This window comes from Larkinella ripae, from assembly GCF_054780775.1.
This window is the reverse complement of the sequence record NZ_BAAGVR010000001.1, coordinates 286427-344097: the sequence shown is the minus strand read 5'-3', so window position 1 is coordinate 344097 and position 57671 is coordinate 286427. Positions and strand designations below refer to the sequence as shown.

44 protein-coding genes and 3 pseudogenes (1 of these 47 cut by a window edge) are annotated in these 57671 nt (G+C 52.5%); 24 read left to right on the top strand and 23 right to left on the bottom strand.

Annotated features, from left to right (window positions below; all coding sequences use genetic code 11):
* Nucleotides 1-1277, bottom strand: the 5' portion of a protein-coding gene (locus tag ACYVHX_RS01520; protein ID WP_460669823.1) for a GumC family protein. 1054 nt of this gene lie to the left of the window's left edge; only the first 1277 of its 2331 coding nucleotides appear in the window; the start codon lies at nucleotides 1275-1277; its stop codon lies off the left edge, out of view.
* A 1071-nt stretch (nucleotides 1278-2348) separates the two neighbouring features.
* On the opposite strand from ACYVHX_RS01520, the gene ACYVHX_RS01515 reads away from it, so the two are divergent.
* Nucleotides 2349-3857 carry a tetratricopeptide repeat protein gene (locus ACYVHX_RS01515; protein WP_460669822.1) on the top strand — a complete coding sequence of 503 codons (1509 nt, stop codon included), beginning with the start codon at nucleotides 2349-2351 and terminating at the stop codon, nucleotides 3855-3857.
* An 82-nt stretch (nucleotides 3858-3939) separates the two neighbouring features.
* On the opposite strand, the pseudogene ACYVHX_RS01510 reads toward ACYVHX_RS01515, so the two are convergent.
* The 4 genes and pseudogenes from ACYVHX_RS01510 to ACYVHX_RS01495 form a co-directional block, all read right to left on the bottom strand.
* A pseudogene (locus ACYVHX_RS01510) lies at nucleotides 3940-4171 on the bottom strand (integrase core domain-containing protein); the annotation flags it as partial.
* Nucleotides 4172-4757: 586 nt separating this feature from the next.
* Nucleotides 4758-5911, bottom strand: a pseudogene (locus tag ACYVHX_RS01505) (IS3 family transposase).
* 318 nt (nucleotides 5912-6229) lie between these two features.
* Nucleotides 6230-7981, bottom strand: coding sequence for an FG-GAP-like repeat-containing protein (locus tag ACYVHX_RS01500; protein WP_460669821.1), 1752 nt, complete (start codon nucleotides 7979-7981; stop codon nucleotides 6230-6232).
* Nucleotides 7982-8892: 911 nt separating this feature from the next.
* Nucleotides 8893-10258 (bottom strand): annotated as a pseudogene (locus ACYVHX_RS01495) (IS1182 family transposase); the annotation flags it as partial.
* Between the two features lie 231 nt (nucleotides 10259-10489).
* Between ACYVHX_RS01495 and ACYVHX_RS01490 the strand changes: the two are divergent.
* From ACYVHX_RS01490 to ACYVHX_RS01470, 5 genes are all read left to right on the top strand, one after another.
* Entirely contained in the window at nucleotides 10490-11497 is a 1008-nt protein-coding gene (locus tag ACYVHX_RS01490) for an IS110 family RNA-guided transposase (protein ID WP_460669820.1), read from the top strand.
* A 305-nt stretch (nucleotides 11498-11802) separates the two neighbouring features.
* The gene (locus ACYVHX_RS01485; protein WP_460670408.1) at nucleotides 11803-12210 is read left to right on the top strand and encodes an IS110 family transposase; all 408 of its coding nucleotides are present in this window, start codon (nucleotides 11803-11805) and stop codon (nucleotides 12208-12210) included.
* Nucleotides 12211-12884: 674 nt separating this feature from the next.
* Complete coding sequence (locus tag ACYVHX_RS01480; protein WP_460670407.1) at nucleotides 12885-13061, top strand: integrase core domain-containing protein; 177 nt, start codon at nucleotides 12885-12887, stop codon at nucleotides 13059-13061.
* Nucleotides 13062-13352: 291 nt separating this feature from the next.
* Nucleotides 13353-13547 carry a hypothetical protein gene (locus ACYVHX_RS01475; protein WP_460669819.1) on the top strand — a complete coding sequence of 65 codons (195 nt, stop codon included), beginning with the start codon at nucleotides 13353-13355 and terminating at the stop codon, nucleotides 13545-13547.
* Between the two features lie 216 nt (nucleotides 13548-13763).
* On the top strand, nucleotides 13764-14102 hold the full coding sequence (locus ACYVHX_RS01470; RefSeq protein ID WP_460669818.1) for a hypothetical protein: 339 nt from the start codon (nucleotides 13764-13766) through the stop codon (nucleotides 14100-14102).
* Between the two features lie 173 nt (nucleotides 14103-14275).
* Here the strand turns inward: ACYVHX_RS01470 and ACYVHX_RS01465 are convergent, their stop codons facing one another.
* The gene (locus tag ACYVHX_RS01465) at nucleotides 14276-14434 is read right to left on the bottom strand and encodes a hypothetical protein (protein WP_460669817.1); all 159 of its coding nucleotides are present in this window, start codon (nucleotides 14432-14434) and stop codon (nucleotides 14276-14278) included.
* A gap of 209 nt (nucleotides 14435-14643) precedes the next feature.
* Here ACYVHX_RS01465 and ACYVHX_RS01460 point away from each other — a divergent pair, with 209 nt between their 5' ends.
* A complete protein-coding gene (locus ACYVHX_RS01460; protein WP_460669816.1) occupies nucleotides 14644-15033 on the top strand; it encodes a T9SS type A sorting domain-containing protein in 390 nt (129 codons plus the stop codon).
* 499 nt (nucleotides 15034-15532) lie between these two features.
* Here the strand turns inward: ACYVHX_RS01460 and ACYVHX_RS01455 are convergent, their stop codons facing one another.
* Nucleotides 15533-16861, bottom strand: a complete 1329-nt coding sequence (locus ACYVHX_RS01455; protein WP_460669815.1) for a hypothetical protein — start codon at nucleotides 16859-16861, stop codon at nucleotides 15533-15535.
* 331 nt (nucleotides 16862-17192) lie between these two features.
* On the opposite strand from ACYVHX_RS01455, the gene ACYVHX_RS01450 reads away from it, so the two are divergent.
* From ACYVHX_RS01450 to ACYVHX_RS01440, 3 genes are all read left to right on the top strand, one after another.
* The gene (locus tag ACYVHX_RS01450; protein WP_460669814.1) at nucleotides 17193-18044 is read left to right on the top strand and encodes a hypothetical protein; all 852 of its coding nucleotides are present in this window, start codon (nucleotides 17193-17195) and stop codon (nucleotides 18042-18044) included.
* 448 nt (nucleotides 18045-18492) lie between these two features.
* Nucleotides 18493-19392, top strand: coding sequence for a hypothetical protein (locus ACYVHX_RS01445; protein ID WP_460669813.1), 900 nt, complete (start codon nucleotides 18493-18495; stop codon nucleotides 19390-19392).
* Between the two features lie 171 nt (nucleotides 19393-19563).
* Complete coding sequence (locus tag ACYVHX_RS01440) at nucleotides 19564-19731, top strand: hypothetical protein (protein ID WP_460669812.1); 168 nt, start codon at nucleotides 19564-19566, stop codon at nucleotides 19729-19731.
* Between the two features lie 96 nt (nucleotides 19732-19827).
* Here ACYVHX_RS01440 and ACYVHX_RS01435 read toward each other — a convergent pair whose 3' ends face one another.
* The 3 genes from ACYVHX_RS01435 to ACYVHX_RS01425 all read right to left on the bottom strand — a co-directional run bounded on the left by ACYVHX_RS01435 (nucleotide 19828) and on the right by ACYVHX_RS01425 (nucleotide 21283).
* Nucleotides 19828-20175, bottom strand: coding sequence for a nuclear transport factor 2 family protein (locus tag ACYVHX_RS01435; RefSeq protein ID WP_460669811.1), 348 nt, complete (start codon nucleotides 20173-20175; stop codon nucleotides 19828-19830).
* A 98-nt stretch (nucleotides 20176-20273) separates the two neighbouring features.
* The gene (locus ACYVHX_RS01430) at nucleotides 20274-20648 is read right to left on the bottom strand and encodes a DoxX family protein (protein WP_460669810.1); all 375 of its coding nucleotides are present in this window, start codon (nucleotides 20646-20648) and stop codon (nucleotides 20274-20276) included.
* A 71-nt stretch (nucleotides 20649-20719) separates the two neighbouring features.
* On the bottom strand, nucleotides 20720-21283 hold the full coding sequence (locus tag ACYVHX_RS01425; RefSeq protein ID WP_460669809.1) for a Crp/Fnr family transcriptional regulator: 564 nt from the start codon (nucleotides 21281-21283) through the stop codon (nucleotides 20720-20722).
* A gap of 249 nt (nucleotides 21284-21532) precedes the next feature.
* On the opposite strand from ACYVHX_RS01425, the gene ACYVHX_RS01420 reads away from it, so the two are divergent.
* A complete protein-coding gene (locus ACYVHX_RS01420) occupies nucleotides 21533-22462 on the top strand; it encodes a Kelch repeat-containing protein (protein WP_460669808.1) in 930 nt (309 codons plus the stop codon).
* A gap of 107 nt (nucleotides 22463-22569) precedes the next feature.
* On the opposite strand, the gene ACYVHX_RS01415 is transcribed toward ACYVHX_RS01420, so the two are convergent.
* Together ACYVHX_RS01415 and gdhA are read right to left on the bottom strand one after the other, a co-directional pair.
* On the bottom strand, nucleotides 22570-22803 hold the full coding sequence (locus tag ACYVHX_RS01415) for a hypothetical protein (RefSeq protein ID WP_460669807.1): 234 nt from the start codon (nucleotides 22801-22803) through the stop codon (nucleotides 22570-22572).
* Nucleotides 22804-22902: 99 nt separating this feature from the next.
* The gene (gene gdhA / locus ACYVHX_RS01410; protein WP_460669806.1) at nucleotides 22903-24240 is read right to left on the bottom strand and encodes an NADP-specific glutamate dehydrogenase; all 1338 of its coding nucleotides are present in this window, start codon (nucleotides 24238-24240) and stop codon (nucleotides 22903-22905) included.
* A 312-nt stretch (nucleotides 24241-24552) separates the two neighbouring features.
* On the opposite strand from gdhA, the gene ACYVHX_RS01405 reads away from it, so the two are divergent.
* The 11 genes from ACYVHX_RS01405 to ACYVHX_RS01355 all read left to right on the top strand — a co-directional run bounded on the left by ACYVHX_RS01405 (nucleotide 24553) and on the right by ACYVHX_RS01355 (nucleotide 37471).
* A complete protein-coding gene (locus ACYVHX_RS01405; protein WP_460669805.1) occupies nucleotides 24553-24753 on the top strand; it encodes a hypothetical protein in 201 nt (66 codons plus the stop codon).
* A 394-nt stretch (nucleotides 24754-25147) separates the two neighbouring features.
* A complete protein-coding gene (locus tag ACYVHX_RS01400; RefSeq protein ID WP_460669804.1) occupies nucleotides 25148-26218 on the top strand; it encodes a glycoside hydrolase family protein in 1071 nt (356 codons plus the stop codon).
* A gap of 287 nt (nucleotides 26219-26505) precedes the next feature.
* Nucleotides 26506-27282 carry a helix-turn-helix domain-containing protein gene (locus tag ACYVHX_RS01395; RefSeq protein WP_460669803.1) on the top strand — a complete coding sequence of 259 codons (777 nt, stop codon included), beginning with the start codon at nucleotides 26506-26508 and terminating at the stop codon, nucleotides 27280-27282.
* Nucleotides 27283-27360: 78 nt separating this feature from the next.
* Nucleotides 27361-28881, top strand: coding sequence for an aminotransferase class V-fold PLP-dependent enzyme (locus tag ACYVHX_RS01390; protein WP_460669802.1), 1521 nt, complete (start codon nucleotides 27361-27363; stop codon nucleotides 28879-28881).
* A 219-nt stretch (nucleotides 28882-29100) separates the two neighbouring features.
* Nucleotides 29101-29490, top strand: a complete 390-nt coding sequence (locus tag ACYVHX_RS01385) for a T9SS type A sorting domain-containing protein (RefSeq protein WP_460669801.1) — start codon at nucleotides 29101-29103, stop codon at nucleotides 29488-29490.
* Between the two features lie 271 nt (nucleotides 29491-29761).
* Nucleotides 29762-30625 (top strand): ABC transporter permease, encoded by an 864-nt coding sequence (locus tag ACYVHX_RS01380; protein ID WP_460669800.1) that lies wholly within the window; start codon nucleotides 29762-29764, stop codon nucleotides 30623-30625.
* Nucleotides 30597-32147 (top strand): FtsX-like permease family protein, encoded by a 1551-nt coding sequence (locus ACYVHX_RS01375; protein ID WP_460669799.1) that lies wholly within the window; start codon nucleotides 30597-30599, stop codon nucleotides 32145-32147. Before ACYVHX_RS01380 ends, ACYVHX_RS01375 begins: the two co-directional genes overlap by 29 nt.
* Before the next feature lie 383 nt (nucleotides 32148-32530).
* Nucleotides 32531-33313 carry a 2Fe-2S iron-sulfur cluster-binding protein gene (locus ACYVHX_RS01370; RefSeq protein ID WP_460669798.1) on the top strand — a complete coding sequence of 261 codons (783 nt, stop codon included), beginning with the start codon at nucleotides 32531-32533 and terminating at the stop codon, nucleotides 33311-33313.
* Between the two features lie 21 nt (nucleotides 33314-33334).
* Nucleotides 33335-34342: an FAD binding domain-containing protein gene (locus ACYVHX_RS01365; RefSeq protein WP_460669797.1), complete on the top strand. Its 1008-nt coding sequence runs from the start codon at nucleotides 33335-33337 to the stop codon at nucleotides 34340-34342.
* A gap of 18 nt (nucleotides 34343-34360) precedes the next feature.
* A complete protein-coding gene (locus ACYVHX_RS01360) occupies nucleotides 34361-36487 on the top strand; it encodes a xanthine dehydrogenase family protein molybdopterin-binding subunit (RefSeq protein WP_460669796.1) in 2127 nt (708 codons plus the stop codon).
* A 297-nt stretch (nucleotides 36488-36784) separates the two neighbouring features.
* Entirely contained in the window at nucleotides 36785-37471 is a 687-nt protein-coding gene (locus tag ACYVHX_RS01355; protein ID WP_460669795.1) for a GAF domain-containing protein, read from the top strand.
* A gap of 451 nt (nucleotides 37472-37922) precedes the next feature.
* On the opposite strand, the gene ACYVHX_RS01350 is transcribed toward ACYVHX_RS01355, so the two are convergent.
* The 3 genes from ACYVHX_RS01350 to ACYVHX_RS01340 all read right to left on the bottom strand — a co-directional run bounded on the left by ACYVHX_RS01350 (nucleotide 37923) and on the right by ACYVHX_RS01340 (nucleotide 40206).
* The gene (locus tag ACYVHX_RS01350) at nucleotides 37923-38105 is read right to left on the bottom strand and encodes a hypothetical protein (protein WP_460669794.1); all 183 of its coding nucleotides are present in this window, start codon (nucleotides 38103-38105) and stop codon (nucleotides 37923-37925) included.
* Nucleotides 38106-38410: 305 nt separating this feature from the next.
* Nucleotides 38411-38986, bottom strand: a complete 576-nt coding sequence (locus ACYVHX_RS01345) for a hypothetical protein (RefSeq protein WP_460669793.1) — start codon at nucleotides 38984-38986, stop codon at nucleotides 38411-38413.
* A 53-nt stretch (nucleotides 38987-39039) separates the two neighbouring features.
* Nucleotides 39040-40206 carry a PID-CTERM protein-sorting domain-containing protein gene (locus ACYVHX_RS01340; protein ID WP_460669792.1) on the bottom strand — a complete coding sequence of 389 codons (1167 nt, stop codon included), beginning with the start codon at nucleotides 40204-40206 and terminating at the stop codon, nucleotides 39040-39042.
* Between the two features lie 395 nt (nucleotides 40207-40601).
* Here ACYVHX_RS01340 and ACYVHX_RS01335 point away from each other — a divergent pair, with 395 nt between their 5' ends.
* Complete coding sequence (locus tag ACYVHX_RS01335; protein WP_460669791.1) at nucleotides 40602-41843, top strand: sensor histidine kinase; 1242 nt, start codon at nucleotides 40602-40604, stop codon at nucleotides 41841-41843.
* A 45-nt stretch (nucleotides 41844-41888) separates the two neighbouring features.
* On the opposite strand, the gene ACYVHX_RS01330 is transcribed toward ACYVHX_RS01335, so the two are convergent.
* The 5 genes from ACYVHX_RS01330 to ACYVHX_RS01310 form a co-directional block, all read right to left on the bottom strand.
* Nucleotides 41889-44879 carry a PVC-type heme-binding CxxCH protein gene (locus ACYVHX_RS01330; RefSeq protein ID WP_460669790.1) on the bottom strand — a complete coding sequence of 997 codons (2991 nt, stop codon included), beginning with the start codon at nucleotides 44877-44879 and terminating at the stop codon, nucleotides 41889-41891.
* 50 nt (nucleotides 44880-44929) lie between these two features.
* Nucleotides 44930-46516 (bottom strand): family 16 glycoside hydrolase, encoded by a 1587-nt coding sequence (locus ACYVHX_RS01325; RefSeq protein WP_460669789.1) that lies wholly within the window; start codon nucleotides 46514-46516, stop codon nucleotides 44930-44932.
* Between the two features lie 41 nt (nucleotides 46517-46557).
* On the bottom strand, nucleotides 46558-48066 hold the full coding sequence (locus tag ACYVHX_RS01320) for a RagB/SusD family nutrient uptake outer membrane protein (protein ID WP_460669788.1): 1509 nt from the start codon (nucleotides 48064-48066) through the stop codon (nucleotides 46558-46560).
* A gap of 19 nt (nucleotides 48067-48085) precedes the next feature.
* Nucleotides 48086-51496 carry a TonB-dependent receptor gene (locus tag ACYVHX_RS01315; RefSeq protein WP_460669787.1) on the bottom strand — a complete coding sequence of 1137 codons (3411 nt, stop codon included), beginning with the start codon at nucleotides 51494-51496 and terminating at the stop codon, nucleotides 48086-48088.
* A gap of 189 nt (nucleotides 51497-51685) precedes the next feature.
* On the bottom strand, nucleotides 51686-52702 hold the full coding sequence (locus ACYVHX_RS01310; protein ID WP_460669786.1) for a FecR family protein: 1017 nt from the start codon (nucleotides 52700-52702) through the stop codon (nucleotides 51686-51688).
* Between the two features lie 144 nt (nucleotides 52703-52846).
* Here ACYVHX_RS01310 and ACYVHX_RS01305 point away from each other — a divergent pair, with 144 nt between their 5' ends.
* Nucleotides 52847-53443 (top strand): RNA polymerase sigma-70 factor, encoded by a 597-nt coding sequence (locus tag ACYVHX_RS01305; protein WP_460669785.1) that lies wholly within the window; start codon nucleotides 52847-52849, stop codon nucleotides 53441-53443.
* 54 nt (nucleotides 53444-53497) lie between these two features.
* On the opposite strand, the gene ACYVHX_RS01300 is transcribed toward ACYVHX_RS01305, so the two are convergent.
* The 3 genes from ACYVHX_RS01300 to ACYVHX_RS01290 all read right to left on the bottom strand — a co-directional run bounded on the left by ACYVHX_RS01300 (nucleotide 53498) and on the right by ACYVHX_RS01290 (nucleotide 57630).
* Nucleotides 53498-54835 (bottom strand): bile acid:sodium symporter family protein, encoded by a 1338-nt coding sequence (locus tag ACYVHX_RS01300; RefSeq protein WP_460669784.1) that lies wholly within the window; start codon nucleotides 54833-54835, stop codon nucleotides 53498-53500.
* 63 nt (nucleotides 54836-54898) lie between these two features.
* On the bottom strand, nucleotides 54899-55627 hold the full coding sequence (locus tag ACYVHX_RS01295; protein ID WP_460669783.1) for a D-lyxose/D-mannose family sugar isomerase: 729 nt from the start codon (nucleotides 55625-55627) through the stop codon (nucleotides 54899-54901).
* A 116-nt stretch (nucleotides 55628-55743) separates the two neighbouring features.
* The gene (locus tag ACYVHX_RS01290) at nucleotides 55744-57630 is read right to left on the bottom strand and encodes a LamG-like jellyroll fold domain-containing protein (RefSeq protein ID WP_460669782.1); all 1887 of its coding nucleotides are present in this window, start codon (nucleotides 57628-57630) and stop codon (nucleotides 55744-55746) included.
* Nucleotides 57631-57671: the final 41 nt, after the last annotated feature.

Below are 57671 nucleotides of genomic sequence, written 5' to 3'. Positions count from 1 at the left end.
ATGGTGCGAATCATGCCTTCCAAGTGCTGGTTTGTGGCCTGCAGTTGCTGACGTGTTCCATTTAACATTTGGCCCATTGTCTGGATATTCTCTGAAATACTGTTCCGGGTTGCTTTTATCTGGTTCTCCAGGGATTGCAGCATCGGGTTTTTGCTGGACGTTACCAGACTACGCTCATCGTATTGCAATTCCAGTTCGGTCAGCTTAGCGATCAGTGACAGCATTACCGGATCGCTTATTCCAAGGGTGGACGGAGTTGTGCTACGCGTATTGGCTTTGCTGTTTACATACCGTTCCACTTCCTGTAAAGCAGTTAGTTGAATAGTGACTTGGTTAAGCTGGGCGTCATTCTGCTGGGCAGTTTGTAAAAAACCAGCAGCCTGATTGCTTAGATCGGTAATGCCCTGCGTTGACTTATACGATTCCACATCTTTTTCGACCGCCATTAATTCGCCGGAAATCAGCCGGAGACGTTTTTCAATAAAATCATGTGTAGCGTTTGCGATCTGGTTTTTATCGATGACAGATGCTTTGTTGTACGTATCGATCAACTGAGTCACGACCGCTTTGGCCTTGGCAGGCACGGCATCCTCCAGCGTCAGTTGTAATACCGTCGATGTTTTGCTGGTTGGTTCAATCTTTAAACGTTGCAGATAATCTTCAACCACCTGAGCGTGGGGCAACACGCGCACGGTAATCAGTTCGGTTGCCGGGCTGAGCGGCTGGCGGGCAAAAAACCGGAGCCGTCCGTAAGGGGTTTTAATGCTCTGGTTAACGGGATAATTTCGTTCATTAACGCGGACGGTTTTCGCATTGATGACTTTCAGAATCAATTCCTGCTGATAAATAAGCGGGTTGGGTTGTTCCACCACCAAGCGGATCGGCACATCAGGATACATTTCCCGCTTCCCCCAGGTGGTTGACCTGAAGTATTGTATCTCAAGTCCAAGATTTGTAATGACCTGATCCACCATGATGTAGGATTTCAGGATTTCGATTTCATTCTCAAGTACTTTCTTAGGTGCATATACATCCATTTCCTTGAGTGCACTGACCTGTCCAAGTCCTTTCTTATCATCTTTTATCAGCAACCGAGCCTCAATTTTATATATCGGTGGCTGGTATAACAGATAAATATAAGCCAGGCTTAGGGCTACTCCTAGGCAAAGTACGAACCAGTACCAGTATTTCAGATATGGTATCAGCATCGCTTTAAAGGTTGGTGTTTTAGCCTCATACACCTGGTAATTCGTATAAGCGTATCCGTTATTCGGCATTGTTTTAGTATCAAAGTGTGTTGATGGCTACGAAAGGAGGGAAGTTGCAGTTGATGCAACAAGAAAAATCATATGAATATTATTGCATTTTTAATTTGCTAACCTGTATTGAGGATGCATTGCCAAACCCTATAGCGGATATATTTGATGCGGAGAGTCCTGTTATATTTATCCTGGCATTTTCTTTATGAAAGCTTACCAATTTCGGTAAGTAATACAACAAATAAATCGGAAGCCTGTAAAAACGGGTTGCAATAAAAAACAAGATTATCAAACATACATTGCTGATGGATTAGGTCACTAACGCGGTGCTGACCAGTTAAAGAGCATCTCGATTATTATAGTGAATTTACCTATAGTTAACCTAACTGGAAAAGCGTAGTTCTATAATATCTATCTCTAAAAATATGAGGGTAATATTTTTTAAAGAATGAGACATTTTCGCTTGTCTGGTTATTGAGTAGGTAGTCTTGTGAAATCCACTTTAAATAATAAAAAGACGAATTTTTGTAGCTTATTTTTGTCTGTTAATTAGTAGAGGGCTTTATAGAAATGGAAGATGACCACTCAGTAAACACATAGATTTGTACAACTATTGACTGTCAAAAATACTACTAATCTTTTTATTTGACTTTATACTTAATTAATTGAATAGATTCAAGAATTGCCAACTTGAATTGTAGCGAGCGCTCTTGCTGGATAGAAATGCTCCAACTGGATTTGCTTAATAGGGTTATACCAAAATTAGAATGTTTTAGTTCACTATTTGTCCTATTCTAATAATTTATTGAGTGGTATACCCCCAATCCTTATAAGATGGATTTTTATTATTCTGACGTCATTCTACCTTTCTCGAAGAACCATTCTTTCATTTTTGCTGGATTTGCCCACTGTTTTTTGACTCATCCTCAGTGTGAAAGCAAATAGTTGTCGCTTAATGCATATAGGAATAGTTTAATTTTGTTTATGTGAAAAATGTTTTTTCTCATCTACATTAAAGCCAATACAGTTACTAACTACATAACTGATAAATACTGTTGACTTTTCATTAAAACTGAAATAGTATTCTGAATGCTTAAACAGGAAATTAGTGCAAAAACCAATCTGATCAACAACAAAATCGTACTAAAACTTTATATATATAAACACTTTGGCATAATGAAAATTTCTCTGGTTCTGATTTTCCTGATTGGGTGCTGGACAACCCCGGGACTTGCTCAAAAAGCCCGAAATGTCACACAGGCCATTCATTTTATTAAATTAGCAAATACGCTTCGGGAATTGAATAAATCGCCGGAATCCATTGACCTTTTGGAACGTGCTTTGCCAACCGTTCGACAAAATGATACTTACTGGACGGCTGTTGCGTACGAATTGTTGGGGCTTTCCTTTAAAGATCAGGGAGATAGCGTCAAAGCCCTTTATCATCTGGAGATAGCCCGCTCCAGGTACCACAAATTGAAATATGTTGCTAGTGCGTGGGCGGTAAATGAATTGGTTCGAGATATTTCCGGAAAGAATTTTTATGCCGGTATTCAGGTTGGCGATTCGGACGTTAAACTGGCTATTTTCAAAACAAAGTACGAAACTGATTTTTACGAAAAAGAAATTAAAACGACATTCAACATTCCCAACACGATTTTAGTTGCCGATGCATCCAAGAAATCAGGGCCCGGCCCCGATGCAATAAAAGTGTGTTTAGATTCCATACAGCATTATAACATACCTGGCGAACGGGTTTTTATTGCTTTCAGTACGGAATTATCCAGAACGCCGGAAAATAGAAAGAGATTATACGAACGCCTGTTACGCGAACTGCCTAATATCAATTTTAAAATCGATACTACTCTTACCGATAAACGGGAAGCGGAGTTATTTACAGCTGGAACCATACCTCGAAAAGTTTGGCCAAATACCTCTGCTTTGGCCATTAGTAATGAAAGTACTGTCGGTGGCTACTTTGATCTCGAACCCAGTAGTCGAAAAAAAACATTTCACGCGCTCACTTTGCCATTTGGCATCAATACACTGGTTAGCCAGATTGAAAATAAGCGATCGCTGAATGGAGAAGCCTACAAAAAGGAAGCACAAAGAGTTATTAATGGCATTCTGGAAACGACACTCTCTTCAAAATTAAATGATCCGGGACTGGACCAACGAAAGATTATCGGTCTGGGAGGTGACATTACGCTAGCCTTGATGGCGTACTTACATCCCGAAAAGGCCGGTATTTCTGCAATTCCTATCTCCTTAAAAGAAATTGAACTGTTTAAAAGCAAGGTCTTGAGTGACTACAACGAGCTGATTCGGCCTAACCTGAATGATATTGCCGACCCAGTTGTGCGCCAGAAAGCCGAGTCTGATATTAACACAAGCCGGAGCCGGTTAAGTGAGAAACAACTTATTGCTGGCGCCCTATGGCTGGACGCAATTATGAAGCGTTACTCAAATACGGCAGCCACTAAACGCTTCGTTTTTGTTCGGAATTCAGATATTGGCTGGGTCACGGGTAAGTTTATTGAAACTATAAGTGGAGAATATGAATCGACCATTGCGAAAGGATCGCTATATACCCGATAAATTTAAAATAATCGAAGCTTTCTTTTGTTGCGGCTGAGGTCCACTCGAATCTTGGACGGTACAAAAGTTGAGGATCGGGCATTCATTTGTTTTTTTCTCTTATAATTAACTCCTCAGGCGTCAGCCCATTTAATGCACTATGCGGTCGGAACTGATTGTATTCTTGACGCCAACAGTCAACTTTTTCCTGAGCATCTTCGATCGATAAAAACCTATGAGTTGATAAACACTCATCCCGCAAGCTCCCATTAAACGACTGCGCGGGCAGCCCCGTCAATAAATACATTATCAGTTGGCTTACCCGGTCGTGAAAAAGAAGGGGAATACAAGCCCGATTCTCCAACTTTGACTGTCCAAGATTTGAGCTAAGGTCACAACGTCCGGTTCCCAAAATAACGACCGTCCAGAATTTTGGATAAGGCCCCCTGGCTTTCAATTAGCCTATGATTTTCTATTTTTTCTGTTGATAGTAAAGCTAATATAATTCAAAATATCAAACAGACAGTACCTACATCTGCCCCTGGATCTAGCATGATTTGCGTAAATGAATTTAATTGGACCAAGACGACTCTGACCAAATTAATTAATCGGTAAGCTACAGTTATTCGAATCGAGTCCGAGGATGATCATTTTTTTCAATACGTCACTAAATCCGTCACCTTAATTTATGGGTTTGCTGTAAGGTGCTGGTTATTAATAATTTAATTAGAGAAGTTCAACTCCCGTAGGAGGCTCATTTTTTGAATCAGGGTTAATCAGTTTTCGAGTGTAAAGGCTCAAAATCAACTGATTAGCCCTTTTTTCTTTATTAAGCCTTGTCGGTAATGATACGGTTTGATAAAGTGAGGTCCTCCCAGATTTTCAGACGGTAATTAGTAGAGTTTTCGGTTCTTCTTGTTGTCAGTTAACAAATTCTTTCGGGGTTAAATCATTTAGGGCGCTATGGGGTCTGAAGTGGTTGTATTCCCATCGAAAATCCTCAATTTTTTCTTGAGCGTCATCCAGCGACAAAAACCAATTGACCGAAAGACACTCATCTCGGAACTTTCCATTGAATGACTGCTCGGGCAGCCCCGTCCACATATGGGTTATCTGTGGGCTTTCCCGGCCTTGAGAAATCCAGGGTTACACCATTCGAATAAGCCCACAAATCCATTTCTTTTGAAATAAACTCACTCCCGTTGTCGCATTGTATGCGTTCCGGAAAGCAGCCTTCTACTAAGCATATCCGGTTTAATTCAGCAACGACATCGGTCCCTTTCAGTGATTTGCCTAGTAGTAATCCGTGGCAGATTTTACCGCTCGGGCGGCCCCGTACAATTATCCACTACAGTTAACACCCTAAACCGCTCACCGTTATAAAGGGCATCTTGCACAAAATCCATGCCGCTACGGCGGACCGTTCCAGACCTTGTTTATTCCTTGAATATCCAGTCGCTCCAACCGGTGTTCGGCACTTCGGTTCCGTCTGGGCCGCTTAGTCCGTAAATTCAGCCCATGCGTTTTGTAGATACGATACATGCGTTTGTGCCGGGGTGCCGGTGCACTTGTCGCGGAAGCCTTCTCTCCTCAGCAGCACAAAAAGCCGCCAGAAACCATACCTTACCCTGGTAGTTGCGATCTCCTTCATTCGCATGCTCAATAGAGTTTCATCACGACGATGCTGCTTATAATAATACATCGATCGAATTAATCTCACACACTGGCAGGCCCGTTGGATTGAGACTCGATAGTTGGTCACCAGCCAATTGGCCATTTCCTTTTTGTAGGGAGGCTTCACAACTTTTTTATTACATCCTGAAGCATTTGCTTATCGAGACTTAAGTCTGCTACAAGTTTTTTAAGTTGGGCGTTCTCTTCCGCTCCGGCGGCCTGGTTCCAACTGTCGCAACTTACGTAGCTCGGAAACGCCCATTCCTGCATACTTTTTCCGCCCCGGCGGCCCGGTTCCAGTTGAAAAAGGTAGCTTGGGAAACGCCCATCTGACGGCATATCTCTTCGACCCGTGTGCCGGTCTCTGATTGCCGCAAGGCAAAGGCAATGGCTCGGGCCACCCCGTTGTGCTTCGGTGAATTTGACGGTCGGCCGCTGCCGTCTTTTTCATCGTGAAAATTTACGTTTTTGACCTGGTTTTGTCACCGAAAATCTCTAATTATCACATGTCTCGTTTTGCGGGGGGACGTCAGTTCTTCCTATAGTGACTTATTTGAACTTCTTCAGTCATAAAGTTCACTGAAGTCTACAGCGTGAAGGCGGCACGAATCTAAACCAAAGCGGACCCAAACAACGAACTAAACGTTTTCGTAACTTCAAATAGCCCAAGGGCCCCGACTACCAACCGGGACCCTTGGATTGCCTTACTAATACCGGAATTAATTCACTTTCAGAATCCTGACAGTTTGGGACTGTACCCCACTACTGGCCCTCAGGAAGAGGATGCCGGGGGGTATGGTTGACACATCAAACCGATATTGTTCACTGGGGCCCGCTCGCTCAGTGCATCTTTGGCCAATGATACGCCCCGTCATATCGGTTAATGACAGTTGTAGCAAGCTGGTTTCGACTCCTGTTACCTCAACCTCGATGGCCTGCCTTACCGGGTTACCCAGTAGGTTGACCTGTAGTCTATGTGCCGGTTCTAAGTTCACACTCAGCCGGGCCGCACCCCCGGAGGGATTTACTACGGGGAACCGTCCAGTAAGGCTTATGGAGGCACCCTGCGGGTCTGTGGCCCTCAGGGTCACCGTGAAGGGACTGCCCACGGTGGTGGAAGGTGTGCCCGAGACAATGCCCGAAACCGGGTCGATGCTGAGCCCAGGGGGCAAGCCCTCTGCTGAGAAGGTGAGCACATCGCCGTCGGGGTCGGTGACGGCGGAGGCCACAGAAACGCTGAAGGGCACCGATACCGTAGCCGATTGAGGAATGGTAACCTGGGTGCCGGTCACTACCGGTGACCGATTGGAGCCGCAGTTAATCAGCACCGAGACGACGTTAGAGATGGTATTCGCAGTCGCCAGGTCAACCCAACCATCCCCATTGAAGTCGCCCTTCACTATCGAACGGGGACTGCCAGTGACGGGAAAGTGTTTAGGTGCCCTAAAGCCCCCATAGGCATTAGCCATCAGCACCGAGATAGTGTGGCCCCCCGAGTTCGCTCCGGCCAGGTCAGGCCGGCCATCGCCATTGAAGTCGCCTATCACTATCTCATCGGCGTTACCGATGAAATAGAGAGTAGCTTCCCCAAATCCGCCACTACCATCACCCAGCAGTACCGAGATGGTACCTGAATTATTGTTCGCGGTGACCAGGTCAAGTCGGCCATCGCCATTTAAATCGCCCACCGCCACCGATTCGGGGACAGCACTAACGCGAAATCTAGTGGCGGCCCCAAAGTCCCCATTGCCATTCCCCAGTAGCACCGAGATGGTACCTGAATTTGGGAAGTTCGCGACAACCAGATCAGCCCGACCGTCGCCGTTGAAGTCGCCCACTGTAACCGAATTGGCAGTAGTACCGATAGAAAAGGTAGCAGGTGCCCCAAAGCCCCCACTGCCATTCCCCAGCAGTACCGCGACGTTCTCATACGCTATGGCGATAGCCAGATCAGCCCGACCGTCGCCGTTGAAGTCGCCCACGGCAACCGAACTGGGAGCAATACCGACGGGAATGTTAGTAGCTTCCCCAAAGCCGCCACTGCCATTCCCCAACAGCACCGAGACGTTATTTGAACTTATATTCGCTACCACCAGATCATCCCGACCGTCGCCGTTGAAGTCACCTACCGCTATCGCATCGGGTTGGTTATCGGCGGGAAAGTTAGTAGCTTCCCCAAATCCGCCACTGCCATTCGCCAGCAGCACCGAGACGTCATTTGAACCCGAGTTTGCTGTCGCTACGTCAGGTAGGCCATCGCTGTTGAAGTCGCCCACGGCAACCGAAAGGGGGTGATAACCAACGGATACGTATGTTTCGCTATTGAAGCACTGCCCCCAACTTACGGTGCTGAGTCCTGTTAAGAGTAAACAAACCAGCCACCAGTGGGGGGCTACACGAACGCGGAATAACTTACTAGACCCATAGGAATAGTGTCGGCCAAAGGGTCGAAACGGTAGAGAAGGAATCATAGATGGGATAGGAGTTTAAGATAATTATTTCAGACTCACATGCATAGTAAACACAAAAGAGCAACCCAATCAGACCTGATCAATCGGTAGAACAATGGTGATTCTTCCGCGCTTAGCTAAATCGACCTCATAACAAATAAGGTCAAAACAACGTACTGTAATAGCGGCCAGCACAGGTGTGCGTCTTCTCCGGAAAGCTGGATCCGGATTACAAGGTGAAAGTAATTAACTAGGTAAAACTACTGTTGAAACTCCCATCCAATCGCAGGAGTTGAGGGCGGTTATCTGTCCCATTAAGGGTATTGACATAGGTGCCCCGCGCCCGCGTCAACAGTTTATTTCAGCAATGCAATTTGGGACACAGTGCCGACCGATGTTTGATAGCGTAGCGGCCCATCCCCTGACCGTAAAACAGACTGCGGCTAACCTCGACCAGCAATGCTATTATATGGCTCACAGTATTCGAAATGCTTACACCAATCAGTTTAACAATCCACAACTTATCATAAAAAAATATCAACGTCTGGAGGATGACAAATGCTATTTTTCTTCTTAGCCATTTCAGGATAGGTCACAGGTGAATAGAATACGAATCAATGGAATAACCTTGAAAGGCAAATTAGCCTAAAAGATAGTGAAAGATGACACTAGAAGTAATTTATTTAGTTGAGGTTTGAAACGGATAGGGAGGGGCATGCCAGTTCTCTGGCCTAATCGGAAATCACAACTGCTAGTCTAATCATTCGTGAATACGTGCAAAATTCAGAGGGGGATATCCCCACTTTTCATATGTATATGACAACTCATCTTAAGGGGTTACCAGTCGCAAAAACCGGGCGTGGCTGTTGCGCAACTCTGCTTTTTATATCGGTTTTCATGCTAGTCAGATTTACTGACCTCGTCACCCCATCTCAGCTGAGAAAAAGCATAGTAAAGCTCAAAAAAGCGTCTCCATAAGCCAATGACCACTCCACTTTTAGGCCTATCGTCTGACTGAGGGTAAATTTCGTCGTGAACTTCATATACTTCTTCAGATTGAAGGCAATAGCTGCCATCAGCATCACCTTGTGAGCCCCATCTTTGCCCCGTACATTGATCTTTCGCAACCCATAATAATCAACTAGACTGCCTAAGACTGGTTCCACCGTTCGTTGACGGAGTCGTTTCATGCGTTTGCCCCGCCGACTTTGTTGACGTTCCAATGCTCGACGATAGAACGGATCATAGGCCGTCCGAATAATCTATCGGCATTGACTTTTAGGAACACACGTTGGTTTGAGCGGACACTGTTTGCAGTCTTGATAATCCGCCCGATAGACTTTTAGCCAGCCTCCGTCCGCGTTCCTGTCATACGTCTTAAACGGTAAACGCTTACCTTCCGAGCAGGTAAAGTGATCGGCTTCAGAATCATAGGGAAAGCCTTCGATTTGGGGTTTATACTGGCCAAAGGCGGGTATCCACCCCGTAATTTTCCACTGCTCTAGCAAGGCGTAGTTACCCCCGTTGGAGTAGTCGCCCCGGCGCCCCGGCTGTGTCGGCCAGCAGCTCTTCTAAACGCAACTCGTTGTATGCTAACCGCTGCTGAAGCTTCAGCGTAATATCGGGTAGTGACTGGCTGTCCCGACCGTCAGCAAAATCGGCCTGCACATGGCTAATAACCCCTTCGGCGGTGTCAACCGCCAAGCTACAATTGTAGTTAAGTTTGCGGGCTTTGCCCGGCTTGATAGAGATGCGCGCATCAGGGTCGGTAGGGCTGTAATGAGTCTTGTTGCTCAGTAACTTTGCCTTTTCGATGCCAGCTCCTAGAGTGGTCGGAGCACTTTGCAAATTTTGCTGGCGCTTTTTCAACTGTCTTAACTGATGATCAGCGGCAGTGATTACCGAGGCCGCCTGACGGGGGCTGAGTTTGGGGATCGAGTCTACTGGGCCATTCTGGTCCTCAGCCTGGGATAGCAACCTGGGCCCAGGTCTTTGGGGTTGTTTTTCCAAGAGTGTTTCCATCGACGCGTTCGCTTTGACAGGAGCCGAGTCGATAGCGACCCGCCGACCGGCTACCATGTTGTTGGCCACGCATAGGCTGAATACTTTGTCAAATAGTAACTCAAAAAGTGCTTCTGGGTAAAGTTGACGGGTCCGGCTCAGGGTGGAATGCCAAGGTAATGGCTCGTCCAGGTTATAACCCAAGAAATACAACATATCCAACCGCATGGCGCAGTGCTCGACCAGCTTTCTGTCAGAAGTAATATTCTCTAGATAGCCAATGAGCATCAGCTTGAACCGGGCCGCCCTTTAGGTTTGGGTGATGGTAAGAAACCAAGAATTGGTAGCTTGCCAGCAGTCAACCAGAGAGAGGTAACCTAACGGGTCGCCGAGGAAAGACCTATGCTCCGATTTAGGACCTCACTCTGTTGACTTGCCTAGGCTCAAATAGAAATTAGGGTTCGCGGCCCATTACAAGGGTTTGAGCAGTAGCAAGTCGGTTGACTGATCACTAAACTAAATCCTTTTATGGAAATTCGCTATTATATCGGTATTGATATTGCCAAATCGACTCTCGACTGGGCGGTATACACGCCATCAGGTATTCAGCTACGGACTCAGACTTCGAATACGGTTGACGGCATTAAAGTAGTCCTTCAGCATCTAAAAAAGTTACCCCATTGGCATCCAAAGCATACCGTATTTTGTATGGAACATACGGGAATTTATAATGCCCATTTGCTGCAAATGCTGCATCAATCAGAGTTGCCTATTTGGCTGGAATCTTCCTTACAGATCAAGCAGGCGGGTGGCATGCAACGCGGCAAAAACGATTCGATTGATGCACAACGCATTGCCGAATATGCTTTCCGTTTTCGTGACCAGATGCGGCTTTGGCAACCACCTCGCCAGATAATTCAAGAGCTTGCTTTTTTAAGTGCAGCTCGTCAGCGGCTTAACCAGGCTTATAATTTACTGGCTGGACCATTGGCCGAGCAAGAATCATTCGTCAGTCCCAGTTTGCAGAAAAAGCTTCAACGCAATTCAAAGAAGTCTCTACTGACACTCAGGGCTGAGCAAAAAGATATTGACCGGCAGATTAGTGAACTTATCCAAAACGATGCTCGGCTCAAAGAACTCTTTGAATGGATGGTTTCCGTACCGGGAATCGGCCCCGCTACAGCTACTGAACTTATAATTACTACCAATGAAATGACGGTCATTACCGCGCCAAAGAAAATGGCTTGCCATTCTGGCGTTGCGCCTTTTGAGTACCGCTCGGGTACTAGTATACGGGGTAAAACCCGAGTAAGTCATCAGGCACGGAAACGACTTAAATCTCTGTTTCACTTGGCAGCTATGTCAGTCATTCGTTGGAAAGGAGAATTACAGGATTACTATCAGAGGAAAGTAGCCGAAGGCAAGAATAAGATGTTGGTCCTGAATGCGGTTCGAAATAAGATCATTCATCGCGTCTATGCAGTCGTCAGACGAGGCCAGAAATATGACAAAAACTATTCTTCACCCCTTGTATAATCCATAGAAATCCTTTAGGTTTGAGAGTTGGTAAGAAACCAAGATTTGGTAGCTTGCCAACAAGTGAACAGAGCGGGTTTCCTATGGGGTCGCAGAGTAGGAGCTCTAGGCGCGGAACGGTCCGCCGTCGCGGTCAGGTCCCGCTCTGTTTTTACTTGCTTTTGGCTCAGCCGGGTCGCCGGAGCGATGGAAATTCGGGGATGCAGCCCCATTAGCAAGGGATTGAGCAGTAAAGCAAGGAACTTGTTGGAACCCTAAATTATCATTTCTCATGGACATTCAGTACCGCGCGGGCGGCCCCGTTCATTGGGGTTGATATCTCGAAAGCTACCTTAGACTGGGCGGTCTTTAATGGCCAAACGGTCGTCTTGCAATGTCAGTCGGCCAATTCCGAAATCGCCATTAAAGCGACCCTCAAACTCATCAAAGTACTGCCTGGTTTTAAATGGACCAAGTCGGTGTGCTGTATGGAGCATACCGGCATTTACAACGCCCACCTGCTAACGCATTTACACAAAATCAAACTGCCTATTTGGCTCGAAAGCAGCTTACAGATTAAGAAAGCAGGCGGTTTGCAACGCGGCAAAACGGATGCAATTGATGCCGTTCGCATTGCCCAATATGCCCGCGCGGGCGGCCCCGTTCCGCTTCCGCGATCAGATACGGCTTTGGCAACCTCCGCGCCCCATTTTACAAAAACTGGCGGCACTTAGTGCCTTGCGGCAACGCCTGTTGCAGGTACGCCAACAACTTCAGCAACCGATTACTGAACAGCAGGGCTTCATCGACAAGGCTCTCCAAAAACAGTTGATGCAAAGCTGTTAGGCTTCACTCAAAGCGCTCAATGCCGATCTACAAAAGGTTGACCAACAAATCGCCCACCTCATTCAGAGCGATGACCGCCTGAAAGAATTAGTCGACTGGATGAGCTCGGTTCCCGGTATTGGTAGTGCGACCGCCACCGAAGTGCTGGTCGCCACGGACGAATTCAAACAGCTCACTGACCCTAAAAAACTGGCGGCATCGGCCGTCCGACTGTCATGCCGGAGTTGCTCCCTTTGACGGGGTCGCCCGTGCGATATAAGTCAGGGAGCAGTGTTCGAGGCAAAACCAGCGTCAGCCAACATGCCCGAAAACGGTTGAAATCGCTCTTCCACTTAGCAGGGCGGCCTGTGCCGAGCTATGTCAGCCATCCGCATGAAGGGCGAACTCCAGGATTATTATCGACGTAAAGTGGCCGAAGGCAAAAACAACGGGGCCGCCCGCGCGGATGCTCGTTCTCAATGCCGTTCGCAATAATGGGACCGCCCACGCGGCTGATTCATCGAGTCTGCTCGGTCGTCCAACGCCAGCAGAAATATGACAAAAATTATGTCCCCTTACTTGCATAAACCATGGAAATCCGTGCGGCACGTTTCGACGGGAGGTTTTGGATGCATATATCTTTACCAGTATTAGGCAGGTAAGGTGCATTGTGGATGAGTGGTTGGAAGAATACAACACCGACCGGCCTCATCAAGCCTTAAGGTTTATGACGCCGGTTGAGTACCGACAAGCGGCTTGAATTCCAATCAAAACTGGCTTACTAAACGGGGCAAGGACATTGCTTTTATTACTACCTAAATAGTAACTCAACGGTACTTACTAAATGGTATGTTGGTCCGAAAAGATGTGCTTTCTATTGGTAAGGATAGTTAACCCCCATTCAGACTAGGCCGAGGAGGGAATTGGTTTTAGCAATTACTAGAGGTTTGGCCGGTTAGGGTAGTGTGCTTTAAACGTTAAAGAACCTTAATCAATACGGACGAATAGAGTTGTACCCGTATCTTCGCAAGTACACGAAACCGCTTCGGTCATGATAAAATATTCATTCTTAAAAAAAGTAGCCCTTATTCTGCCGGTACTTATGGCACTTTTATGCTTTTGGGTGGTCGTCATTAATTATGTCGAGCGGGGTGAAGTTGAAATAGGACTTTTTTTAATAGGTGGGGTTTTTCTGGTTTTGGGTGTTATCCACTATGTGCTATTGAAAACCAAAGCAAACGGGTAACGTATCGAATGATTTGTGAATGCGCTGTTTGTTTACGGGATGGATTCTGCTGTACGGCCCATAGCCAACTGCTTTATAAAATCTAGAAGATAAAACTAATTTTCTAAGTAGAGCTGGCTACCCTTTGACCTTCTTGGTAGTAACATCCATTCACCTCCTAAATAAGACACTATGCTCCCCCCCTGGATGCGAGTCGCCTTATGGACCACAGCCTTCATGAACTTATTGGGCGCCCTTACTTTTCTGCCTGGTTTTCCCTTCATCCGTCAATTCGTCAATCTCCCTGCTGAAGTTCATCCCCTCTATTTGTGGATCGTTAGCGAATTCATTTTCATCTTTGGCTTAGCTTATGGCTACTGTGCTTGGCGAGCCCATGCCCCTCGGCTGTTTGTGGGGGTTGGCGCAGCGGGTAAATTGAGCTTCTTTGTAACCTTGGCGGGCTTCTGGTGGGTCGGTGATCTGCCTTTGATTGTGGTGGTAGGGGGGAGCGCAGATCTATTCTTTGGCTGTCTGTTCCTGATCTGGCTCCGACAGCCGCATCAGACTACAACTTGAGGTCTTCTTTACTTGAATTTATTTCAATCCTTCCCTATATTCCTAATCCAAACAGCCGTGGAGAAATAGGGTCTTTTAGGGTCAAATCATCATTGGCCTGGTCGGAAGGGTGCGTTGAACTTATGCCTTATCAAATCTGCCCCCAGTTTCCGGGTTAATGACTCCAACTCCTGCTAGTAAAAGTTCCGGCAGTACTGAACGCGGTCATTCAAATCAGAAAATGCAATCACATCCCGGAGGACCGGATGGTTCAGGCTCACACCCACTTTTGCCCACAGCGATTCGGGCTGGTCGGTCCACTCTTCGATGGGTCGAATACTTTTCTTTTCCATGTGAGAAAGCGGTTATGTTACCGAAAGTCTCTTGTAAGCCGTTGCTACTGAATTAAATACCAGACCCTTTATCCGATTGTTTCACTGGGATCAATACGGTTTTCCCAAAAGTAGCAGGAGTTGACCCATTTGTGACAGGCTCTCAGCGCCCGCGTGCCGACCTTTGATCTATCCAAACAGACACAAAAACGCTCTAAATAATAAACGCCATGAAAACCATCTTCAACACCCTGCTCGTCGCCCTGACCTTGACCGCTGCCAGTTTCAATGCCGCTGTGGCCAATCCGAAAGAACCCAAAAAAGCAGCCGCCTTTCAGAGTGGCATCTTCACGACCATCGACGGTAAACTCCAGATTGCCGTTCAGAAGGAAACCACCAGTGCGGTGATGGTGCAGTTGCTGGATCAGAAAGGCAACGCGGTCTATCATCAGAAAATCGGCAAACGCCAGGACGCCATCCGGTACAAATTTGATGTGAGCAACCTGCCCGACGGCGTTTACCAGGTGTCCATCAGCAACGGGGTGGAGACGACGACCAAAGAAGTGACGCTGGCCACCCAGCCAGCGGTGGTAGCTCCCCGCCTGGTGGCGGTTCAGTGAGCGCACTGCTTCAGATGAAAACCGGACCAACAAATCCGACTCTATCCAACTTTAAGGCTAACCCAGTAATGGGTTAGCCTTTTGGTTTTACAGCCGGGCTCTAATAATTCTATGGTTTTCAGAAAGCCTACTTAGGGGATTCCTCGAATAGTAATAACAAATCCCCGACCATAACGAAGCCAGAGGTATTAGTTAACAATAGAAATATACCCTTACCAATACGATTGATTAGGAATCAGCCGCAGATTTTTCAGTTCGGGCAAACTCGGCACTGAATCCAACCCCAGGCCAAATGCTCAAAAAAACAACACTTTAGACGCGATGCTGTTATGTCGCTGTGTGATTGATTGAGGAGTTGTATCAAATAGTGTATACGTTTAAATAGCCAGGCGGACAACTGCCTGGCTATTTTTATGGGCAACAAAACCCCCTCGGAGTGAGGGGCTAAAGGGTGAGAATATATTCTGTCAGCACCCCGTTTACTGTCCGGCCTGCCTTACTACTCTGCCAGGGGGAGGTTGAATTTGGCACTGACTTTTTTCGATTTTACATTGTAGCAATTATCCGGACTCCCGTATACCGTAGCCGTCAGCGAGCCCCGTATAAAGCGCCTTCCATTCACCAGATCATAGGATTCGATGTAAATACCGCCGGGGGATTTGATGTATTCATGTCCCTCGCAGGTGGGCGCCCAGCTGAACCAGGGCCAGGGGCTGCCGTCTGTTAGACTGACAACGGCGTAGCCATCCGACTCCCCAGTCGGAACGCCATAGAGAATGGTCGAAAAGGGCTTTACACTTCGGCCGCGAATTTGAACCGTGAATGAATTGGTGTTGCTAAAGCCCCCATAAAGCATAATGCCGTGGTGGTCCACTAGGGCACCGGGCCGCAAGTTGTACGTTTTTCCATCAATAGTGGCTTCAAAATAGGCGCCTTCAATCCGGATCTTCTTTAAGATTACCGCCTTGCCTGAAGCTCCCGGGCGGGGGCGCCGATTGGGGGGAATGAAATTGTAGACATCGACCGATACCAACGCCGAACTACCGGCCCCGGCACCCACCGCCGAATAGGTAGCAAGCGTTTGGGACTTTTCTACCGTCAGGCTGCCTTTGCCGATCACGTGCCAGTTTTTAATGTTTTGGGTATCCAACAAGACATCCACTTTGCCCAAAGCAATTTCGGTGGTTTCCTTGGTTAATTCAACCGTCAGATCCCGGTACCCTTGCAAGGTCAGTTCGGTAGATTCGCCCGGGGCGAGCACGTCTCGATTCGTCTTCAATTCAAATTCGGCAAACGCCCCCCAATCACTGAAGTGCTTGGTGTTAACGGTCAGCGTCTGGGCGGTTTCGTCCAGTTCCGTATCGGGCAGGGCCTTCCAGTACCCATCACTGCCCTGGTAAGCCATAAAAAGGAGTTGTGCCGAGGTGCCGTCCAGACGATCAGCCTGGTACTTAAAGCGAAGGGTAACGGGTTGGGCGAAGGTCTGTCCTTCGGGTAGAAGTCGGTACGACTGCTGTCCGATCAGTCCTGGCAGGGTGGGTGTCACGGGCTGCATGGTAAAGGTCGTTGCCTGGGCAACAGCGCCGGCGGGAACCGTCATCCTTAAGGTACCATCGGCCGAGAGTAACGTACCGCCTTCGGGACCGATTGTTTTCTGAACTGCCTGGCCTATCGGTGTGCCTTTTTCATAGACTTCCCCCGCGGGAGCTGGTGTTGTCGCTGGCGCATCAGGTTTGGTGGGTTCGTGCGGCTGGAGCGTGTCGGTTGGTTTTTGGCAGGACAGCAGCCCCAGGAGTAACATCAGGGGAATAAATCGAGTGAGTTGCATTGTTACTTGTTGTTTACGGCACCAAACTAGACAGGTCGGCTTCCGTAATCAACCGGATAGGGGATCAATTGCGGAATCAGGGGATTGAATTGTAGCTATAACCCTTCTTCTTTGATCGTGCCGTGCTAAACCTTAGTGTCGAAAAGCGCGCTCCTTACTACGTGCGCAATCAGGCATTTCTGTTGTATTACACCGTAATCTTTGCCAGAACTCCTGGCGTGCCCTCGGTAGGCATTTTCTTTTTGCAGGCTTCCAACCTTTTTTAAGTTTACAGTGTCTTTTATTTTGGATTCGAATACGCTCCTTCTCAAGCCTTTAACCCGTGCAAATGATGACAAAATCTCTCTGTTTTTTCCTATCCCTGGGTCTTGTTCTTCTGTTTGGGTCCTGCTCGGTGCAGGATCATTTGGAACCGCAGCCCGGCTCCTGTCAGGTTACTGAATTTCTGGACGGCCTCGATTATTATAAGCTGGCACCCGGCGAAGCCGTTACGGTTGGCCAGGTAGTAACCGGGCGTTTGTACACCTGGCCCGTGTTGGGGATCATCAAGGTGGGGAACGACTCCTACGCCGTTGGTGGGCCGGATGCGATCACCACCTACGAATACGATTCGCAGGGGCGGGTGAAAAAAACCGTTAACCGGACTCCCCGCGCCTTTTCTGGGGCGACGTTTTACAATGAATACCGCTACGAAACCGGTGAGATCATCGTCACCAATATCCAGGATCTGCCGGTTCGACCCAAGCCGGACACCCTGGTCAGAACCTTGCAACTGACGGGCGATGGTCTGGTGACCGACCCGAAAGTAACCTACGCCAATGGCTTTGTTGTCGAACGTCGTTTCGATAACTATATTCAGAATTACACGGTGTCGAACGGCAATGTGGTCAAATTCGTCGAAGGGCCTTATTACGCCGGGAGCAGTTACCGGGTTTATGACTATAAATTTGACATCACCAAACCCAATCCGATTCCGGCCATCTATCCGTTCAATGGCAAGTCGGATGCCAATCTGCTGACCGCCTACCAGAGTCAGGATCAGAACGGAGAAACCGCCGATGTGCAGGTGTATTTTCTCTACGAAGCAAACGGGCTTGTCTACAAAGTTGATTACGTAAAAAGACCACAGCAGGCGGATCTGCTGCTCATCAAACGCTATACGTTGAATTGCCCGACACGCTGAGGGATGATAGCTGGGAGCAAAGAGAAGTTCTCTTGGCAAAGCTGTAGATCAAATCAGCATTTGTTAGGGCATTCCATCAATGCCAAAGTGTTTCCACGATGGTCTACCAGAAGCGGGATTTATTGCGAAAGATTCGCTTCTGTTCTTAACCCCCTTTATAGGAGGTTCCGCCTACTCACTTTTTCATCCAGTCGCTCACTGGATTTGTTTGTGTATTGATACGATAATCCAAGTACACAGAGGTTTATTACAGACCCGGTCCGTCGGCCGGGTTTTGTTTTGGACCGATTTTTAGATTATATGATAGTACTTTTATGTGAAGTCAGGTATATCTAGTAAATTAATAATTCGGTAGTCCGGATCAGGAAGCTGGTTGTACCTTTATTTCTGGTAAGTTCGCCCATCCGGTTTTATCTTCGCCCACGAACCCGTCCTATTCCTGTTTCCGATGACTTTTTCTCGTTTCTCCTGCCTGTTTCTCCTGAGTGCCGTTGGTATGCTGAGTACCGCTTGCCAACCGGGTACAGGGGTTGCTCCGCAAGAATCAAAGGTGCGGACTCTTCCGGCCTTCATTGACTACCATGCCGATGGAAGCCTTTCTCATCTGATCTACCGATCCCAGTTTGCTTATAATGCGGCCAATCAACTGGAGTCGGTTCGCGACTCGTTACTGGCCGTTTCAACTACGAATAAACCGACGATCCCCTGGGCACAGTTTTCGTACCTGAATAACCGCTTAACGACCATCAGCCTTAGCGCCCTATCAAACGATCTGGATTCGACGGCGTACAGCCGCGATAAGTCCGCCCGCTTTGACCTGGCTTACGAGGGGCAAATCCTGCAGGCTCGCCTGGTGATTGCTAATCAGGAAATCAAAAAGGCCAGCTTTGCGTTGGATCAGGAAGGCTTTCCCCAGAAAACCAATGTTCAACTGGGCCGACTCATTCTGGACAGCCGGGGCCATCTGGACAGCGAGGCCGAATCACGAAACAGCAAGGCCCGGAATCCCGATAACTTTTATGAAGTGCTTGATCAGCGGTATGATCAGGACCAAAATGTATTCGCCGGGAGTAAAGAATACCAGATTCTGGCGGCATTACTGGCTACTTTCAACCGGAGTGTAGCGGCCGCAACGGGTCTGGTTGGCCTGGATAACGCACTCACCTCGAACAACCTGCAATACCGCACCATCAGGCATTGCACCGGCTTATCTGGTTGCCAGACCGGCACGTTGAGAAGTGAAACGCAACGAACCAACGAAGCCGGATTCCCCCTCCAACGGGTCGCTCCGGTTGGCGCCATGGGCCTCTTCACCTACACCATTACGTATAAAGAAGGAGCCCGGTAGCGAGACGAATGCGCAGTGATCCTGCCGGTTGAATCTTTAGCCGGTTTTTTGCTATACTAGATTCTTTAAAAGAAGTTATTTGAAAAGTGGCGGTTATTGAAACGGTATTCCGTTATCTTTTGCCTCTACGTTTTTTATCATGCAGACCTTCACCCGTAAAATCGATTTCTCATGTCAAAGCTTCCCTGGGCTAAATACCTGTTCAGCATCCTGAGTGCCGCCATTGCCGTCGCACTGGTGGCCAAATTTATCACCCCTAATGTTCTGGTTTTAGTTCCGCTGGCTCTGGGGCTGTACTGGCTTTTTCTGCGCGGTTTTTCCAGGCTAAAGGGGTATTGATAAGGGGCTTTTCTTATCAGCGCGTACAATACCCGGAATTGCTTTTTGGTCCGTTTGCCAACCGCGCCTTGCGATCGGGCCGGGGCTGAAGCCTGGCTAGTCCTCGACAATAGCCATGCGGCTTATTTTCCCGCCTTCAAACGTATAAACATGCCGGACGAATCCATCGAAAATCAGTTGACCTGAACGATCTTTAACGACCTGGTGATCCTTTACGTCAACCTGTCCATCCGCCGTTTCCTGCATTGAAACCGGCTGGACGATCGGGTCCAGCTCCTGCCATTGCCGGAGCCAGTAGGCCCGTACCTGATCCGTCCCGATCACATAGCCGCCTTCCCAGCCATTGGGCCACTGCACCTCCGGAGTCAACAAGGCCAGCACGGCATCAATAGTTCGGTCATTAAAAGCCTGGTAGGCTTGCCTGATTATATTCTGGGGTTCCATTGCTTCCTTGGTCCGATTACGGTTTCAAAGGAAGGGCATACCGGATGGAATGAATGTCGGTAAAAGTTGAGATTTTAAAGGAATTACTTGATACGCAGCTAAATTACTCCGCTGCCGCGTCCGTAAGCCACCAAGAGGCAAATCAGGAAGATGAGGCCATTGAGGCAGGCGGTTTTCTTCTCCCCACGTCGGTAATGAATCAGGGCTGCGGGAATCATAATCAATCCCAGACCGATGGCAGCCAGGGAAGCCAGGCCAGTATACCGGTTGACCAAGAGGGGTACGAATAGACCCACAACGCCCAGCAGTTCCGCCAGGCCGATGAACCGAATCAAGGCCAACGGCAGGTGTTCGACCCCGGTTTGGCCCATTGCGACCAACTCCCGTTCGGTTTTGGTGGATTTCATCAGGCCCGAATACAGAAAGATGATTGCTAAGAAAGCCTGACCCAGCCACAGCAGTAGATTCACCATTTTTTTACCGGTTGTTGCATGGGCAAAAATGGCGGCTGCCGGCCTGGCATCCTTTGACATTTATCAAAAAATCAAACCTGCCCCCGAATCCGGCTTAAGGTTTCAGCGGTCATTCCCAGGTAAGAAGCAATCATGCCCAGCGGAACGCGCTGGATGAGGGTCGGCCGGGTGGTCATTAAATGTTGATAGCGTTCCAGCGCCGTGGCCATGTGCAAGTCGTCAAACCGCTGCTGCACCAGCAGCAAACCGTGGCTCACCAGCAAGCGGCCCAGCCGTTCCAGGTCGTGATGGCGTTGATATAAATCTTCCAGATTCCGGTAAGAAACCGCCCAGAGAACGGAGGGCTCCAGCAACTGGACGATTCGCCGGTCGGGCTTTCGGCTGAGGAAACTGACGATGGAGCCGACAAATTCATGTTCGGCACTGAGCCAATCGGTAACGTCCCGGCCGTCTTTGTAGTAATAGGTACGGGCCAGACCGCTTTCGATAAAATAAATACATTCACTGACGGTATTGCCGGCAATCAGCACCTTCCCTTTGTCCAGCGGGAGCCGCCGACAGACACCGAGTAAGGCATTCTGACTTTGTTGGGACAAAGGGGTAAACTGCGTCAGTACGTCCAGGAAAGGATTCATAACACCACCGGAAAGCAGCGATAAGCCGGCCACGGTATCCAGGCATGGAAGGTAAGAACCTTTCCGGTTATTTCAAACCGCTTTTCCCGGCTCCGGGGAAGCCCTATCTGTTCAATCCGGTATTTTCTCTGGTGTTCTGAATCCGCTACCTGAACCGCAGACTAAAATCCGTATTTCTACGCTAAAACCGCCTTTTGATCCGGGTTACCTTCAGGTAGCAATACACATTAACCTTACTGATATAGGCCCATGAAACCATTCTTTTTCTGCCTTTTACTCATTCTGGTGGGGAGTTGCAAAAGCAACGACAAAGGTTCGGCTGAACCGGAAAAAACCGTCGATGATGTGCTGCTGACGGCAAAACAACTGAGTATGCCGCTCAGTACCTATGATGTCGGCGGTTATCCCCTTCAATCTGTGCTGGTTGGTAACGCGATCTATTTTGGAAATTATTCCAACACGGCCAAACCGCAGTTTTTCGTTCGCTACGACCTGGGAACCAATGCGTTTTCTTCGGCGCTGGCTAAATCCACGAATGTCTGTGGCTGTGGCTACTCCAGTAAACTGGTGTCGGATGGGACCAACATCTTTTTCATTGCCAATGATGCCACCAAATACACCGCATCGTCGAACACCTGGCAAAACATTACGTATCCCACAACGGCAAAGGATAATGCCGGAGAAGCTGGCGTAACCTATTACAACGGCAACATTTATTTTCTGGGCGGGCGGACGCCCAGCACGCTGTTCAAATATTACAGCATCAGCCAGGATAAATGGTTCACGGTTCCCAATTATCTCTTCGCCACCACTAGCAGTGAATTAGTCGCTTATAAAGAAAAAATATACGCCCTCGGTGGGCAGGGGGCCAAACAGAAAATGGCCACCTTCTCGACGGTCACCAACACCTGGACGGCGCTGAAAGATCTTCCCTTTGAGGTGGCCAGCAGTTACCAGAATGTCTTTTCAGCGGTTTTGGGGGATTACTTGTATTTGCTGCAAAATCAGTCCGTTTACGTCTATGACTTAAACAAAGACACCTGGGCCGCGGCTCCCATTAAACTGGAAAATGTGCCCAGCTACGGCAACCTGTTCTCCAACGGGCAAAAGCTGTACATCAGCGGCAAAAACAATTCAAACATTCCGGCGATCACCGAATTGACCATGTCGATGAAATAGCGGACTCCGATTCACATCAGGGTCAATAGGAGATCAGTTTGAAAGCAGCAGCATCAATGAATAAATAGCCGGGACGGGTTGGTTCCGGCTATTTATTTAGCGGTTTTTTAGGCTTTGACGGTTTTGGCGACGTGATAGCCCTGAAGGTCAAAATCCGTTTTCGCCTGTAGCAAATCAATGCCTAACGATCCCGCCCCTACCTCGGCGGATTGTATTTTTACTAACGATCCCAGCTCGGCCTGAACTTCCGCCGGGACCTGGGAGAAATCATCTTCGCTGTTGACGGGCAGCACCAGATACCAGTTTTCATGGCTGCCGGATTGATAGATATGGGTGATCATGATGGCGTATGAAGGTCGATACCTCTCAAACTCAGAACCGGTCACCGTGTTTAAACTATTTTCTCCGGGCGAAGCATGAACTGAGCGGGGTGCTTAAAATTACACCAGCCCCTGCGCCACCATGGCATCGGCCACCCGGACAAAGCCCCCGATGTTGGCACCCTGCATGTAGCTCATTCGCCCATCCGGTTTTTGGCCATAGCGCAGACAGGTCGCGTGGATCGTCAGCATAATTTCCTGCAATTTTTTATCTACTTCCTCGCGCGACCAGGACATACGCAGTGAGTTTTGCGACATTTCAAGACCTGAAACGGCCACGCCACCCGCATTGGCCGCCTTTCCGGGAGCATACAGGATATCGTTGTTTTCAAATACTTCAATGGTTTCCGGGGTACAGGGCATATTCGCTCCCTCGGCTACGCAGAAACAGCCGTTCCGGACCAACAGGCGGGCATCATCCCCAGTCAACTCATTTTGGGTCGCGTTCGGTAAGGCAATATCGCAGGGAACTTCCCACGGTGTTTTTCCGGCCACAAAGTCACCGCCGAACGTGTCGACATACGCATTAATCCGGCCCCGCGCTTCATTTTTTAAATGCATGACGTAGGCCAGCTTCTCGGTATCAATCCCGTTCTCATCGTAAATATAGCCTGATGAGTCGGAGAGCGTAACCACCTTCGCACCCAGTTCGATGCACTTTTCCAGCGTATACTGCGCCACATTTCCGGAGCCCGAAATGACCACCCGTTTGCCTTTGATGCTGTCGCGCCGTTGGTTCAGCATTTGCTCGACAAAGTAAACAACGCCGTACCCCGTTGCTTCCGGACGAATCAAACTGCCGCCGTAGCTCGCCCCTTTGCCCGTCAAAACACCGGTGAACTCGTTTTTGAGCCGCTTGTATTGCCCAAACAGGTAGCCGATTTCCCGGGCGCCTACCCCGATATCGCCGGCGGGCACGTCATTGTCCGAACTGATGTGGCGAAACAGCTCCGTCATAAAACTTTGGCAAAAAACCATGACATCGCGGTCGGAACGCCCTTTGGGGTCAAAATCGGCTCCGCCCTTACCACCCCCCATCGGAAGCTGGGTGAGGCTGTTTTTGAAAATTTGCTCGAATGCCAGGAACTTGAGCGTGCTCAGGTTTACCGACGGATGAAAACGCAGACCGCCCTTGTAAGGGCCAATCGCACTGTTCATTTGCACCCGGTAACCCCGGTTGATTTCTACTTCGCCCCGCTCATTCATCCAGGGAACCCTAAAAATAATGACCCGCTCGGGCTCGGCGATCCGCTCCAGAATTCGGGCTTGCTGATAATGCGGTTTATCCGCCAGAAAGGGAATAATGGTTTCGGCGACCTCGTGGACGGCCTGATGGAATTCATTTTCGCCCGGATTCCGAGCGATAATCCGGGTCATGAAAGATTCTACTGAAGTCACAGTTCAAGGGGTTAATACGCTGGAATGATCCGTGTGTTTTGTTGTATGCCGGCTAAGATAAGTTGTGACGACCGAAAAACGATACGACCGTCCAATTCCCTCCTGTGTTTCATCCGGTTTGTCCGTATTTAACTTGTATTATTAGTGGAATAAGGGGCTTTTTATGGACTTTTTTGCCCATTTGTTTTGTTCTATTAGTAGAATTGGTCTTTCTCCGTTATACCCAGTTTGTGGCTTGTTCTCTGGTTAATTTTAAGGCCAGGTAGCCGGAAGCGGGAGTCCGTTTCGTTCTTTAAATTGACAACAGATACCATGAAAAAGCAAATTGCCCTTGAACTAACCGAAAGTGAAGCCCAGATGCTGGCGTTCTTATTGCATACGGCGACGGATCAGTTCTACGCCAGTAAAGTGCTGCGGGATCGGGCCAGAATCAGTTTAAAAGATTTACGAACCGCCGAAACGGTTCGCCGACGACTGGCCCATTTGAGTAAGCAGCTTCATCCTTCGACCTGAAGCACCAACCCGGTTTTCGGCTCCGGTTTTTAGTTTTCCCGGCTACCTAAAAACCGCCCGCCAACTCGTTTCTTTATCTTTCCGGATCTATGCCAGCCGATGGGTTCTCGGCGCTGGATTCTTCAATTCCATACCGGCGGCAAGGGGTGGGCACGGCTCATTCCAACCGGGCCGCCGGGCTTTTTCGTTTACGGCCCGCATCCGTTCCCTTTCGAATTTCTCCTGCCAGACACCCTTTGTTGAAGCCCCTGACGACGGCCAGCGTCATGGCCATTTGCTTTTGAGGCTGTTTCGCAGCTATCTTAGGTTCCGGGAAGTTAACCCGGCTACCGGACTTAAAACAAACGACCGGCGGCAACGCCGGTCGTCACCCTTAACCTGAAACTAATATCCCATGCCTTCATTTGTTTACCAATCCATCCGGATGCGAATTGTAGCCGCCCTGTTACTGATTACAGCCACCGTGAATGCGCAGCCTGGCTACCCGGATGGACGACCGGTGGCAACACTTCGGATGGCCTGCCGGGACGAAGGAATGGTGATGCGCTATGGCGATGGTCCGGATAGCTGCGATACGTATGGCGCCCGCGAAGCCGTGGTTAATCAGGAGGGCGGTCGCTATTACCTGTTCTATGACGGAGCCGGAAAAGCGGGCTGGATTGCCTGCCTGGCGGTAAGTCAGGATCTGAGAAACTGGACCAAGCGGGGCTTGTTGCTGGAACTGGGCAAACCGGGAAGTAATGACGCTAAAAGCGCTTCATCGCCCTGGGTAATCAAGCAGAACAACACCTGGCATATGTTTTACGTGGGTACGCCCAACACCACACCGCCCCCGTACCGAATTCCGGCCTTCCCTTACCTGACCATGAAAGCGCGGTCGTCCTCGCTGGCCGGCCCCTGGGAAAAACAATATGACGTGGTGGCCCTGCCCCCCAAAGAAAACAGCTATTATACCGTAACCTCCAGCCCCGGTTTTATCGTCAGACAGGGCGATGAATACCTGCAATTCTTTAGCGGGGCCACGCAGGAGGGGAAGGTTATTAAACGAACGTTAGGGATTGCCCGGACCCGCGACCTGAATGCTTCCTGGAAAATCGACGAAAAACCGCTTTTCCCCTTAGACGAACAAATTGAAAACTCCTCCCTGTTTTTTGATGCGCAAACCCAAACCTGGTTTCTTTTCACCAACCACATCGGTCTGAAAACCGGGGTCGGTGAATACACGGACGCTATATGGGTGTACTGGACGAAGGACATCAACCGCTGGCGGTCGGAGGATAAAGCGGTTGTTCTGGATGCGGAAAATTCGACCTGGGCAAAAGGGGCCATTGGAATGCCAACGGTGATCCAGGTGGGCAACCGACTGGCCCTGCTGTATGATGCCGCTGAAGGGACCAGCACCAGCCATATGCACCGCAGTATTGGGCTGGCGTGGATGGAGCTACCGCTGAAAATACCCCGATAGAGCCTTTTTCGAGGCCAGAGTGCTCAGCATTACCGGGCGAAAACAAGAATTTCAGGGTTGTAGGCTGAGAATTGTGGGCCTCAAAGGGGGCGCGCAAAGCCCTAGCGGGAGGAAGGTACAGAAGGAGTGGTCCCAAAAGACGGTTTCCGCGGAAGTCTTCTGCAAAGCCACCGGACTCGAGCCGGCAAAACGGTGGGTAAGGGGTCTCGTCCTCTGAGGACTGAATTGGACTTCAGTGCTCTCCCAACTCAGAAATAAGCGCTGAATTTGTATCTTTACGACCAGCCATGGAGCTTTCTACGCGCTTTGACAAAATCCTCCCGGTTGATCGGCTGAAGCCCTTCATCAGCCACTTTGTCATTTCCGAAAAAACGCAGGAAAGTGTTTATAAAGTATTTCCTACGACCAGTCTGGTGATCGGTTTTCAATACGGTGGAAAACTGAAAACCAGCAGAAACGGAATCGAAACCGCTCTGGATACCGCCGGTATTTCCGGCATTGCCGATCAGGTCAAACTATTCTCCAATTCAGGTCCCATTGGCACCGTTCTGGTCTATTTTACCGAACTGGGCCTGGCTCATTTTACGAGCTGTCCGGCCCATGAACTCTTTGATGTGAGCGTGTCCCTCGATGAGTTGTTTGAGAGACAGAAAATTCGCGATACGGAAGAACAGTTGGCCGCTGCCGATACCGACCGACAGCGAATCCGCCTGATTGAGCAATTTTTTCTTTTTCACCTAAAAGAGGCCCCGGCCGATCGACTCATTCTACAGGCTGTCCAGCGGATTCGCCAGACGAAAGGGACCATCCGGATTCGCCAGCTCAATCAGGAGCTGACGATCAGTCAAAGTCCTTTCGAAAAACGGTTCCGAAAGCTGGTCGGAACCACTCCCAAAAAGTTTGCTTCCATTGTGCGGTTTAATACCGTTCTGGACCAGTTAACCAGCTCCCGGTCGCTGATGGACATCTGTTTTGAGAATAACTTCTTCGATCAGGCTCATTTCAGCAAGGACTTCAAACTCTACACGGGCGAGTCACCCGAAACCTTCAAACGCTTTCCGTAAAAAACGATTTTTTACAAGTACCGGCTTTTTGGTTGTCCGATTTTTGCCAAACAATCAGGACTTATTCCAGAACGCCCTATGATCCCCTTAACCCAAATTCGCAGCGTCCCCAGCAAGGCCAGATTCGCTGCCGGTTTTACAATGGGTCCCCTGAAAACGCGGCTGACCTCCTTTTTCAAAAGCAAAAAAGAACAGGGCGATGAAGCCTTTGCCGACGCCTATGCCGGTTTTCTGAACACCTACCCGGTTTTTAAAAGCACCGCTCATTTGGATGCCCTGCGCAACCGGGAATTCAGGCGGCTCGATGAGCAGGGCCACATTTACCTGGATTTTACGGGGGGTGGGCTGTATACCCGGCAGCAGGTTGCCCACCATACCGAACAGTTGAATCGCCATGTTTTTGGCAACCCCCATTCCACCAACCCCACCTCCAACCACGCCACCGCCGTTACCGAATCCGCCCGGGATTACGTCCTGCGGTATCTGAACACCAGCCGGGAAGAGTACGTCTGTATTTTTACGCAGAACGCCAGCGGAGCGCTCAAACTGCTGGGCGAATCCTACCCCTTTCAACCCGGCGATCAGTTGCTGCTGACCTTCGACAATCATAACTCGGTCAATGGCATCCGGGAGTTTGCCCGAACGAAAGGAGCCGATTTTACCTACAGCCCGATTCAGAAAACCGACCTCCGGATCAACCAGGAGAAACTGCTGGAAAATCTGGCTCAGCCGGTTGCCGGTCCCAACAAGCTGCTGGCCTTTCCGGCCCAATCGAATGTGTCGGGCGTAAAGCACGATTTGGCGTGGATCGCGGTTGCCCAGCAGCAGGGCTGGGATGTGTTGCTCGATGCGGCCGCCTTCGTTCCGACCAACCAGCTGGACCTGAGTCGCTACCAGCCCGACTTTGTGACCCTCTCATTTTACAAAATGTTTGGGTATCCGACGGGGCTGGGTTGCCTGCTGGTTCGGCGGAAGGCCTTTGAAAAGTTGCGCAGACCCTGGTTTGCGGGCGGTACCATCACCATCGTTTCGGTGCAGGGCGATGGGTATTACTACGACCGCGACCACGCCATGTTTGAGGATGGAACGATTAACTACCTGGGAATTCCGGCCGTCGAAACCGGGTTGCGGCATCTAAAAGCGGTAGGCATCGACAGCATTCGCAAACGCGTCGAATGCCTGACCGGCTGGACGCTCGAGCAGCTCCATCAGCTCCGGCACCCGAATGGGCAACCCCTGATTAAAGTCTATGGGCCGCAGAATACCGACCGGCGGGGCGGCACGATTGCCATGAATTTCTATGACGAAGCGGGACGTCTGTACGAATTTACCCAGATTGAAAAGCGGGCCAACTCCCGAAACATTTCCTTGCGAACGGGCTGCTTCTGCAACCCGGGAATCGACGAGACCAACCACGCGCTGGAGGAAGCTGAATTGAAAAAATACTTTAGCAAAGACGGTAAGAAAGATTATTTTGACCTGATTGAAACGATTGGAAAACGCCGGGGCGCAGTACGCATCTCCTTTGGCTATATCTCCAATTTTGCCGATGCCTACCAATTTATTCAGTTCGCGAAGGAACTGCTGAATAAGCGATAACTGCATTCCAGAACCCTGAGCGGTTTTCAGTGCTTTTAGAGGCAGGTGATCCGGATATTCATAATAGCGTACCGGTTTTTCTAGCGTTGCCTTGGCAAAGTAATTACGGTTTTCCCAAAAGTAGCAGGAGTTGACCCATTTGTGACAGGCTTTCAGTGCCCGCGTGCCGACCTTTGATCTATCCAAACAGACACAAAAACGCTCTAAACAAGATACGCCATGAAAACCATCTTCAACACCCTGCTCGTCGCCCTGACCTTGACCGCGGCCAGTTTCAATGCCGCTGTGGCCAGCCCGAAAGAACCCAAAAAAGCAGCCGCCTTTCAGAGTGGCATCTTCACGACCATCGACGGTAAACTCCAGATTGCCGTTCAGAAGGAAACCACCAGTACGGTGATGGTGCAGTTGCTGGACCAGAAAGGCAACGCGGTCTATTATCAGAAGATTGGCAAACGCCAGGACGCCATCCGGTACAAATTTGATGTGAGCAACCTGCCCGACGGCGTCTACCAGGTGTCCATCAGCAACGGGGTGGAGACGACGACCAAAGAAGTGACGCTGGCCACCCAGCCAGCGGTGGTAGCTCCCCGCCTGGTGGCGGTTCAGTGAGCGCACTGCTTCTGATGAAAACCGGACCAACAAATCCGACTCTATTCACCGAAAGGCTGGCCCACTACGGAGCCAGCCTTTTGATTGCTTTAGGGGAGTCAAAACCGGCATTCACTAGCAAACGGTACACGGTGGCGCTGTTGGGGATCTGGATTGCCGGTTTAGCCGGTGTGGTGATGACAACGCCGGGCCGGTTATTTTATTCGGATTGTAATGTTCAACGCGATCAATCGTCTTCGCGTTGAACCGAGAAAATAACCTGGCCACAGCTATGCTACAGACGTACCTCAAAATTGCCTGGCGCCACGCCGTCACCCATAAGGTAACGACCCTGATTAATGTGGCGGGATTGACGCTGGGCCTGACCTGCTGTTTTCTTATTTCTGCTTACGTATGGGATGAACTGGCTTACGACCGTTTTCACCAACGGGCCGACCGGATTGTGCTGTTTCAACAAAATGCGAACTCACCCGCGAGCGGAGGACAGTTTGCCACGGATCTTAAAAACCGCTTTAGCCAGGTAGATGAGGCCGTTCGGTTGACGCGACTGAATCCATTGGTCACTTCTCAACAAGCCGCGTTCTATGAGCCTAATTTCTGGCTGGCCGATTCCCGTATTTTCAAGGTATTCACGTTGCCCCTGAGCAAGGGAAGCCCCACGACGGCCCTTATCGAACGGTATAGCGTCGTGATTTCGCAGACGATGGCTCGCAAATACTTCGGACAAACGAACCCGCTGGGCCGTTTTCTCCGCTTCAACAACAAGGTTACGCTTCACGTCACGGGGGTGCTCGGGGATTTGCCCGCTGCGTCTCATCTTAAAATTGATTTTCTGGTTCCGTATGCGAACGCCAATGAGCTGGCTGGATACGATGTCACCACCAATTACTGGGGTGGTGGCGATACCTGGACGTACCTGCTGCTGGCTCCGGGGGCGGTTTTGGCCGACCTGAAAGCGCAATTCCCGGCTTACATTCGTCAACTGGGGGACCCCAATGCCGCCATCTGGAAACTGGATTTGGTGCCCCTGACCGACATTTACCTGCGCACCAACTTAACCGGTCCGCGCCGGATCACCTACGTCTGGGTATTTATCCGGGGTCGCCGTGTTGATTCTGGGTCTGGCTTGCTTTAATTACGTGAACCTGGCCACCGCCCGCGCCACCCGACGGGCGAAAGAGGTGGGCGTTCGGAAAGTGATGGGCTCATCCCCTGGTCAGTTGTGGGCCCAGTTTCTGGGCGAAACCGGGATTATACTTCTGGTAGCCGTTTTCGTAGCGGCCGTGGCGACCTGGTTAATGTTACCCCTGTTCAATGCGGTTTCCGGAAAGCAGTTGTCTTTGCAAACACTCCTGACAGGTAGGCAGTTGGGTGGGCTGACGGCGGGTTTGCTGGTCGTAACGCTGCTGGCGGGCAGCTACCCGGCCTTTGTGCTGTCGTCCTTCCGACCGGCCGTTGCTCTCAAGGGTAGGAGCGGGGCCGTGGGCGGCCGGTTCTGGTTGCGCCAGATTCTGGTTGTCAGTCAATTTGCCGTCTCCGTGGTCATGATCGTTGCAACCCTGGTCGTTTTTTACCAGCTCCGGTTTATTCAAACGAAAAACCTCGGTTATCAGCGTGAACAAGTGCTGACGATGGATCTGCGCGATGGATCGAATGAAGCCAAGGAACAATTCAAGCAGCAGGTAACGCGGCTACCGGGCGTCGAAGCCGCCACGCGCGCCTTTGGCTTGCCCGGCAGTAATTTTGTGCGGGGCGAAAAACTAGTCAGCGAGTATGTTCCCAAAGGCGCGCAAACCGGCACGATCAACCGCTTAACCGCCGATGGGGATTATTTAAAAACGTTTGGAATTAAATTGCTGACGGGCCGCCCGCTCGACCCCAACCGACCGGCCGACAAAGGGGCCTTTCTGATCAATCAGTCGGCCCTGAAATACTTTGGCTGGAAGACGATTGAGGGGAAACAGACGGGTTATTATTCCTACGCCTATGATCCAGCCCAGCCCGGTGTGTACCGGGAAGTCCCCCAGCGCGGGGAAGTGGTCGGCGTTATTGAAGATTATAACTATGGTTCGCTCAAACAAAGCGTGGCTCCTTTATTGATCTCACTGAACGACGGCTGGGAAGGTCAGCTGGCCCTTCGCCTGCGGGCAGATCGAATTCCGGCCACCCTGCCGCAGCTCCAAAAACTTTGGCAAACGCAATTTCCCGACAAGCCGTTTGTGTACGCTTTCTTGGATGACACCTTCAATCGCACGTACCAGTCAGAAACCCGCACGGGACAGGTGTTTGGCTGGTTTGCTGCGTTGGCGATCCTGATTTCTGGTCTGGGGTTGTTTGGCCTGGCGACCTTTACGGCCGAGCAACGCACCAAAGAAATTGGCATTCGTAAACTGCTGGGCGCTTCGGTTGCCAGCGTTCTGGGCCTGCTCAGCCGGGATTTTCTCAAACTGGTTCTGGTGGCCATTCTCATTGCTTCGCCCGTGGCCTACTACGGTATGAACCGGTGGCTCCAGGATTTTGCCTATAAAATCACCCTGGACTGGTGGATCTTTGCCCTGGCGGGCGTGTTTGCCGTCGGCATAGCGGTGGTGACCGTGAGTTACCAAAGCCTGAAAGCGGCCCTGTCAAATCCGGTGAATTCGTTAAAAAGAGAATAAAACCGGAATCAGCAAATCCCACTTGCCCGGGCGGACGACTACCAGCCGGTTTCCATTCAGGGATCCGCCCTTTCTTCTATCCAGCCCACGCATTGGCCTTAATCTGAGCCAATGCGTGGGCGTTTCCGGGTAGGTACAACCTTCCTTACAGATTGGTGAAAGACGACCCACAATGATTCAAAAACGCTTGTAAACGGGTTTGCCGGGGCCAGCCAGCTCGTTAAAAAAAGCGAAGGCAAGCGGTTGGTCAACCCGGTTTCTATGAATTCGGGCAACCGCCTAACTTAATTCCTCCAAAAGCGTTTATAGCCTGACTGATCCTTCAGGTTCGACGGAGCCGTTTCCCTCGCCGGGTCATTACGTTACGCCTTATCCTTTGCCGTATGGAAGAAAACGAATCGGTCCCCCTCTCGGAGGACGAAAAGCAGTTGTTCGAACAGCTGATGCCCGAAGATCTCGCTGAAATTCTGGATACCGGCCTGAACCGGCGGCATTTTCTGAAGCTCGTGGCGCTGATCAGCGGGGGCGTGGCAGCCAGTACACCCGTCCTGGCCGAACAGGTACTGACCCGCCCCCTAAGCGCGCTCCCGCTAGATGCCTCCGCGTTATCCGTTGAGAACGGGGTCAGTGTTTCCTGCACAGTCAATCGCACCAGGCACCAGTTGCTGGTTGATTCCCGCATGACCCTGCTTGATATGCTGCGCGAACGGCTGGGCCTGACGGGGTCCAAAAAAGGCTGTGATCACGGGCAATGCGGGGCCTGCACGGTCCTGATCGACGGGCGCCGGGTGTTATCCTGTCTGACACTGGCCGCTAGCTGTGAAGGGCAGTCCGTGCAAACCATTGAGGGCCTGGCCCGGGGCAACCAACTCCACCCCCTGCAGGCGGCTTTCCTGAAACACGACGGGTTTCAATGCGGTTTTTGTACCCCCGGTCAGATCTGCTCCGCCGTCGCCCTGCTGGAGGAAGCCCAAAAAGGTGAGGCCAGTTACGTAACGACCAGCCTCCGCAGCAAACCGGGTCCCGTATCTCTGTCCCCGGAGGAAATCCGGGAGCGCATGTCGGGCAACCTGTGCCGGTGTGGTGCCTATCCGAATATCGTGGCGGCTATTCAGGAAGTGCACAGCGGAAAACCCGTGGAGCAAACCTGGCAGATTGTCGGTTAACCTACCCTTACTCACTGCTTTATGAGACCCTTTAAATTTACCCGTGCCAATGACCTGAACTCGGCCCTGAAACAATTGGCGGCCAATCCCAATGCCAGACTTCTGGCGGGCGGCACCAACCTGCTGGACCTGATGAAAGAAGACGTGGAGCGCCCGACCGAGCTGATCGACATCAGTCGTCTCGATCTGGCCCGGATTACAGTCATCGCCAGTGGAAACCGCAAAGGCGGTCTGGCCATCGGTGGGCTGGGAAAAAACGTTGATCTGGCCAATCATCCGCTGATCCGCCAAAACTACCCGCTACTCACCCAGGCCATTCTGGCGGGGGCCTCCGGACAAATCCGAAACATGGCCACCAATGGTGGTAACCTCATGCAACGGACCCGCTGTCCCTATTTTTATGAGGTGTCGATGCCCTGTAACAAACGCGAACCGGGAACCGGTTGTGGCGCCCGGGAAGGGATCAACCGCATGCACGCAATTTTTGGCTGGTCGGAGCAGTGCGTCGCCGTCTATCCTTCGGACATGGCGGTTGCGCTGGCCGCGCTGGATGCCGTCGTCAAGGTCCGGAATGCGCAGGGCCAGGAACGCCTGATTGCCTTTCCGGATTTCCACCGATTGCCCGCCGAACAACCCGAAAAAGACACCAACCTGAATCCGGGTGAACTGATCACCGCCATCGAGTTGCCGAAAAATAACGTTGCCGGCCACTCTTACTACCTCAAAGTCCGGGACCGCGCTTCCTACGCGTTCGCACTGGTGTCGGTCGCAGCCGCCCTGGAACTGGAAGGCGACCGCATTTCACAGGTCCGAATTGCGCTGGGTGGGGTGGCCCACAAGCCCTGGCGGGCCTACACGGCCGAAAAAATGCTCGTCGGTCAGCAAGCCACGGAAGCCGCTTTCAAACGCGCTGCTGAGGCCGAAATGGCCCAGGCCAAACCGCTGGAACATAACCAATTCAAGGTGGAACTGGGAAACCGCAGCATCGTTCGGGCATTACAGATGGCAATGAACCCAAACCGGTCCTAATGTTTAAGCAATACGTCCATGCAGGAGAAGAGTAAACTAACCGGTACGCCGGTGAACCGGATCGACGGAATTCTGAAAGTAACGGGAAAAGCCGCTTATTCAACGGATTATCCGGTAAAGAATATGGCTTACGCCGTTGTGTTCAAGAGCACAATTGCGGCCGGCAAAATCCGGTCGATCGACACGGCCGCGGCCGAAAAAGCCCCGGGCGTCTTAGCCGTGATCACCCACCAGAATGCCCCGAAGCTTGATACCGAGGGCGGCATTCGGGGAGGTGCATTGCTGCAAAGCCCCGTTATTGAGTTCTACGGACAGCATATTGGCCTGGTGGTGGCCGAAACCTTCGAGCAGGCCCGGCACGCTACGCGTCTGGTGAAGGTCGCCTACGAAAAAACCGGGGCTAAAATTGATTTTGACAAGCTGGCGGACAAAGCCGTTCGGCCAAAAGATAAAGAAAGGGCCGATGCCAAACGCGGGGACGCGCCGTCGGCTCTTCAGAGTGCCAACATAAAGGTCGAAGCCCTGTACACAACGCCAATCGAGCACCACCACCCGATGGAACCTCATGCGACCATCGCCGAGTGGACCGGTGACCAGCTGACGCTCTATAACAGTTCCCAAATCGTAAACGGAGCGCAAACCGCAGCGGCCAAAACGCTGCACCTCCAACCCGAACAGGTTCGCATTGTTTCGCCCTACATCGGTGGCGGGTTTGGCTCCAAAGGTGGTCAGTGGGCCAATCTGGTGCTGACAGCCGTGGCGGCTAAACAAGTAAATCGTCCGGTAAAACTGGCGTTGACCCGCCAGCAGCTTTTTACCTCGGTGGGGTTGCGGCAGCGAAATGATCAGAAGGTGAGTCTGGCGGCCACGCAAGACGGTAAGCTGACGGCTCTTCTGCACGAGACGACAACGCACTGCGCGATTGACAACGAATTTGTTGAACCCTGCGGAGACTGCTCCAAGCTCATGTACGACGTTCCCAATTCGCTGATTACCTACCGGGTGGTTCCGATGAACCTGATTTTGCCCACTTACACCCGGGGACCGGGGAAATCCACGGGTAGTTTTGCCCTGGAATCGGCTATGGACGAACTGGCTTACCAGCTGAAAATCGACCCCATCGAGCTTCGATTGAAAAATGAGCCGGAGCGCGACCCCTCCAACGGGAAACCCTGGTCATCGCGGTCCACCGTACGTTGTTTGCAGGAAGGCGCTAAAGCCTTCGGGTGGGAAAAACGCAAACCGGAACCGGGACAGAACCAGCAGGGAGACTACCTGGTCGGCTACGGGGTAGCCTGCGGCACCTATCCGGCTCACCAGCGCCCCACGTCGGCACGGGTTAAACTGCAACGGAAAGATCGTGACGTAACGGCAACCGTCGAACTGGCGGCTGCCGATCTGGGAACGGGAACGCATACCATCCTGGCCCAAACGGCGGCCGATGCGCTGAGTCTGCCCCTTGCAAACATCACCGTCCGGATTGGCGATTCCTCCCTGCCTCCGGCCGCGGGCGCGGTGGGTTCCGTGGGCGCAGCCAGTTATGCCAACGCCGTGCAGGATGCCTGCGTCAAAATTACGGATGAGCTAATTGCCAAATCCGGCAAACAGTTTTTTGTTCGCCCAACGGCGGGGCAACTGATGGTTTCTGAAAATGTAGTGGATTTTCAGACCCGGGTTGATTCCAAACCGCCCGCGAGTGCCGAAGCGTATTCGTGCCATAGTTTTAACGCCAATTTTGCCGAAGTACGGGTCAATAAAGCGACCGGGATGGTGCGGGTGACCCGGTTTCTGGCCGTTACCGGTGCGGGTACCATCCTGAACCCCAAAACCGCCCGTTCGCAGATCCTGGGCGGGTGCGTCTGGGGCATTGGCATGGCCCTGACCGAAGAATCGGTGGTCGATCCCCGCTGGGGCAACTTCGTCACCCGCTCCCTGGCGGACTATCATGTTCCGGCCAACCTGGACATTGGTTCGCTCGAAGCGCTTTTCATCCGGGAAGACGATAAAATCGTGAACAGCCTGGGCGTAAAGGGCATTGGGGAGGTAGGCATTGTGGGGGTGGCAGCCGCCGTGGCCAATGCGGTTTTCAACGCGACTGGCAAGCGCATCCGGCAATTGCCCATTACACCCGACAAGCTGCTGTAGGATTATTTTCCGGTTTTCTGAAAAGAACGGCTGATGTTGAAAAGAGGTCCACCCACCGCGGGAGGCACGTTTTTTGAATCAATGCTGATCAGGCTCGGAGCGTAGAATCTCATCAGGAGTGGGTTAGCCTTTTTTGATCATGCCTTGTCATTGCGAACACCGGTCTGGTATCCGGCACGGCGCTTTCTGCTTCATCCTGATTTTCGTTTGGGTTTCACTTAATCCGTTAAAATCTTATATTTATCGACGACTTTCTGTCGCCGAATGCCGTTTGCTTAACGTTATGAACTTTTTTCTATGAAACCGGCGCCATTACCTCCCGACGAAGCTGCGCGCTTGCAGGCTTTGGCGGATTATAACCTGCTGGACAGCCTGCCCGAGCCCGTCTTTGAAGACATTATCCGACTGGCTTCGGAAATTTGCCGCACCCCCATTTCGCTGATTAGTCTGGTCGATCAAAACCGGCAGTGGTTCAAAGCCAAACAGGGGCTGAAGGGCGACGAAACCGCACGGGAAGAGTCTTTTTGCGCCCACGCCATCCTGAATCCGGAGGAGGTTTTTATTGTTACGGATGCCCGGCAGGATGAACGTTTCCACGACAACCCCTTGACCACGGGCGATCCCCATGTGGTTTTTTACGCCGGGGTTCCTTTGGTTAATCCCAATGGCTATCCGCTGGGCTCGCTCTGTGTGATTGACAAACGCCCGCGGACCCTCACCGAAAATCAGATCGCGTCCCTAAAAGCCCTGGCTAAGTGGGTGGCGGGCGAGTTTGAATTGAGAAAGGTCCGGGAAGAATTAGAAAAAAGCCGGCAAAGTCTGCAATTCGCCCGTCAGGAAAAAATTAAGTCCCGATACGCGGCTCAGGCCATCCTCCAGGCGAGTGAAACCCTAGTTGCCAATTCGCCCCGTACCGATCAGGTCGAAGCGCTGGACGCCATCCGGCAAGCTGCACTGAAATTGACCGCTCCGCAGGCCGGATAGTCCGGCCCCGGGCGCTGGTTGAAAAACCGCGTACTGGTACACCCTTCCGGGTGTTGCCTTTTGCCGGGTTCCGGTTCTTTCAGTTGCCCGCGCACCAGGCGGTTTATTCGGACATTCGCTGATTATATCGCACCTCGGTAGAACACAGACGAAGCGTAATGCCCAGGTAAAGACTGCGGAAAACGCAGTCCTTGACGCTGCGGAAAGCCATGAACGTAGAAATCAGGCGGAAGCAAAAAAATGAAACCAAAGGGGCGGTTTTGTTAATTTTTGACAGAACGTACGGTCTGCTGAAGGTCGTTGAAAAGCCAAACCGCATTCTTTGTGAGGGGCCCAAAAACCGACAGCGGGGCCTGGGCCCCGCTGTCATTCTTAAGGAGATTAATAGAGATTTGCTACTATAGGTTAAAATCAGTTACGGTTTTCAGGGATATCTGGCGGTTGGGCTCACTTAACAGTATTCTTCACTTACGATCGTTGACGACGAATTGATCATCCAGGCAATGACGCCGATGCCCATCAGCTCAAAACTACCGATGGTGGTCAAGGTATCCCGGATGGACGCCGGGCTGACGACGACGGTGCAAACAATAGCGATGACGATAAGCAGGAGAGAGAATAGTAACTTTTTCATGGTAGGTTTTGGTTAAATGCAGCGCCATTCTTTCAAAGACGCGAGATGGCTTGTGTTACGTGACGATACAAAAGTAGATCCTTTGTCAATGAAAACGTGCTGACTGTGAGATTATTAACGGAAGTTTAATTCGTATTAAAGCGGATTAAAACCACGTTAACGCCGGCTGTAAGTAGGCCGGGAAGTTGCGTTGATTGGCCAAAGAAGGACGATTCCTGGGCTGGAAGAAGCCGGAAATCCGGCGTAATAGGAGGATGAAGAAAGGACGTAACGGGTCAAGAATGCCGCCGGGAAAAGCTACGCGGTCAGTGGGTTGCGCCGACCTTCACGGTAGATTCCCGGGTGTAGGAATAGATTAAAGCCAGAACGATGGCGTACGAAGCCAGATTAAACAGGTCGTGGTGGTTCAGATAAACGGTCTTCCATTCCTTTTCCAGAGCCGCTAACAGAAGGGTTATGCGGCAGCAATTGATAAACCAGATAAAAACAACCCCGGCTACGCCCCAGCGCAGTTTTCGCTGCCAGTGACCCGCATACGCCAGGATGAAAGCAACCCAGAAGCTGAGAATTCCGAAGCCTAAACAGCTAAATGATAAAATGACGTTCGCTCCGCTGGCGGTTTTCAGAATTTGGGGAGGAACGACGGTCGCACTGAATCCAAAAACAGTCGTAAAAAGACGGGCCGTATGCAGGATGGACAGGCCAAACCAGTCGATGTAATTCAGATAGTGGTCCAGGAAATAACTGTAGTAATTTCTGGGATCCGTCAGGCCCCAGTAAAAAAGATTGAAATAGTATAAAACGGCAAACAAGACAAACAGCTTACTGAAATAGGCGATGTCCAGGTATTTCAGTAAGCTGTTGTTTAAATTTTTTAGCATGTAGGATGCGGGGAAAATGAGGCCGTTAGCACGGTGCAACGAAGGGGTTCAGCTTAGTTTTGAGTCTCTTTATTGGCTGCTTCTTTTCTTTTTTGATAGGCCTTTTTAATGCCGGCTGCGGCTCCTGCCAGTAGCAGAATGCTTACGCCACCGTCTAGGGGAGCGTTGGCACCCGTTTTAGAATCAGGAAAACCGCCGGCATCCGGATAGGACGGCATTTCCAGGTTGTTGGAAGGACCGTCAACTGAAGAGCCTGAACCCGCTGGTGGGCTTGCGGGGCCATTGGAGGCAAGGTTTTCGGAACCCGTCCCGCCCGTTCCGCCCGTTCCGCCATTTCCTGAACCGCGTGGTCCGGGATCGGCGGAGCCACTTTGTCCATTAGCAGGTGATGCTCCGGCAGAACCAGAACCGGCACTTCCTGGGCCGTTGGCTGAAGAATAGCTTTTGGACGGCTTGGAATTCTCACTGCTTCCCGCCGAAGCGTGCCTTTCGTTCGTCTTACCGTTTTTTTCCCAGGTAGACGATGAATAGTTTTTACCAGATCCGGCATTTTTTTGGTCGCTGGACGCCGTGAAATTACCCGCACTCTTGAACGTTTTGCTCCCGCTGCCTGCCAGACTTCCCGTACCTTTATTCGACGAAGATCTGGTTTGCGTCGAAGAACTGGTCTGGGACGAAGTGTTGTGTTGTCCCGGAGAGCCAGAGCTGGTCTGGGCCGGAGAGTTGTGTTGTAACGAAGAGTTGGGTTGCGTCGAAGAATTGGCGGCCGTTCTGAAATTGGGGCCGCTATTGCCCCTGGCTGAAGACAGGTCCCCCGCTTTCGGTGTTGTCCCTACCATTTTGGGCGATGCCGCTGCCAGGGTGGCAGGTCGGGCATTTCCTCCATTTTTACCAGAAGGGTGGTTTTTGGCAGTTTGGGGAGTGTTTTTACTTATACCAAACAGGGCCATTATCGTGATAAAGAGAGCAGAAAGGCGCTCGTTATCAGAGATATCAACGCGATTTTCGTCATCTTTTGAGCTTTTTTCCGTGGCCTTGGAGCCACTCTGGGCCATACCTGGCAGATAAGTAAATGTACAGAGAATAAGCAGTGCAGGAAGGAAATAGTTTTTTCGCATGGGCTCAGAAAGATAAAAATCTATTGTACATAAACGCTGGACATTACTAACAAATAGTACAGTAAATTCGTACAGGAAACCCTCAAAGGCATTTACTGGCACTTTAAGGCAAAAAACTAAGCCTTTGGCCAGCTTTTATGCTCACCTAGGGACTTATTATGTGTAAATTGATTGAACAAATATCAATTATTTTTTATTTATACGAACCAAAAGTTACTATTAAGTTATTATATGGGGATAAGTAGAATTTCTAGGGAATTAGGTGAGTTCGTTGCTATCCTAAAATCTGCTCATGTATTGATAGGAGAACCGCCATTCTCCAAAAGAACCGATGAAAACGGCTGTGCGGAAATGCGCTTGTACACTAATCAGAATCAGCTTGTTGGCGGGACAACTGCCGGGCGGTTTTGGTAAGGGCGGACTCTATCCGGTGGCGACGGCTGGTACTCCAATGGAAACAAATGATTACCTTTGATTCGAATACGGTTTGGTGAACGATGTATACAGACGGCGATTTATCGAAGGATCTTGAACGGATTAGACAAATTCCGATTGTCCCCACCATCCTGGATGTTATCTGCGAGACGACCGGGATGGGATTTGCGGCCGTTGCCCGGGTCACGCCGGAGCGCTGGATTGCCTGTAGCGTTCAGGATGATATCCGGTTTGGGCTGGTCCCGGGGGACGAGTTAAAAATCGAAACCACCATTTGCAACGAAATTCAGGGGAACCGGGAAGCCGTCATTATCGACCACGTACAGGAGAGCGTGGCATTTTGTAACCACCATACGCCGTTGATGTATGGGTTTCAAAGCTATATTTCCTTTCCGATTATTCTGAAAAATGGCGAATTTTTCGGTACCCTTTGCGCGATTGATCCCCGGCCTGCTCAGCTCAATAATTCAAAGGTGGTGGGCCTGTTTAGTCTGTTCGCGGATTTGATTTCCTTTCATATTCAGCAACTGGATTTGCTGGACCGGACTCAGTTTGTGGTCCAGAATTTAAGCCAGCAACTCACGGATTCGATCGACGAAAACCGGCAATATCAACGGCTTTCCAGTCATCATTTGCAGGAGCCGCTTCGGAAAATCCGGATTTTTAGCGAAATGCTGGTTGACGCCACCGATCGAAAAGATGTTGATCAGATGAAGGGTCTGGCGTCAAAAGTTAATTCCAGCGCGCAGAAATTTTCTCTGATGATCAAAGGCTTAACTGATTTTTCGGTGTTAGACGACGACGAAATTTTCTTTGAGCAGGTGGACCTCAATAAAGTCGTCGCCGACGTCAGTACGCGCTTACGGCCGCAGCTAAACGAGAAAAAGGCAACGATTCACGCTGCCGAACTGCCAACCGTTCAGGCCATCCCGTCGCAGATCGAACAACTGTTTTACCATTTGATCAGCAACGCGATCAAATTTTCCAAAAGTGGCGTTTTGCCGCTTATCACCATTACCCACCAGGAACTGAGCCCGGCCCAGCGCCAGGAGCAGCTACCGACCGGGGCCGAAGTCCGGTTTGTGCAGATCCAGATTGAAGACAATGGCATTGGCATTGAGCACAATCAGTTGGAAAAAATCTTTGATCTGTTCGCCCAGTTGCCGACGAATAAAGACCGGATCGGCGAAGGCTTCGGGCTGGCGTATTGCCGCAAAATCATTCGCAACCACGCTGGCCTGATCAGGGCGCAGTCAACCGTGGGCGAAGGAACCACTATTTCGATTCGCTTGCCGGTTGCCTGAATCGATCCGGTTTTTCTCCGGTCTGAATCACTTATTTCCGGTTTTTCAATTACTCCCCAGTTCGCTTAAATACCGGATCAGATCCCGCACATCGTCCTCCGAATAGGCGTCCATCAGGCCGGTCGGCATCAGCGAACCGCTTTCGGTCTGGCTCGCCAGTTCCTTTTTGGTAAGGATGCGGTTTTTGGAAGAACCCGTAGTTTTGATGTGGATCACCTCGGCGGTTTCGAACACCTTGATGCCCTGAATGATCTCGCCTTTTTTGGTTTCCACCTGCACCCGGTTGTAGCCTTCCTTGATGTTCTGATTGGGCCACAGCACCTCCGTAATGATTTCCCGCGACGACAGGCCCCGGCCAATGGCCGACAGGTTCGGGCCGATGGTGCCGCCCTTGCCGTTCAGGGCGTGGCAGGCCGAGCAGCTCGGATTGGCCTGATAAATCAGCGCCCCGCGTTTGGCATTGCCCTGCTCTTTGACGGCTCTGGCCAGCTTCTCAACGTACTCCGGATTGTACTGCCGGGAAGCCACCGTCCGTTCTTCGGCCATGCTGTTCAGCCGGTTGCTGAGTTCGGGCGCGTTGATGCCTTTGATCGCCAGGGCTTCCAGCACCAGCCGGGCCTGCGGTTTTGACAGGGCGGTTTTCGCCACTTCGGCCGATAAAGCCTTCAGGCCACCCCGCTGGTCGATCAGGGGCGTAAGGACCTCGCGCATGGCGTCGGCCGTCGGGTCGGTCCGCTGCATTTCCTTCAGGGTCGCCCGGGCGGCCAGGGCCACATCCAGTTCACTCAAGCCCTGCAACGCAGCCAGCCGGAGCAGCCGGGGCGTTTCGGACGCGCCCGCCAGGTTTTGCAGCAAAGGCAAAACTGCCCGGCCCCGCAGTTCCACCAGCGCCTTCAGCCCTTCCGCCCGGACCCGCTGATCGGTCTGGCGGTTCATGGAAAGGGTGTTGATCATCGGCACCACCGGCCCGATTTTCCAGGCTCTCGCCAGGTGAATAGCGGCCATGTTGACCTCCGCCGATTTCGAGAGCGTCAGGCTGTTTTTCAGGGAAGAAACCGTTACCGGCGATGCGGTTTTGGTTTCCAGTTTACTCAGGCTTTCGAGCAAAACCGCATCGGTCTGGGCCGATGGCTGACGGAACACCAATTCGAGGTCGGCGGTTTTTCCGGTTTTGGCCAGACTCAGCAACAGGCTGCGCCGAATTTCCGGGCTCAGAGTCCCGATGCCGATCAATTTCCGGTACTGCTCGGAAGGGTACCACGAAGGCGGTAAAACGCTGATCAGCCAGGCCAGATGCGCCGGATTTTTAAACCTCAGCTCGCCGGTTTTTAAGGCCGGTTCCCAGGCTTCCTGCAACGCATAAGCGGTTTTGTTCAGCGCGTACCGCAGAAATTTGTCCATCGGATGGTCCAGCACCTGCGTGGCCAGCGTCATGGCTTCGGGCGTTTGCACCGTGCTGACGGCCACCAGTGCTTCTAGCCGCACCCGCGCCTGTTCGTCATTGAGCAGCGGCTCCAGCACCGCCAGCGGGTTCGCCAGCCGGTCGGACCAGCGCCCGGCAACGTGGGCAGCGTAGGCCCGCGCACCCGGTTCTTTCCCATTTGCCAGTTGCCGCAGCAGGGGTTCGTGGACGAGTTCGTGGCTTTCAAACACACCGAGGGCTTCCATCCGGTGGTGTTCGTCGTTCGGATCACCCGGTTTTAGTTTTTCAACCCACTCCATCAGGGCGGGCTGCACGTCGGTAAGCGGCTTTTCGGCCAGCAGGCGTTTGACTTGGTACCGCACCCAGTGTTCGTCGGATTTGAGCTGATCCAGCAAAGCCGCCACCGGCTGTCCGGCCAGTTTCGGGGCCTGAACGAGCGGCCGGCCGGTGGCCGAAATCCGCCAGATGCGTCCGTGGGTTTTGTCGCGGTCGGGGTGGCGCATGGATGCCTGATAGTGTCCGATAATCGGGTTGTACCAGTCCAGCACATACAGCGCGCCGTCGGGTCCCACTTTGATGTCGATGGGTCGGAAACTGCGGCTGCTCGAACTCAGAATCGGGTCCAGCAAGCGGGCCGTATAACCCGACGAATCACCCGCGACCCGCATTCGTTCGATTTTGTTGTTGTAATACCCGGCAATGACAAAATCGCCTTTCAGATCGTCGGGCAGGTGTTTGGTGCGGATAATTTCGATGATCGAGCCTTTGATGACCAGCTTGCCAATGGGGGGGAGCAGGGCCCGGTGGGCGGTTTTGACCAGGCCCGGCACGGTATAAAACAATTCGGGGTCGTTGGCTTTGTGGAACATCTCGCCCCATTCGCCGAAGTTCATGCCCCACGGATTGACGCTGGCCATCGAACCGTCCAGAAAATTGTCGAGTTGCCGACGCAGCGGCCGATACCGCCAGATGGCCGCCCGGTCGGCTTTTTCGATGCCCCAGGCGGTTTCTACCCGGCTGTAGATGCTGTGGCCCTGCGAAAAGAACAACTCCCCGCCCGGACTCCAGAGAAACGAGTTGATGGTCTGGTGTGAATCGTGCGTGCCAAAACCCGACATCAGCACCTCCCGCGAGTCGGCCTTGCCGTCGCCGTCGGTGTCTTTCAGAAGCACCAGTTCGGTTTGTTCGCCCAGATAAACCCCGCCGTGGCCGAGTTCAAAACCGAGGGGCATCATCAAACCGTCCGCGAAAACAGAAGACGTTTCGGCTTTGCCGTCGCCGTTGCGGTCTTCGAGAATAACGAGTTTGTCGGATGGTTTTTGGCCGGCCGTCAATTGCGGATACGACGGGATGGTCAGCACCCAGAGCCGCCCTTTTTCGTCCCACCGCATGGCGCAGGGATCGGCAATGCCGAGTTCTTCGGAGGCAAACAGCTCAATTTTGTAGCCGTCGGCCAGTTGGAACGAGTTGAGTTCGGCGGCCACCGAGTTGTCCGATTCCGCCGGTGACACCGACATGGGGTTGATCGTCTGGGCCCGGCAAAACGTGAGTTGACCGACAAAAAGCAGAAAGGTTACGGTAAGCGTACGGACGGTTTTCGGAACAGGAGTCATCAGCCACAAAGTCAGGGAATAGGAAATCGTTCGGTCGGCAAAAACCGGATTTATCGCACCGGCGCCAGCTTTTTTTGTTCTTCCTCAATTCGCTGCTCGGCTTCCCGGATCAGCGGTTCAAAGGCTTTCATTTCTTCGGGAAAAATCCGGCGGGTTTTGTCTTTCCAGTCGTGGCTGAACGGCACGGTAACCCGGTCGCCGTTCAGAAAAGCCCAGTTGCTCGGCCGCCAGTAGTTGAACCACAGGACATTTTTCTTCTGAACTTCCGCGTGGAGCGCTTCCAGTTTCGGCTGGGGTTGCCCCGGCGGATTCAGGTGTTTGAGAATCTGGGTCGCCACCAGCTGCTGCCCGTCGGGGTTTAAGTGCAAACCGTCGGTGGTCAGCGAACCGGACGACGCAGCGGCCCGGAGCGGATGAAACAGATCAACAAAATCGTATCCTTCAGCTTCGGCCAGTTCCTGGATGGCTGCGGTATACCGTTCGACGGGCGCCGTGCCTAACGGACTGCTGGCTTTTCCCAGTGGGGTACGGGGTAAGCGCCCGGGTTCAAACGGAACGGGCGAAAGCAGCACCACGCGCCGGCCGGTTTTCCGAATACCGGCCAGCAATTTCCGGTAGGCTGCCGCAAACTGCGGAATGGCTTTTTCACCCGCCAGCGATTCCATTTGCCCGAATTGCACAAAAACCGTGTTGACGCCGAGGCTGTCCAGATTCCGCCCCCAACTGCCAAAACCGACATCCCGGAATTGCTCAAAAACCGTGTCGCCGTCCCACGCCAGATTCCAGATGTGGAGTTGGGTGGTCGGGTAAGCCGCCAGCAGCCGCGTTTCCAGAATCCCGTCTTTGCGCATGGCGGCCATGTTGGCCCCGCCCGCAAACGCCAGGATGTCGCCCGACCTGAACCCGGGTGAAACCTGAGTCTGGCGTTTGTCCTCCGGCCGTTTCAACTGACTGTTCAGTTGGGTTTCCGTCAGCCCGGCCAGCGCGACTTCTGGATTGTGGATCAACTTGTTAATCCTGTAGGTAACGGTCTGCGGTTCTCCGCTGTGAATCTGGAGCGCGATGTAGCCCGACGCATCGCCACCGGGGTCTTTGACGGCAACGGCCAGTTTTCCGTTGATGGCCGTCCAGATGCGGTCGCCTACCGCCAAGATTTCGTAGTGGTTCCACTGGCCGCGCCGGACGGCTTTCTCGCCCCGGTCCGACCAGTCGAGTTTCTGCCGACCGTGTTCGTGGTACAGCCGGCCCCAGACATCCTGACCCATATCGGCCTGATAGCCCAGCGCCTGTCCGGTTTCGTCGGATTTCCGGGAGCGGAACTGAATCCCGGCATTGCGGTCGTCCGGTTCGAGTTTGACATCGATACTGAGGTAAAAATCAGCTACTTTGACCGCCGACCAGAGGAATTTGTTCCTGGCAACGTTCTGCGTCGCGTGGCCCACGATGGCGCCGTTTTTCACCGACCAGTACGGTTTATCCACCGCCGACCAGCCGGTTAAATCCCGGCCATTGAAGAACGTTTTGTCAAGCCGGGCTTGGGCGTGGCCACCAAAAACCGCCAAGCCGAAAAAGAGCGGTAACCAGTGGCGGAAACCGGAGAAACGGAAACCCGTACCGAAGAGTTGGGGAAAGGTCATACGTAAATCGTTGGCTCACAAGGTTTAAAAAAAGCAGGTCTTTAATACCCCGGATTTTGCTTTAACTCCGGATTGATAATGATTTCGCCAATGGGAATCGGATACAGCAAATCCCGATCTGTAACGTTAAAAGCCGTCGCGGCTGGTCCGCTACCCGCCGGGTAGTAATATTTCTGCGGGTTGGCCTTGATGCGCGCGCCGTACTCGCTCATCGTCTTGACCGCCAGCCCACTGCGGACCAGATCGTGCCAGCGTTTGTTCTCAAAAGCCAGCTCAATCCGGCGTTCGCGCCAGAGGGCGTCGCGCAGGGCCGTCTGGCTGGTGGCGGTGGTGGCGGGCAGGCCCGCCCGCGTCCGGACCTGGTTTAGAAAACCGGCGGCATCGGCCGGTTTTCCCTGTTCATTGGCGGCTTCGGCCAACATCAGCACCACTTCGGCGTAGCGGTAAACGGGCCAGTTGACGCCGGTTTCGCCGTAGCGCGCGTGCGGGTGCTGGTATTTTTTGATGTAGGGCGTGTCTTTGTACGTGATGCCGATCAGGGGCGACGGACCGGAGTAAAAACCGATCGAAGCGGCATAGCGCCTGTCCTTGACGGGATCTTCGTAAGCCGCTAGCAAATCCGGCGTCGGGGTGTTGTAACAGCCGTCCGTGTTGGACGCCGACGGTTTCACGCCCGTAATGACGGAAGGGTCCGCCAGGACCGGCAAAAACCGGTACGGCAGGTAATTGCTCACCGCCTGGGAGGTTCCTTCGGCGTACTGCACATCGAAAATGATCTCGTTGTTTGTCTTGTTCGACGGTTTATAGATGTCCGCGTATTCCGGCAGCAGCGCGTAGCCCTGTGCGGTTACCTGTTTCAAGGCGGTTTCGGCTTCGGCCCAGCGCTTCTGGTTGATGTACACGTCCCCGAGCAGCGTGTAAGCCGCCCCCGACGCCATCCGGCCCGCCGTCTGGGCGGCTTTGGCGGGCAGCAGTTTGGCGGCCTGCTCGGCATCGGCGATGATCTGTTTGTAGACCTCCGCACTTTCCGAGCGGGGTTTGAACGTGCCCTGGTAGGAGGTGGCCGGCTCCAGAAAAAGGGGAACACCCCCGAAGTTTTTCAGCAGATCGAAGTAGGCAAACGCCCGCAGAAAATACGCCTGACCTTTCAGGTTGTCTTTGGAAGGCTGATCGAACTCCACGGCGTCGATGGTGCTCAGAACCTGATTGGCGCGGGCAATAATCAGGTAATCGTTCGTCCATTTTCCGGCGGTATTGCGGTTGTTGTTTTCAATCGTAAAAGTCGAAGGGTCTTCCTCCGGTTTGGGGCCGCGCTGGGCGATGTTGAACACAAAGTGCGTGTTGTCGGACCGCATTTCGTTCAGCACCCAATCCTGGTTGTAAAGGCCCTGCAAAGGGGCGTAAATACCGCCGACGGCCTGCTCGAAATCCGCCTTCGACTGGTAAAAACTGGCCGGGGTCAACACGGTTTCGGGAACCACCTCCAGAAAATCGGTGCAGGCGCTGGCGGTCAGCAGCAGAATTCCCGCGAGTAAGGCTTTATTTTTCATAGTAAATTCGGGTTAGGGATTAAAAACCGACGTTGACGCCCAGGGTGACGGTTCGGGGAACCGGATACGAGTTTTCGTCGATGCCCGGCGAACTGCCACTGGTCGAATTCCGGGTGTTCACCTCCGGGTTCGGGCCGGGATACCTGGTGAAAATAAAGGCGTTCTGGGCGCTGGCGTACACCCGCAGCCGGCGAACCGGGCCGGTGTTTTTCAGCGGTAGCGTGTAGCCGACCGTGATGTTTTTGACCGACAGAAAACTGCCGTCTTTGATGTACCGCGTGTGCCAGCGGTCGCGTTCGAGGTAGGTGGTTCCCTGTTTGGTGCTGCCGTATTTGCCCGCGCCGGGATCTTCGGGCGATTTCCAGCGGTCTTTCACCTCCTGCAACACGTTAAAAACACCGTCCAGGTTGGTAGTCCAGTTTTCATAATGCGTCAGAATGTCGTTGCCGTAGGTGCCGGTGAGGGTGAGCGAGCCGTCGAAATTACCGTAGCTGACGGTGTTGGTCATCCCAAAAATAAACGTTGGCCAGGGGTTGCCGATGTCGGTGTAATCTTCGGGAAAGGTGATTTTTCCGTCGCCGTTCAAATCCCGGAACTTGATGGTGCCAACCTGGGAATCCGCGTATTTGGGCGAGTTGTCGAAGTCGGCCTGATTGACGTACACACCATCCTGAACGGCCCCGTAGAACATGCCGATGGGGTGGCCCACCTGCGAACGGTGGCTGAAAAAACCGTAGCTGCTGATGCCGTGGAACAGGGCCGTGGTTTGTTGCGTGGACAGGCTGACCGTTTCGTTGCGGTCGAAGGAAAGGTTGAAGTTGGTGTTCCAGGAAAACCGGTTCGTGTTGATGTTGTAGGTGTTGATGCCGATTTCGTGGCCCCAAAACTTCAGATCCCCGATGTTCGTCTGGATGTTGCTGAAACCGGAGGATTGCGGAACGGCCACGTTGAAAAGCAAGTCGCTCGAGCGCGTGGAGTAGTAATTATAGGTCAGCTGAATGCGGTCGTTCAGGAAATACACATCGGCCCCGAGGTTGAATTGTTTCTTGCGCTCCCAGCCCAGCGCGTTGTCGCCCAGGTTGGTGGTGGCCCGACCCTGAAACAGTCCGTTGTTGAAGGCGTAAAAAACCGGGCTGACGGTGGAGCGAAACGTGTAGTTTCCGATGTCGAAGTTGCCGGTGGTGCCGTAGCTGGCGCGCAGTTTCAGAAAGGAAACCGGCTTGAACGTCCAGAAATCCTCTTTCGACACAATCCAGCCCACGGACGCCGAGGGGAAATTCCCCCAGCGGTTGTCGGGTCCAAACCGCGACGAGCCATCCCGCCGAACCGAAGCCGTCAGCAGGTACTTGCTTTTGTAATTGTAATTCAGGCGGGCCAGGTAGGAGAGGAGCGCCCACTCCTGCACCCCGCTCGTGACCACCACCCGGCCGGCGGCACTGACGGCCTGAATCTTGTCGTCGGCATAATTGCTGGCGGTTACCAGGGTGCTTTCGCCCCGGTAGCGCTGCGCCGTAAAATCCACCAGCGCGTCGATGTTGTGGCCGTTGATTTCGGTCTGGTACGTCAGGGAGTTCTCGTTCACCCAGTTGTAGGACCGGCCGGTATTGTCGGAGCCGAACGGTATGCGGGGCGGGGGCGTAAACATCACGCCAATGGTGGACGGATTGAACTGAAACACATTGGAATTGCCCGTTTGCACATTCACCGTCGTTTTGGCCGTCAGCCCCTTCAGAATCCGGTATTCGACAAAAGCGTTGGCCAGCAGTTGCAGGTTTTTGCCGGAATACACTTTCTCTTTGGCGACCCGCAGCCAGTTGGGGTTGCCAAACGTGGCCGGGTCCGAGGCCGTTAAGGTCAGGCTGCCGTCGGGATTATAGGGACTCGCCAGGGGCGTGGTGGCCAGGGCCGCCGAAACGATGTTTTCGGAACCGTAGGGGCCGCCATCGGTGGCAAAATTGGTGTTGGTCGCGTAATTCGGAGCCAGATTGAACCCGATCCGGATTTTTTCGCCGGGCGTAAAAAGGGAGTTGACGCGCAGCGAAAGCCGTTGATAACCCGTTCCGACGATGGTGCCTTCCTGACTGAAATAACCGCCCGTGACCGACGTACTGAAGTTTTTCAAGGCCGCGTTGACCGTCAGGTTGTAGCTCTGGATGGCCGCCGTCTGGGTAATGGCGTCGTACCAGTCGGTGCCTTTTCCGGCGTATTGTTCGGGATTCTGAAAAACCGCATTGACCGGGCGACCGTTTTCGGCGGCAATTTCCTTCTGAAACTGGGCGTACTCCTGCGCGTTCATCATCGTAAGCCGGCGCGATTTCGGAATTTCTTCAAAACCGTAATAGGCATCGAAATCAATCTGCGTTTTGCCGGGAATGGCCGATTTGGTCTGGATCAGCACCACGCCGTTGGCCGCCCGTGACCCGTAGAGCGAGGAGGCTGCGGCATCTTTCAAAACCGTAATGCTTTCAATTTCCGCGGGATTTATGGTGTTGATGTTGCCGGAAATGGGCATGCCGTCGACCACATACAGCGGATCGGCCCCAGCCGTGATCGAAACCGCCCCCCGGATTTTGATGTTCATGCCCTCGCCGGGCCGGCCGGAGGTCTGGTCGATGCGCACTCCGCTCAGTTTGCCCTGGAGCATTTGCCCCACCTGCGCCACGGGGGCGTCTTTCAACTGCTTTTCCGAGATGGTCGAAATCGCGCCGGTAATGTCTTCCTTCTGCTGCGTGCCGTAGCCGACCACCACCACTTCGGCCAGTGCCTTCGTGTCGGTTTTCAGCAAAACATCGACCGTCGATTGCTTACCGACCACCACTTCCTGCGGCAGGTAGCCCACAAACGAGAAGACGAGCGTCGCGGTTTCGTCGGGCACCACGAGCGTATAACGGCCCTCGGCGTTGGTGGTGGTGCCGCGCTGCGACCCTTTGATGACCACGCTCACGCCCGGCAGCGGTTCGTTCTTTTCGTCGCGTACGTTGCCCGAAACCGTCAGGTCGGCGGGGGGCTGAATGGGCATGGGCGTGATTTCCCGGAAGAGCTCGGGTGCGCTCAGAAAGGTGGTTTTTTTTCGGTTTCGCTTGAGGATAATCTGTTCGTTGGTGGATTTGTATTCGATTTGCAGCGGCAGCAGCAGCCGGTCGAGCACCGTCGAAAGCGGCTCGTTCTGGGCCGAAATGCTTACTTTTTCGTCGACCGGAATCAGGCTGCGGCTGTAGGCAAACCGCACGCTGGCCCGGGTTTCGATTTCGGAAAGGGCCTTTTGCAGGGATATATTTTCCGCCTTCAGGCTAATGTTTCGTTTGAGAAGATCCTGCGCGTCGGTTTCGCGGGCGTAGGCAACGGCCGTGATGAACCCGATGAGCAGAAGCTGGAGCACCGATAACCGCATAATGGCATAGGCTGTCTTGCTTTCTAGAAAAAAATGCATAGGTTTGGGTGGTTAAATTGAACAATAAGAAGCCGTTCATCACCTTCGGGGTGATGAGGTTTTGGAGCGCTTGTTCAGAGTCAGGAGTGCAGCAATCACTCCTGATTTCCTTTATAAGCCGGGCCGGAGGAGGGAGGGTCGTTGGGGCATAGAAGAGCGTTTATAGGGTTTAGTGATGGTCTTTCTGATTTATTCGACGTTTCCGCAGCCTTCCCCGTCGATCACAATCGTGTCGCCCCGCATTTCGTAGCTGGCTTCCACCATTTGGGTCGTAATGTCCAGAATTTCCGATAAGCGGTTGTGGTCGAAGGTGGCTTTCAGGCGGCAGTTGGCCAGTCGGGCATTCGCCAGCTGGACTTTGATTCCGTATTTTTTCTGGAGCCGGATGGCGATTTCTGACAGTTTTTCGTCTTCAAACGTGAGCGAAACGGGTTGCCAGGTTTCCACTTTTTCCCGGAATTTCGAAAACTCGGTCGCGGTGAGCAGGCCCGACGCCACCTCAAAAACCGCCTGCTGCCGGGGCAGCAAGAGCACGGATTTTTCTTTCCCTTCGTGATCCGGGGCCGATACCGAGACTTTTCCCGTGACCACCGACACCTCGTATCGCGAACGATCCGGATTGGATTTTACGTTAAAGCTCGTGCCCAACACCTTCACCAGCAGGGAGTTACTTTTGACGTAAAAAGGCCGGGAGGGGTCTTTCGTAACGTCGAAAAACGCTTCACCTTCAATGGTAACCGTGCGCGACGTTTCCGAAAATGCCCCGGCTGCATACTCGATTTTCGCATCCGGATTGAGCCAGACTTTGCTGCCATCGGGCAACTGGTGCCGGATCACCTGCTTTTGGCGGTTGAGAACCGATACCGCGTTGGCGGCCCGTTCCGGAGCCGGTTTTTGGGTTGTTGCGTAAAAGTAAAGGCCCAGACCGCCCACCAGCAGCACCACCGCTGCCGCTGCCCACCGGCCGGCCGTAGACCAGAGCGGACGTACGGGATTGATCGGTTCGGCGGGCTTTTCGTCCGATTGCCGGCGGCTGACGATGGCCTGAATTTTTTTGAGATGCCGGGGCTGGTCAAATTCATTCAGCCGGGCTTCGCCTTCGTTTAAAGCCGCGTACCACTGCTCCACCCGCTCGGCTTCTTCCGCCGTGCAGGTTCCTTCCAGGTATTTTTTCAACAGCTCGGGTGAAATGGCAGGTTGGCTCATCGGGTCGTCGGGTCAGGTTTCGGCCGCTACTAACAAGACGCACGAAAAACCGCTAACCCTGGTGGGATTTGAAGAAAATGTATAATAAATAAAATACTATCCGAAAGCTTAGTATACTTGCATTTGACCTGCTTTTAGAATTTGATGCACAACCCGTACCGCAATCAAGACGCCAATGCGCTGTGGCAGTTGGTGAAGCTGGAGGCCGATTCGACGGCCTTTGCGGAATTGCACGCGCGTTTTGCGGAAAAACTCTACGCGCTGGCGTACCGGAAAACCGGCGACAGCGATGCGTCGGAAGATCTGGTGCAGGATTTGTTCGTGACGCTCTGGGTGCAGCGCGAAACGCTTTTTATCGACAAAAGCGTTCAGGTTTACCTGTTTTCGGCCCTGAAAAACCGGGTTATCTCTCACCTGCGGAAGCAATTGCTGCGTCAGTCGGTGCCGCTGGACGAGGTGTTTTCGGAGGCAACGGTTTCGCACGCGGCCAATCTGGTGCAGGACTGGATTCAGGTTCGGGAAGTGCAGGAAGTGTACTTGCGCGAATTGAAAAACCTGCCCGAAAAAAGCCGCGAAGTGTTTGAACTCAGCCGCAGCGGGCTGGCCAATAAAGAGATTGCCGAGCAACTCGGACTGGCCGAAAAAACCGTCGAGTTTCACATCAGCAAATGCCTGCGGGTGTTGCGGGTCAAGCTGCTCTATAGCCTCGGCGTGGCTGCGATGCTTGCGTTCATCCCCTGACCTCGACTCTGTCCCCGGCCCTCTGACCCCGGATTGCATCCGGGGTTATCCGGGTTAAACCTTTCGGGCTATTGCCAAGTCGTTGACGGGTTGTGGGGTGGCGGATGGATTGGGGTCGGTAGCGGGGCCGGTCGGGCGTTTGCGGAACCAGTTGGCCAGCGCCGAACCCGTTACGTTTTGGAGCGGACCGAAGATGGCCGACGCCAGCCCGAGGGTGGCTACTTTTCCCATTTTCAGGGCCAAACCGGTGGCCACTCCGCCGTTCTGCATCCCGACTTCAAAGGCAATGGTCCGGCGGTCGCGTTCGGGCAAACCCAGCAGCAGCGCCGTGCCATAACCGACGCTCAGGCCAATGAGGTTGTGCAGCAAACAGGTAACGATCAGCAAACCGCCTACTTGCAGCAGGTTGTCGCGCCCGGATGCCGTAATGATGACGGTGTTGATGACAATGCCCAGCATGGCGACAAACGACAGGGCGCTTTCGATCATCGGCCGGTCGATGGTTTTTGCCTTTTTCAACAGCATGGCGCTAATCATGGGCAGCAGGTAAAACCAGAAGGCCGATGTGAGCAAGGCCGTCAGAAAGCCCGAAAAACCGACTTTGGTAACGAACATCATCACCACATTGGTTACCAGAATGACCCCGGCAAACGCCAGGAGTTGAACGGGTTTCGCCCGGTTGGTTTCGTTGCCGAAGTAGAACAGGTTGAAAATAAAACCGGCCACGACGGGAATGATGATCATGTTGGTGATGTCGATCATCATGTGGGCAATGTCGATTTCGACGTACTGACCGCCCAGCCATTTCATCAGAAAAGGCGTAATGAACGGCGACAGGATGGTGGAACAGGCCCCGATGGTTACGGCCAGCGCCAGATTCGCGCCCGACAGATACGACATGACATTGGACGCCATGGCGCTGGAGACGCAGCCAATCAGGATGACACCCCCGGCAATTTCGGGCTCAAAGTCGAACAGGTGCGACAAACCAAAACCGACCAGCGGCATCACCATAAAGTGGCAGCAAATGCCAATCAGCACCCCTTTTGGCATTCGGACGACGCCCTTGAAATCATCAAAACTCATGTGCGAGCCCATGCCGAACATGGTCAGTTGCACGAAGGGTACGATCAGTCGCTTAAGCTCAAAACCGCCGACGGTGAAGAAATAAGCGGGATAAAACATCGCCACGGTGACGGCCGCCAGAATCCAGACCGTGTAGGAAAAGCCCCTGAGCTGGGCAAAACCGCGAAAGCCCAGGGCCAGCAGCACCAGCGCGACCATCAGAGCCGGTCCGGTGAGCGTCTGGTTATCAGATGAATACAAAACCGCCGATCCGGCAAACGCCAGACCCGACACAGCCAGCAGGAGAATCGACAGGCGAGGGGGCATACAGGTAAAGGTTAAAGGTGGCCAGAATGCGGTTTTGGGAAACGGGCGCCCCGGTTTTAGGAATTACGCATTAAGAAGTTCAACCGCGGCTGCGGGATACTCATGGCAGAGGAAATAGTTTCGGGCTTCGTCCTCCTCGATTTCCGGAAACCGTACGCCGTAATCGACCAGAAAAACATTGTCGTTGTGGTCGTCGCAAACGCTGGAAATCTCGGCGCTGAGCGTGTAGCCCACGCCGTCGATCGGCCAGCCGGTGCCTTCTTCGCCCCAGAACTGGTGAATCGTGCGGGGGTGAATCGTCAGGCTTTCGCCCGGTCGCAAGCGCACGATTTCGCCCGGCCCCAGCCGCCGGGTGCAGCCGTCCACCTGCGTCAGAAAGGTTTCGTTGGACGGATTGCCGTCGGCATCGGCTTTGGTAAGTTGAACCAGCACGTTACCGCCCGCGCGGCAAATGATGTCTTCGCGTTTCGAGCGGTGAAAATGGGCCGGAGCGCGTTGGTTTTCCGGATCAATCAGCCACTTTTCGGCGTATTGCTTGGGGTAATTCGGGTGGTTCGTCCGGCCGTTGCGAACCGTAAACAACGTTCGGCCGATGGTGTGAAAATCCTTGCTGCCAAAATCGGTAACGTCCCAGCCAAGCATGCAATCGCGGATTTCGTCGTACTCGGAACCGGCGGCCCGCCACTGGTCCACCGTCCAGTGGGCAAAGGGCGGGAGGTGCATCCCGAAATGGGCAATAACTTCCTGGGCCGTAGCGATGCTGGCGTTCACTATGGAGCGTTTCAAGTTCATGATGATCAGTAAAATGAGGTTGTGGTTTGACGTAGTAGAAAATCGTTGAGACAGGAATCCCGGCCCCCGGGTAAAACCGGGGAAGTGGACGGGCCGAACTGAATTTTGAACTGATTTTATGGGGTTTTCCTCCGCGCGTTGTAATTCCCGACGGCTTCCGAAATGCGCAGGGCCCGGTCGTAGATCGCGAGTTGGCGGATTTGTCCTTTGATCGTAGCACCGATGCGGATTTGCGCGGCCCCCGCCACCGATTTCAGGTACGGATTAAACCGCCCCCAGCCAAATTGCCGGGTGTCGCCCCCGTCGTTCAGCACGCCATCGACCACGAAGGCGATGATGTGCGGACCGCCATCGACCACGATGCTGAGGTGGTGGTTCTGGTTGGGTTTAAGCCAATTTTCGTCGCAGGCCCAGGCCGCTTGCGTCCGCCCGTCGTTCATCGCGAGTTCCACGGTTTTTTTGTCCGTCGTGCGGACGAACCAGCCTTTGCCGGTGGAGTCGCGGGCGTCGAGCAGAATCTGGTTGTCGGACAAGCTGGTGAGGTTGAAGACGAGGTCAATCGTAAAACCGTTCGGCACGTTCATGCCCGGCTGTTCGAGCTTTTTCGTGTCGCGTTTGTAAAATTCGGGCAGCGTTGGTGCGGCCACGGTTTGCGGAAAAGTCCCGGACTGGTACGTCCAGCTGGTCACCAGACCGGCTTCCGTTTTCGTCCGGTTGTCAAACTGGTTCCACAAACCGCTCAGCAGTTTTTCGTCAATTTTATGCACGCGGGCGATGTCTTTCTGCGTTTCCGTGATGAAATACGCGCCTTTATCTTCCACCAGGTCGGGGTAGCTCATCCGGATCAGCGGGTCTTCGTCGTAGAGCAGAATTTCCGGCTGCGTCCACCGGATGATCTTTCCTTTCGGCGAATCGGCTTCCACCCCCCCCGACACCCAGGCCGGATTGCGGTCTTCGTAGGCGATGCTCCGGCGCCGGGGATGCTCCCGGATAAACCGCCCGCCGTGGTTGTGAAACCAGTAAAGAAACTTGCCGTTCTCGCATTTCCAGACAAAGTTGGCCGCGCGCGGGTGTTTGAACAACTGGCCGTTGGCGTAGCGTAAGTACTGGGGCGTGTCCCAGGTGTGCCCGCCGTCGCGGCTGTAGGTATAGGCCGGGTGGCCGTCGATGGTCCGGTACACGCAGTAGAACGAACCGTCGCTCAGAATGGCAAAACTCTGTTCTTCCGCAATGGGGCCGCCGTCTTTGGTGGGCGTTCGCAGGCCGATTTCGCCGTCGGGCAGGGTGTTCCATTTCGCTTTCGCCGGATCGCTGACCGTCAGCAAATCCGGACTCTGGAGCAGGGCACCTTCGCTGGTGGTGAAAAAACCGTCGCCAAAACCGCCAACTTTGTGAACCGGCACGTAGGCCGACTGTCTGTCGGCAAACGCCTTGCCGACGTTCCAGAAATACTGGATTTTGCCCTGATACGGGTTTTTCCGGTCAATCTGAAAATTCCGCATCGGAATGGTGACGCGGTTGGCCGACCAGGTTTTGCCGTTGTCGTCGGAATACTTGAAGACAAAATACCCCTGGCTGTCCACGCGCTTCACCAAACCGTCCTTATACGGCGGATCGTCGCCCTTGACCGCCCGGATGTTGTCGGTATTGTGGTTGTAGAAAACAAAAACCCGCCCCGACGGCGCTTTCAGTAACACGGCGTAGGAAGCTTCCGGACCGTCGCCGGGTTCCACGTCGCGTTTGTCAATCCAGGTTTTGCCCTGGTCGAGGCTGCGTTGCGTGATGAGGTGTTGCCCCGACGCGCCTTCGTGGCCGGTGCCGGTGGTGAGCACGCACAGCCACGCGCCGTCGCTGGTTTTGACGATGTACGGCTGATCGCTGTAGGTTTCGTCGGGAATCACCGTCCCGGTTTTGATATCCCGCCAATCCTGCGTCAGCAATGAAGGGGTTACGGCCAGACACAGACTTAGGAACAGGATACTATTTTTCAGATTCAGAAACATGGTTTCACAATTTTAAGAAAAAGACAGCCGCCCGCTTAGCC

Excerpts from the sequence above, each read along its gene's own strand:
- ACYVHX_RS01460 (WP_460669816.1), top strand. The coding sequence starts at position 14,644 with ATGAAAACCATCTTCAACACCCTGCTCGTCGCCCTGACCTTGACCGCT.
- ACYVHX_RS01445 (WP_460669813.1), top strand. The coding sequence starts at position 18,493 with ATGACTTTTTCTCGTTTCTCCTGCCTGTTTCTCCTGAGTGCCGTTGGT.
- ACYVHX_RS01365 (WP_460669797.1), top strand. The coding sequence starts at position 33,335 with ATGAGACCCTTTAAATTTACCCGTGCCAATGACCTGAACTCGGCCCTG.
- ACYVHX_RS01370 (WP_460669798.1), top strand. The coding sequence starts at position 32,531 with ATGGAAGAAAACGAATCGGTCCCCCTCTCGGAGGACGAAAAGCAGTTG.
- ACYVHX_RS01435 (WP_460669811.1), bottom strand. The coding sequence starts at position 20,175 with ATGGAACCCCAGAATATAATCAGGCAAGCCTACCAGGCTTTTAATGAC.
- ACYVHX_RS01425 (WP_460669809.1), bottom strand. The coding sequence starts at position 21,283 with ATGAATCCTTTCCTGGACGTACTGACGCAGTTTACCCCTTTGTCCCAA.
- ACYVHX_RS01490 (WP_460669820.1), top strand. The coding sequence starts at position 10,490 with ATGGAAATTCGCTATTATATCGGTATTGATATTGCCAAATCGACTCTC.
- ACYVHX_RS01440 (WP_460669812.1), top strand. The coding sequence starts at position 19,564 with ATGTCAAAGCTTCCCTGGGCTAAATACCTGTTCAGCATCCTGAGTGCC.
- ACYVHX_RS01345 (WP_460669793.1), bottom strand. The coding sequence starts at position 38,986 with ATGCTAAAAAATTTAAACAACAGCTTACTGAAATACCTGGACATCGCC.
- ACYVHX_RS01360 (WP_460669796.1), top strand. The coding sequence starts at position 34,361 with ATGCAGGAGAAGAGTAAACTAACCGGTACGCCGGTGAACCGGATCGAC.
- ACYVHX_RS01420 (WP_460669808.1), top strand. The coding sequence starts at position 21,533 with ATGAAACCATTCTTTTTCTGCCTTTTACTCATTCTGGTGGGGAGTTGC.
- ACYVHX_RS01430 (WP_460669810.1), bottom strand. The coding sequence starts at position 20,648 with ATGGTGAATCTACTGCTGTGGCTGGGTCAGGCTTTCTTAGCAATCATC.
- ACYVHX_RS01395 (WP_460669803.1), top strand. The coding sequence starts at position 26,506 with ATGGAGCTTTCTACGCGCTTTGACAAAATCCTCCCGGTTGATCGGCTG.
- ACYVHX_RS01475 (WP_460669819.1), top strand. The coding sequence starts at position 13,353 with ATGATAAAATATTCATTCTTAAAAAAAGTAGCCCTTATTCTGCCGGTA.
- ACYVHX_RS01455 (WP_460669815.1), bottom strand. The coding sequence starts at position 16,861 with ATGCAACTCACTCGATTTATTCCCCTGATGTTACTCCTGGGGCTGCTG.
- ACYVHX_RS01355 (WP_460669795.1), top strand. The coding sequence starts at position 36,785 with ATGAAACCGGCGCCATTACCTCCCGACGAAGCTGCGCGCTTGCAGGCT.
- ACYVHX_RS01500 (WP_460669821.1), bottom strand. The coding sequence starts at position 7,981 with ATGATTCCTTCTCTACCGTTTCGACCCTTTGGCCGACACTATTCCTAT.
- ACYVHX_RS01310 (WP_460669786.1), bottom strand. The coding sequence starts at position 52,702 with ATGAGCCAACCTGCCATTTCACCCGAGCTGTTGAAAAAATACCTGGAA.
- ACYVHX_RS01305 (WP_460669785.1), top strand. The coding sequence starts at position 52,847 with ATGCACAACCCGTACCGCAATCAAGACGCCAATGCGCTGTGGCAGTTG.
- ACYVHX_RS01385 (WP_460669801.1), top strand. The coding sequence starts at position 29,101 with ATGAAAACCATCTTCAACACCCTGCTCGTCGCCCTGACCTTGACCGCG.
- ACYVHX_RS01300 (WP_460669784.1), bottom strand. The coding sequence starts at position 54,835 with ATGCCCCCTCGCCTGTCGATTCTCCTGCTGGCTGTGTCGGGTCTGGCG.
- ACYVHX_RS01335 (WP_460669791.1), top strand. The coding sequence starts at position 40,602 with ATGTATACAGACGGCGATTTATCGAAGGATCTTGAACGGATTAGACAA.
- ACYVHX_RS01465 (WP_460669817.1), bottom strand. The coding sequence starts at position 14,434 with ATGGAAAAGAAAAGTATTCGACCCATCGAAGAGTGGACCGACCAGCCC.
- ACYVHX_RS01320 (WP_460669788.1), bottom strand. The coding sequence starts at position 48,066 with ATGAAAAATAAAGCCTTACTCGCGGGAATTCTGCTGCTGACCGCCAGC.
- ACYVHX_RS01290 (WP_460669782.1), bottom strand. The coding sequence starts at position 57,630 with ATGTTTCTGAATCTGAAAAATAGTATCCTGTTCCTAAGTCTGTGTCTG.
- ACYVHX_RS01415 (WP_460669807.1), bottom strand. The coding sequence starts at position 22,803 with ATGATCACCCATATCTATCAATCCGGCAGCCATGAAAACTGGTATCTG.
- ACYVHX_RS01515 (WP_460669822.1), top strand. The coding sequence starts at position 2,349 with ATGCTTAAACAGGAAATTAGTGCAAAAACCAATCTGATCAACAACAAA.
- ACYVHX_RS01380 (WP_460669800.1), top strand. The coding sequence starts at position 29,762 with ATGCTACAGACGTACCTCAAAATTGCCTGGCGCCACGCCGTCACCCAT.
- ACYVHX_RS01325 (WP_460669789.1), bottom strand. The coding sequence starts at position 46,516 with ATGACCTTTCCCCAACTCTTCGGTACGGGTTTCCGTTTCTCCGGTTTC.
- ACYVHX_RS01330 (WP_460669790.1), bottom strand. The coding sequence starts at position 44,879 with ATGACTCCTGTTCCGAAAACCGTCCGTACGCTTACCGTAACCTTTCTG.
- ACYVHX_RS01405 (WP_460669805.1), top strand. The coding sequence starts at position 24,553 with ATGAAAAAGCAAATTGCCCTTGAACTAACCGAAAGTGAAGCCCAGATG.
- ACYVHX_RS01450 (WP_460669814.1), top strand. The coding sequence starts at position 17,193 with ATGACAAAATCTCTCTGTTTTTTCCTATCCCTGGGTCTTGTTCTTCTG.
- ACYVHX_RS01470 (WP_460669818.1), top strand. The coding sequence starts at position 13,764 with ATGAACTTATTGGGCGCCCTTACTTTTCTGCCTGGTTTTCCCTTCATC.
- ACYVHX_RS01390 (WP_460669802.1), top strand. The coding sequence starts at position 27,361 with ATGATCCCCTTAACCCAAATTCGCAGCGTCCCCAGCAAGGCCAGATTC.
- ACYVHX_RS01295 (WP_460669783.1), bottom strand. The coding sequence starts at position 55,627 with ATGAACTTGAAACGCTCCATAGTGAACGCCAGCATCGCTACGGCCCAG.
- ACYVHX_RS01400 (WP_460669804.1), top strand. The coding sequence starts at position 25,148 with ATGCCTTCATTTGTTTACCAATCCATCCGGATGCGAATTGTAGCCGCC.
- ACYVHX_RS01315 (WP_460669787.1), bottom strand. The coding sequence starts at position 51,496 with ATGCATTTTTTTCTAGAAAGCAAGACAGCCTATGCCATTATGCGGTTA.
- ACYVHX_RS01350 (WP_460669794.1), bottom strand. The coding sequence starts at position 38,105 with ATGAAAAAGTTACTATTCTCTCTCCTGCTTATCGTCATCGCTATTGTT.